Origin of the sequence: Mesorhizobium sp. M0317, assembly GCF_040321555.1 — a bacterium.
Classification (GTDB): domain Bacteria; phylum Pseudomonadota; class Alphaproteobacteria; order Rhizobiales; family Rhizobiaceae; genus Mesorhizobium.
Window position 1 is genome coordinate 1 of record NZ_JAMYRV010000048.1, and the last position, 54,137, is coordinate 54,137.

The 54,137-nt window shown below is 64.1% G+C and carries 61 protein-coding genes, 1 tRNA gene and 1 pseudogene (1 of these 63 running past the window's edge); 24 read left to right on the forward strand and 39 right to left on the reverse strand.

All coding sequences use genetic code 11. The features are described from left to right. Window positions 1-339 precede the first annotated feature (339 nt). The 8 genes from NKI88_RS26190 to tauA all read right to left on the reverse strand — a co-directional run bounded on the left by NKI88_RS26190 (window position 340) and on the right by tauA (window position 7,398). A complete protein-coding gene (locus tag NKI88_RS26190) occupies window positions 340-1,143 on the reverse strand; it encodes an ATP-binding cassette domain-containing protein (protein ID WP_023714416.1) in 804 nt (267 codons plus the stop codon). Between the two features lie 7 nt (window positions 1,144-1,150). Further along, window positions 1,151-1,927, reverse strand: coding sequence for an ABC transporter permease subunit (locus NKI88_RS26195; protein WP_023706945.1), 777 nt, complete (start codon window positions 1,925-1,927; stop codon window positions 1,151-1,153). Continuing rightward, window positions 1,924-3,093 carry an FMNH2-dependent alkanesulfonate monooxygenase gene (gene ssuD, locus NKI88_RS26200; protein ID WP_352543766.1) on the reverse strand — a complete coding sequence of 390 codons (1,170 nt, stop codon included), beginning with the start codon at window positions 3,091-3,093 and terminating at the stop codon, window positions 1,924-1,926. The genes NKI88_RS26195 and ssuD overlap by 4 nt, the downstream gene beginning before the upstream one ends. 69 nt (window positions 3,094-3,162) lie before the next feature. Continuing rightward, on the reverse strand, window positions 3,163-4,116 hold the full coding sequence (locus NKI88_RS26205; protein WP_352658310.1) for a sulfonate ABC transporter substrate-binding protein: 954 nt from the start codon (window positions 4,114-4,116) through the stop codon (window positions 3,163-3,165). Between the two features lie 194 nt (window positions 4,117-4,310). Then, window positions 4,311-4,493, reverse strand: a complete 183-nt coding sequence (locus NKI88_RS26210) for a hypothetical protein (protein ID WP_023672089.1) — start codon at window positions 4,491-4,493, stop codon at window positions 4,311-4,313. Window positions 4,494-4,574: 81 nt separating this feature from the next. Continuing rightward, window positions 4,575-5,435 carry an ABC transporter permease subunit gene (locus NKI88_RS26215; protein WP_352658312.1) on the reverse strand — a complete coding sequence of 287 codons (861 nt, stop codon included), beginning with the start codon at window positions 5,433-5,435 and terminating at the stop codon, window positions 4,575-4,577. Next, window positions 5,432-6,223 carry a taurine ABC transporter ATP-binding protein gene (locus NKI88_RS26220; RefSeq protein WP_352658314.1) on the reverse strand — a complete coding sequence of 264 codons (792 nt, stop codon included), beginning with the start codon at window positions 6,221-6,223 and terminating at the stop codon, window positions 5,432-5,434. The genes NKI88_RS26215 and NKI88_RS26220 overlap by 4 nt, the downstream gene beginning before the upstream one ends. A 161-nt stretch (window positions 6,224-6,384) precedes the next feature. Then, window positions 6,385-7,398, reverse strand: coding sequence for a taurine ABC transporter substrate-binding protein (gene tauA, locus NKI88_RS26225; protein ID WP_023672086.1), 1,014 nt, complete (start codon window positions 7,396-7,398; stop codon window positions 6,385-6,387). A gap of 232 nt (window positions 7,399-7,630) precedes the next feature. On the opposite strand from tauA, the gene NKI88_RS26230 reads away from it, so the two are divergent. From NKI88_RS26230 to NKI88_RS26255, 6 genes are all read left to right on the forward strand, one after another. Then, window positions 7,631-7,792, forward strand: coding sequence for a hypothetical protein (locus tag NKI88_RS26230; RefSeq protein WP_023706948.1), 162 nt, complete (start codon window positions 7,631-7,633; stop codon window positions 7,790-7,792). 414 nt (window positions 7,793-8,206) lie between these two features. After that, window positions 8,207-8,683 carry an RrF2 family transcriptional regulator gene (locus NKI88_RS26235; protein ID WP_023672084.1) on the forward strand — a complete coding sequence of 159 codons (477 nt, stop codon included), beginning with the start codon at window positions 8,207-8,209 and terminating at the stop codon, window positions 8,681-8,683. Between the two features lie 16 nt (window positions 8,684-8,699). Beyond that, a complete protein-coding gene (locus NKI88_RS26240) occupies window positions 8,700-10,067 on the forward strand; it encodes an FAD/NAD(P)-binding protein (protein ID WP_023672083.1) in 1,368 nt (455 codons plus the stop codon). A gap of 227 nt (window positions 10,068-10,294) precedes the next feature. Next, window positions 10,295-11,728, forward strand: a complete 1,434-nt coding sequence (locus NKI88_RS26245) for a pyridoxal-phosphate dependent enzyme (RefSeq protein ID WP_023745896.1) — start codon at window positions 10,295-10,297, stop codon at window positions 11,726-11,728. Beyond that, window positions 11,725-12,906 (forward strand): trans-sulfuration enzyme family protein, encoded by a 1,182-nt coding sequence (locus NKI88_RS26250; RefSeq protein WP_023745895.1) that lies wholly within the window; start codon window positions 11,725-11,727, stop codon window positions 12,904-12,906. The genes NKI88_RS26245 and NKI88_RS26250 overlap by 4 nt, the downstream gene beginning before the upstream one ends. Before the next feature lie 132 nt (window positions 12,907-13,038). Continuing rightward, a complete protein-coding gene (locus NKI88_RS26255) occupies window positions 13,039-13,230 on the forward strand; it encodes a hypothetical protein (protein ID WP_196814852.1) in 192 nt (63 codons plus the stop codon). Between the two features lie 39 nt (window positions 13,231-13,269). Here the strand turns inward: NKI88_RS26255 and NKI88_RS26260 are convergent, their stop codons facing one another. The 6 genes from NKI88_RS26260 to NKI88_RS26285 all read right to left on the reverse strand — a co-directional run bounded on the left by NKI88_RS26260 (window position 13,270) and on the right by NKI88_RS26285 (window position 20,090). Next, window positions 13,270-13,575, reverse strand: a complete 306-nt coding sequence (locus NKI88_RS26260) for a UBP-type zinc finger domain-containing protein (RefSeq protein WP_023698083.1) — start codon at window positions 13,573-13,575, stop codon at window positions 13,270-13,272. Then, a complete protein-coding gene (locus NKI88_RS26265; RefSeq protein ID WP_023745894.1) occupies window positions 13,575-15,242 on the reverse strand; it encodes an FAD-dependent oxidoreductase in 1,668 nt (555 codons plus the stop codon). The genes NKI88_RS26260 and NKI88_RS26265 overlap by 1 nt, the downstream gene beginning before the upstream one ends. Before the next feature lie 234 nt (window positions 15,243-15,476). Beyond that, window positions 15,477-18,620 (reverse strand): amino acid permease, encoded by a 3,144-nt coding sequence (locus tag NKI88_RS26270; RefSeq protein ID WP_352658317.1) that lies wholly within the window; start codon window positions 18,618-18,620, stop codon window positions 15,477-15,479. A gap of 602 nt (window positions 18,621-19,222) precedes the next feature. Next, a complete protein-coding gene (locus NKI88_RS26275) occupies window positions 19,223-19,492 on the reverse strand; it encodes a hypothetical protein (protein WP_156933261.1) in 270 nt (89 codons plus the stop codon). 17 nt (window positions 19,493-19,509) lie between these two features. Continuing rightward, complete coding sequence (locus NKI88_RS26280) at window positions 19,510-19,716, reverse strand: hypothetical protein (RefSeq protein ID WP_023698078.1); 207 nt, start codon at window positions 19,714-19,716, stop codon at window positions 19,510-19,512. A gap of 74 nt (window positions 19,717-19,790) precedes the next feature. Beyond that, window positions 19,791-20,090, reverse strand: coding sequence for a DUF1236 domain-containing protein (locus NKI88_RS26285; RefSeq protein ID WP_023698077.1), 300 nt, complete (start codon window positions 20,088-20,090; stop codon window positions 19,791-19,793). 206 nt (window positions 20,091-20,296) lie between these two features. On the opposite strand from NKI88_RS26285, the gene NKI88_RS26290 reads away from it, so the two are divergent. The 3 genes from NKI88_RS26290 (at window position 20,297) to NKI88_RS26300 (ending at window position 21,429) form a co-directional block, all read left to right on the forward strand. Then, window positions 20,297-20,527 carry a hypothetical protein gene (locus tag NKI88_RS26290; protein WP_033001362.1) on the forward strand — a complete coding sequence of 77 codons (231 nt, stop codon included), beginning with the start codon at window positions 20,297-20,299 and terminating at the stop codon, window positions 20,525-20,527. Between the two features lie 48 nt (window positions 20,528-20,575). Beyond that, window positions 20,576-20,884: a DUF1236 domain-containing protein gene (locus NKI88_RS26295; RefSeq protein WP_023672071.1), complete on the forward strand. Its 309-nt coding sequence runs from the start codon at window positions 20,576-20,578 to the stop codon at window positions 20,882-20,884. 200 nt (window positions 20,885-21,084) lie between these two features. Then, a complete protein-coding gene (locus tag NKI88_RS26300) occupies window positions 21,085-21,429 on the forward strand; it encodes a low affinity iron permease family protein (protein WP_023672069.1) in 345 nt (114 codons plus the stop codon). A 101-nt stretch (window positions 21,430-21,530) separates the two neighbouring features. Here the strand turns inward: NKI88_RS26300 and NKI88_RS26305 are convergent. The 9 genes from NKI88_RS26305 to NKI88_RS26345 form a co-directional block, all read right to left on the reverse strand. Beyond that, window positions 21,531-21,615: transfer RNA gene (locus NKI88_RS26305), tRNA-Leu, on the reverse strand. 299 nt (window positions 21,616-21,914) lie between these two features. After that, window positions 21,915-22,535: a 2,3-bisphosphoglycerate-dependent phosphoglycerate mutase gene (locus NKI88_RS26310; RefSeq protein WP_352658319.1), complete on the reverse strand. Its 621-nt coding sequence runs from the start codon at window positions 22,533-22,535 to the stop codon at window positions 21,915-21,917. A 27-nt stretch (window positions 22,536-22,562) separates the two neighbouring features. Further along, the gene (dapB, locus tag NKI88_RS26315; protein ID WP_023726737.1) at window positions 22,563-23,384 is read right to left on the reverse strand and encodes a 4-hydroxy-tetrahydrodipicolinate reductase; all 822 of its coding nucleotides are present in this window, start codon (window positions 23,382-23,384) and stop codon (window positions 22,563-22,565) included. Beyond that, a complete protein-coding gene (locus NKI88_RS26320; protein WP_023681221.1) occupies window positions 23,381-25,240 on the reverse strand; it encodes an ABC transporter ATP-binding protein in 1,860 nt (619 codons plus the stop codon). The genes dapB and NKI88_RS26320 overlap by 4 nt, the downstream gene beginning before the upstream one ends. Before the next feature lie 278 nt (window positions 25,241-25,518). Continuing rightward, window positions 25,519-26,538 carry a glucokinase gene (locus NKI88_RS26325; RefSeq protein ID WP_023834552.1) on the reverse strand — a complete coding sequence of 340 codons (1,020 nt, stop codon included), beginning with the start codon at window positions 26,536-26,538 and terminating at the stop codon, window positions 25,519-25,521. A 184-nt stretch (window positions 26,539-26,722) separates the two neighbouring features. Continuing rightward, a complete protein-coding gene (gene mepA / locus NKI88_RS26330) occupies window positions 26,723-27,805 on the reverse strand; it encodes a penicillin-insensitive murein endopeptidase (RefSeq protein ID WP_502909493.1) in 1,083 nt (360 codons plus the stop codon). Window positions 27,806-27,851: 46 nt separating this feature from the next. Then, on the reverse strand, window positions 27,852-28,781 hold the full coding sequence (locus tag NKI88_RS26335) for an SDR family oxidoreductase (RefSeq protein ID WP_023710340.1): 930 nt from the start codon (window positions 28,779-28,781) through the stop codon (window positions 27,852-27,854). Next, window positions 28,778-29,932, reverse strand: a complete 1,155-nt coding sequence (gene queG / locus NKI88_RS26340; RefSeq protein WP_352658323.1) for a tRNA epoxyqueuosine(34) reductase QueG — start codon at window positions 29,930-29,932, stop codon at window positions 28,778-28,780. The genes NKI88_RS26335 and queG overlap by 4 nt, the downstream gene beginning before the upstream one ends. Continuing rightward, window positions 29,913-30,605 (reverse strand): glutathione S-transferase family protein, encoded by a 693-nt coding sequence (locus tag NKI88_RS26345; protein WP_023822350.1) that lies wholly within the window; start codon window positions 30,603-30,605, stop codon window positions 29,913-29,915. The genes queG and NKI88_RS26345 overlap by 20 nt, the downstream gene beginning before the upstream one ends. A gap of 169 nt (window positions 30,606-30,774) precedes the next feature. On the opposite strand from NKI88_RS26345, the gene NKI88_RS26350 reads away from it, so the two are divergent. Then, on the forward strand, window positions 30,775-31,581 hold the full coding sequence (locus NKI88_RS26350) for an undecaprenyl-diphosphate phosphatase (protein ID WP_023692943.1): 807 nt from the start codon (window positions 30,775-30,777) through the stop codon (window positions 31,579-31,581). Between the two features lie 143 nt (window positions 31,582-31,724). Here the strand turns inward: NKI88_RS26350 and NKI88_RS26355 are convergent, their stop codons facing one another. After that, complete coding sequence (locus NKI88_RS26355) at window positions 31,725-32,102, reverse strand: YraN family protein (RefSeq protein ID WP_023692944.1); 378 nt, start codon at window positions 32,100-32,102, stop codon at window positions 31,725-31,727. Further along, the gene (gene rsmI, locus NKI88_RS26360; protein WP_023672060.1) at window positions 32,095-33,003 is read right to left on the reverse strand and encodes a 16S rRNA (cytidine(1402)-2'-O)-methyltransferase; all 909 of its coding nucleotides are present in this window, start codon (window positions 33,001-33,003) and stop codon (window positions 32,095-32,097) included. Before rsmI ends, NKI88_RS26355 begins: the two co-directional genes overlap by 8 nt. Before the next feature lie 172 nt (window positions 33,004-33,175). On the opposite strand from rsmI, the gene NKI88_RS26365 reads away from it, so the two are divergent. Beyond that, window positions 33,176-33,361 (forward strand): hypothetical protein, encoded by a 186-nt coding sequence (locus NKI88_RS26365; RefSeq protein ID WP_023672059.1) that lies wholly within the window; start codon window positions 33,176-33,178, stop codon window positions 33,359-33,361. Between the two features lie 7 nt (window positions 33,362-33,368). Next, window positions 33,369-33,557 carry a hypothetical protein gene (locus tag NKI88_RS26370; RefSeq protein ID WP_023672058.1) on the forward strand — a complete coding sequence of 63 codons (189 nt, stop codon included), beginning with the start codon at window positions 33,369-33,371 and terminating at the stop codon, window positions 33,555-33,557. 113 nt (window positions 33,558-33,670) lie between these two features. Here the strand turns inward: NKI88_RS26370 and NKI88_RS26375 are convergent. From NKI88_RS26375 to rph, 6 genes and pseudogenes are all read right to left on the reverse strand, one after another. Then, window positions 33,671-33,993: pseudogene (locus NKI88_RS26375) on the reverse strand (low molecular weight protein tyrosine phosphatase family protein). Window positions 33,994-33,996: 3 nt separating this feature from the next. Then, complete coding sequence (locus tag NKI88_RS26380) at window positions 33,997-34,365, reverse strand: hypothetical protein (protein ID WP_155923877.1); 369 nt, start codon at window positions 34,363-34,365, stop codon at window positions 33,997-33,999. Window positions 34,366-34,436: 71 nt separating this feature from the next. Next, window positions 34,437-35,594: a radical SAM family heme chaperone HemW gene (gene hemW / locus NKI88_RS26385; protein WP_023681230.1), complete on the reverse strand. Its 1,158-nt coding sequence runs from the start codon at window positions 35,592-35,594 to the stop codon at window positions 34,437-34,439. Further along, window positions 35,594-36,241, reverse strand: a complete 648-nt coding sequence (gene rdgB, locus NKI88_RS26390) for an RdgB/HAM1 family non-canonical purine NTP pyrophosphatase (RefSeq protein WP_023692946.1) — start codon at window positions 36,239-36,241, stop codon at window positions 35,594-35,596. The genes hemW and rdgB overlap by 1 nt, the downstream gene beginning before the upstream one ends. Then, window positions 36,241-36,651 carry a VOC family protein gene (locus NKI88_RS26395; protein ID WP_023692947.1) on the reverse strand — a complete coding sequence of 137 codons (411 nt, stop codon included), beginning with the start codon at window positions 36,649-36,651 and terminating at the stop codon, window positions 36,241-36,243. Before NKI88_RS26395 ends, rdgB begins: the two co-directional genes overlap by 1 nt. Window positions 36,652-36,841: 190 nt before the next feature. Further along, on the reverse strand, window positions 36,842-37,558 hold the full coding sequence (gene rph / locus NKI88_RS26400) for a ribonuclease PH (protein ID WP_023672052.1): 717 nt from the start codon (window positions 37,556-37,558) through the stop codon (window positions 36,842-36,844). A 148-nt stretch (window positions 37,559-37,706) separates the two neighbouring features. On the opposite strand from rph, the gene hrcA reads away from it, so the two are divergent. The 3 genes from hrcA (at window position 37,707) to NKI88_RS26415 (ending at window position 40,485) form a co-directional block, all read left to right on the forward strand. After that, a complete protein-coding gene (hrcA, locus tag NKI88_RS26405; protein WP_023805846.1) occupies window positions 37,707-38,792 on the forward strand; it encodes a heat-inducible transcriptional repressor HrcA in 1,086 nt (361 codons plus the stop codon). Between the two features lie 36 nt (window positions 38,793-38,828). Next, window positions 38,829-39,029: a hypothetical protein gene (locus NKI88_RS26410; RefSeq protein WP_023672050.1), complete on the forward strand. Its 201-nt coding sequence runs from the start codon at window positions 38,829-38,831 to the stop codon at window positions 39,027-39,029. Window positions 39,030-39,135: 106 nt separating this feature from the next. Next, a complete protein-coding gene (locus NKI88_RS26415; protein ID WP_023692949.1) occupies window positions 39,136-40,485 on the forward strand; it encodes a PQQ-dependent sugar dehydrogenase in 1,350 nt (449 codons plus the stop codon). Window positions 40,486-40,509: 24 nt separating this feature from the next. Here the strand turns inward: NKI88_RS26415 and NKI88_RS26420 are convergent, their stop codons facing one another. After that, a complete protein-coding gene (locus NKI88_RS26420) occupies window positions 40,510-41,415 on the reverse strand; it encodes a hypothetical protein (protein ID WP_352658328.1) in 906 nt (301 codons plus the stop codon). A 178-nt stretch (window positions 41,416-41,593) separates the two neighbouring features. Here NKI88_RS26420 and NKI88_RS26425 point away from each other — a divergent pair, with 178 nt between their 5' ends. From NKI88_RS26425 to NKI88_RS26435, 3 genes are all read left to right on the forward strand, one after another. Continuing rightward, the gene (locus NKI88_RS26425) at window positions 41,594-42,211 is read left to right on the forward strand and encodes a LysE family translocator (protein WP_352658330.1); all 618 of its coding nucleotides are present in this window, start codon (window positions 41,594-41,596) and stop codon (window positions 42,209-42,211) included. A 179-nt stretch (window positions 42,212-42,390) separates the two neighbouring features. After that, window positions 42,391-43,365, forward strand: a complete 975-nt coding sequence (gene cysK, locus NKI88_RS26430; protein WP_023672045.1) for a cysteine synthase A — start codon at window positions 42,391-42,393, stop codon at window positions 43,363-43,365. 200 nt (window positions 43,366-43,565) lie between these two features. Further along, window positions 43,566-44,192 (forward strand): glutathione S-transferase family protein, encoded by a 627-nt coding sequence (locus NKI88_RS26435; RefSeq protein ID WP_352658332.1) that lies wholly within the window; start codon window positions 43,566-43,568, stop codon window positions 44,190-44,192. 9 nt (window positions 44,193-44,201) lie between these two features. Here the strand turns inward: NKI88_RS26435 and NKI88_RS26440 are convergent, their stop codons facing one another. Together NKI88_RS26440 and NKI88_RS26445 are read right to left on the reverse strand one after the other, a co-directional pair. Continuing rightward, the gene (locus NKI88_RS26440) at window positions 44,202-45,446 is read right to left on the reverse strand and encodes an RNA polymerase sigma factor (RefSeq protein ID WP_352658334.1); all 1,245 of its coding nucleotides are present in this window, start codon (window positions 45,444-45,446) and stop codon (window positions 44,202-44,204) included. A gap of 7 nt (window positions 45,447-45,453) precedes the next feature. Continuing rightward, the gene (locus NKI88_RS26445; RefSeq protein WP_352658336.1) at window positions 45,454-45,822 is read right to left on the reverse strand and encodes a YciI family protein; all 369 of its coding nucleotides are present in this window, start codon (window positions 45,820-45,822) and stop codon (window positions 45,454-45,456) included. Between the two features lie 235 nt (window positions 45,823-46,057). Between NKI88_RS26445 and NKI88_RS26450 the strand changes: the two genes are divergently transcribed. Continuing rightward, a complete protein-coding gene (locus tag NKI88_RS26450; protein WP_023755312.1) occupies window positions 46,058-46,519 on the forward strand; it encodes a RidA family protein in 462 nt (153 codons plus the stop codon). Here the strand turns inward: NKI88_RS26450 and NKI88_RS26455 are convergent. The 3 genes from NKI88_RS26455 to NKI88_RS26465 form a co-directional block, all read right to left on the reverse strand. Continuing rightward, window positions 46,482-46,736, reverse strand: coding sequence for a hypothetical protein (locus tag NKI88_RS26455; RefSeq protein ID WP_023703882.1), 255 nt, complete (start codon window positions 46,734-46,736; stop codon window positions 46,482-46,484). The genes NKI88_RS26450 and NKI88_RS26455 overlap by 38 nt on opposite strands. Before the next feature lie 63 nt (window positions 46,737-46,799). Then, window positions 46,800-47,225, reverse strand: coding sequence for a thiol-disulfide oxidoreductase DCC family protein (locus NKI88_RS26460; RefSeq protein WP_352658338.1), 426 nt, complete (start codon window positions 47,223-47,225; stop codon window positions 46,800-46,802). 179 nt (window positions 47,226-47,404) lie between these two features. After that, the gene (locus NKI88_RS26465) at window positions 47,405-47,554 is read right to left on the reverse strand and encodes a hypothetical protein (RefSeq protein ID WP_196813601.1); all 150 of its coding nucleotides are present in this window, start codon (window positions 47,552-47,554) and stop codon (window positions 47,405-47,407) included. 344 nt (window positions 47,555-47,898) lie between these two features. Here NKI88_RS26465 and ku point away from each other — a divergent pair, with 344 nt between their 5' ends. Then, window positions 47,899-48,765, forward strand: a complete 867-nt coding sequence (gene ku, locus NKI88_RS26470) for a non-homologous end joining protein Ku (RefSeq protein WP_023681243.1) — start codon at window positions 47,899-47,901, stop codon at window positions 48,763-48,765. 11 nt (window positions 48,766-48,776) lie between these two features. Then, the gene (ligD, locus tag NKI88_RS26475) at window positions 48,777-51,284 is read left to right on the forward strand and encodes a DNA ligase D (RefSeq protein ID WP_352658340.1); all 2,508 of its coding nucleotides are present in this window, start codon (window positions 48,777-48,779) and stop codon (window positions 51,282-51,284) included. Window positions 51,285-51,515: 231 nt separating this feature from the next. Here ligD and NKI88_RS26480 read toward each other — a convergent pair whose 3' ends face one another. Continuing rightward, entirely contained in the window at window positions 51,516-52,220 is a 705-nt protein-coding gene (locus tag NKI88_RS26480; protein ID WP_352658342.1) for an ArsR/SmtB family transcription factor, read from the reverse strand. Window positions 52,221-52,289: 69 nt separating this feature from the next. Here NKI88_RS26480 and NKI88_RS26485 point away from each other — a divergent pair, with 69 nt between their 5' ends. The 3 genes from NKI88_RS26485 to NKI88_RS26495 all read left to right on the forward strand — a co-directional run bounded on the left by NKI88_RS26485 (window position 52,290) and on the right by NKI88_RS26495 (window position 53,276). After that, complete coding sequence (locus NKI88_RS26485; RefSeq protein WP_023687540.1) at window positions 52,290-52,493, forward strand: DUF1127 domain-containing protein; 204 nt, start codon at window positions 52,290-52,292, stop codon at window positions 52,491-52,493. Between the two features lie 85 nt (window positions 52,494-52,578). After that, window positions 52,579-52,935, forward strand: coding sequence for an NIPSNAP family protein (locus tag NKI88_RS26490; protein ID WP_023692959.1), 357 nt, complete (start codon window positions 52,579-52,581; stop codon window positions 52,933-52,935). Beyond that, window positions 52,932-53,276 (forward strand): antibiotic biosynthesis monooxygenase family protein, encoded by a 345-nt coding sequence (locus NKI88_RS26495; RefSeq protein ID WP_023692960.1) that lies wholly within the window; start codon window positions 52,932-52,934, stop codon window positions 53,274-53,276. The genes NKI88_RS26490 and NKI88_RS26495 overlap by 4 nt, the downstream gene beginning before the upstream one ends. Before the next feature lie 160 nt (window positions 53,277-53,436). Here the strand turns inward: NKI88_RS26495 and mbfA are convergent, their stop codons facing one another. After that, window positions 53,437-54,137 carry the 3' portion of an iron exporter MbfA gene (mbfA, locus tag NKI88_RS26500; RefSeq protein ID WP_023681248.1) on the reverse strand. Its footprint extends 283 nt past the window's final position, so only the last 701 of its 984 coding nucleotides appear in the window; its start codon lies beyond the right edge, outside the window; its stop codon occupies window positions 53,437-53,439.

The following is a 54,137-nucleotide window of genomic DNA, read 5'->3' on the forward strand; positions in this document are numbered from 1 at the left end:
CGCGCGGCGGGCGGGGGCCCGGCCCCACCAACACCCCCCCCCCCCCGACCCCCCCCCCCCGGCGGCGCGCCGCCCCCCACCTCTCCCCCGATCGACGGGGGAGAGGAAAGGCGCGAGCCTTGCAGGGGCGCGAACTTATGCGGCCTGGCTCCCTTCCTCTCCCTCCGGAGGGGGAGAGGTGGCGCCGCGAAGCGGTGACGGAGTGGGGGAAGGCGCTGGTCAAATCCGCAGTCGCAAACAGGGCCAACCCGGCGAGCAAGAAAACAGCCACCCCATATTGCCGGTCCATTCTGTTACCTATCTATCCGGCTCGGATAGAATGCCCTGCCCGCGACAGCACTACCCGAACAGCTGATCCAGAATCCTTCCCTCCAGCCTGGCAAGCTCGACCGAACCGCGCCGGCGCGGCCGCGCCACCGACACGTCGAGATCGAGCGCGATGCGGCCCTCGTCGATCACCACCACCCGGTCGGCGAGCGCAACCGCCTCGGCGACGTCATGCGTGACCAGCACGGCGGTGAATTTTTGCTCCAGCCAGATGCGTTCCAGAAGCTGCTGCATTTCGATGCGGGTCAGCGCATCGAGTGCGCCGAGCGGCTCGTCGAGCGCCAGAATCTTTGGCTGTCCGATCAGTGCACGCGCCAGCGCCACGCGCTGCTTCTGGCCGCCCGACAGCACCGAGGGCCATTCGTCGGCGCGGTCGGCGAGGCCGACTTCACCCAGGATGGCGAGCGCGCACCGCCTGGCTTCCGCACCGGTGGCAAGCCCGGTCAGCCCGACCTCGACGTTTTTCACCACGCTGGCCCAGGGCAACAGCCGCGGCTCCTGGAACATGAAGCGGCTCTCTTCGCCGGCGCCGGCCTTCGCCTCCGGCCCGAATGTAAGGGATCCAGCGGTTGGCCGATCGAGCCCGGCCAGCAGCCGCAACAGCGTGCTCTTGCCGCAGCCGCTCTTGCCGATGACGGCCACAAACTGTCCGACGGGCACATCGAGATCGATGCCGTCGAGCACGACCTTGTCGCCAAAGCCCTTTTCCACGCCCTTGAAGGCAAAGGCGCGCTGCCTGTCGACGGCCTCCTCCGGCCGTGACGGTTCCGGCGCGGCGACGAAGGAACGGATGGCGGTCAGGCTGGCGGTTGGCATCGAACCCTCAGGCGTTCTGGAAGGCGGGATGCCAGCCGAGCGACAGCCGCTCGAGCAGGCGGGCGAAGCTGTCGGCAAGCTTGCCGAGCAGCGCATAGATCAGGATCGACAGCACGACGACATCGATCAGCAGGAATTCGCGTGCCTGCATGGCCATGTAGCCGAGGCCGGAACTGGCCGAGATGGTTTCGGCAACGATCAGCGTCAGCCACATGATGCCTAAGGCATAGCGCAGGCCGACGAAGATCGCCGGCAGCGCGCCGGGCAGGATCACCTGAAAAAACAACGCGCGGCGGTCCATGCCGTAGACCCGGCCCATCTCGACCAGATGCGGGTCGACGCTCTGGATGCCGAGCAGCGTGTTGACGTAGATCGGGAAGAACACGCCGAGCGCCACCAGGAACAGTTTTGCTTCCTCGTCGATGCCGAACCACAGGATGACCAGCGGGATCAGCGCCAGATGCGGGATGTTGCGGATCATCTGTAGCGTCGTGTCGGTCAGGCCGCGGCTGAGCGCCGACAGCCCGTTGGCAAGGCCGAGTGCAAAGCCGATCGAGCCGCCGATGGCAAAGCCGGCCAGCGCGCGCAGCGTGCTGACGCCGATGTTCTGTATCAGCTCGCCCGACAGCGTCAGCCGCCAGAAGGCCTCGGCCACCGCGCTCGGCGCCGGCAGCACATTGGCCGGCATCACGCCGGCGCGGCTGGCGGCTTCCCAGCCAATTATGACCAACGCCGGCAGCAGCCAGCCGATGCCGTTCTGTTTGACCCGTTGAGCCAGGCTCATGACGACGCCTGAAGGCGGTTGGCGCCGTGAAACCCGACGGCGAATTCATTGGCGATGTGCTCATGCGCCCGTGCCCGCCTGGTGCCCAGGCCGAGACGCGGGAACAGAAGCTCGGCGACGCGGTAGGCTTCCTCGAGATGCGGGTAGCCGGAGCCGATGATGGTGTCGATGCCGATCGCCTGATACTCGCGGATGCGCTCGACGATCTGCTCGGGCGAGCCGACCAAAGCTGTGCCGGCGCCGCCGCGCACCAGGCCGACGCCGGCCCACAGATTGGGCGAAACCACCAGCCTGTCGCGGCGGCCGCCATGCAGTTCGGCCATGCGCCGCTGTCCCACAGAGTCCATCTCCCTGGTGAAGCGGGCCTGGGCATTTTCGATCTGGGCATCGGTGACGTGGCTGATCAGCCGGTCGGCGGCGCGCCAGGCCTCTTCCTCGGTCTCGCGCACGATGAAATGCAGCCTGATGCCGAAACGCAGTTTGCGGCCGCGCCGTTCGGCTTTCTTGCGCGCAGCACTGAGCTTCTCGGCCACCTGTGCCGGCGGTTCGCCCCAGGTCAGGTACATGTCTACCAGATCGGCGGCGAGCTCCTGGCCCGCATCCGACGAGCCGCCGAAATAGAGCGGCGGCCGCTCCTGGCTCGGCAACAGGTCGAGGCGGCCATTGTCGACGCGGTAATATTTGCCGTTGAAATTGACGCTTTGGCCCGACACCAGCGCGCGCCAGATGGTTAGGAACTCCTGCGCCTGGGCATAGCGCTCGTCATGCGGCAGGAAGACACCGTCGCCGGCAAGCTCGGTCGGGTTGCCGCCGACCACGACGTTGAGCAGCAGGCGGCCATTGCTCAGCCGGTCGAGCGCCGCGGTCTGGCGCGCCGCGAAGGTCGGCAGCGTCACGCCGGGCCGCAGCGCCACCAGGAATTTGAGCTTTTCGGTCAGCGCCGCTAGTCCGGAAGCGGTGATCCAGGAATCCTCGCAATTCTGCCCGGTCGGCAAAAGCACGCCGGGAAAGCCGAGCCGGTCGACGGCCTGTGCGATCTCCTTGAAGTAAGCGAACTCCGGCGGCCGCTGCTGCTGTTCGGAGCCGAGATAGGAGCCGTCGCCATGCGTCGGGATGAACCAGAAGAAATCGAGCGGGCCGGCTTGCGGGCTTGATGAAGCGGTCATGGCGAAATCCCTGAAGCTTGAAACGGCAAAGGCGCCGGGCGTTTTCCGCCCGGCGCCACACGTGAAAGTTCAATTGCCCGGTGCGGTCCACACGGCGTCGGAGATGCGCACCGCGTTCGGGATCAGCTTGAGCTTGTAGAAGCGATCGGCTGTCGCCTGCTGGCCGGCGATGATCTCGTCGGTGATCGGGAAGATGCCGAATTTGGTGCGGTTGGCCGCGATCGTCTGTGCATCGAGCGGCACGCCGGTCACCTCATGCAGCGCCGCGGCAACCTTGTCGCGGTTCGCGTCCGCCCATTTCGCCGCCACGCCGAGCGCCGCTATCGTCGTGGCGATCGTCTCCGGATGCGCCTTGGCGAAATCCTTGTTGGCGAGGAAATAGGTGTTCACCTTCAGCACCTCGCTGGAGCGCGCCAGCACGCGCGGCTGGTAGCGTGTCTCGGCGATGGCGTAGAACGGATCCCAGACCGCCCAGGCATCGATCTGGTCGCTGGCGAAAGCCGCCGCGGCATCGGCCGGGCTGAGATAGACCGGGGTGATCTGGTCGAAGGGGATGTTTGCTTTTTCGAGTGCCGCGACCAGCAGATTGTGCGCGCTGGTGCCTTTGCCGACGCCGATGCGCTTTCCCTTGAGGTCGGCGAGCGACTGGATCGGCGATGCCGGCTTGACGAAGATCGCTTCGCCGTCGCCATTGGCCGGCAGTGCCGCCGCATAGACGATGTTGGCGCCGGCCGACTGGCCGAAGATTGGCGGTGCGTCGCCGGTCCAGCCGACATCGATGGCGCCGACATTGAGCGCCTCGACCAGCGGCGGGCCGGCGGTGAATTCGACCCATTTCACCGCGACACCCTTGTCGCTCAGCGCCTTCTCGATCACCTGCTGCTGCCGGGCGATGACCGGCAGGCCGGTCTTCTGATAGCCGATGTTGAGCTGCTTCAACTCCTGCGCCGAGGCACTGAGCGAGGCAGCAATGCCCGCCGCCAAAAGGCCAAGGCCGAAAACGCGTCTGGTCAGGCTGAACATGATCCCTCTTCCTTCGCTGCGAACCGGCGCCGGGAAGGGCTCCCTGCCGTGGATGAGAGACAAGGCTAGGTGGGTCTATAAATTTAGTAGAGAAACCATTTTGCGAGATGAATGGGCGGAACGGAATTGTTTTCTACGGGCGGGTCGCGAAAGCCTCTTTCTCGCCGTTCACGGGGCGAGGAGCGCCAATCACCTCACTGCGACCAATACTGCCAGGCCCAGTAAAATCCCTCGTCGCGTGGCGGCAGGCGGTCGCGTTCGGCGTCGAGTTGCACCGGGGCCGGCGATTTCGGTTGCGGCTGCGACGACGAGTTCTCCCGCCAGGCGAGCAGCCAGTTGCCGAGATGGGCGAACAGCACCGCGGTGGACTGGGTCATGACATCACTCCTTCTGTTCCAGGGTCGGCGGTCGCCGTGCTGCGAAGGGAAGCAGCCGGTCAAACCGGCAGAAACTTGTTGTCATTCCTTTCCCGCCCACGGAACCAGCTGACGCTCGATCCGGCGGATGATGAATTCCAGCACGAAGGCTATTGTCGCGATCACCACTATTCCCATCACCACGACATCGGTGACCAGGAACTGGGCGGCCGACTGGATCATGAAGCCGAGGCCGCGCGTTGCCGCCACCAGCTCGGCTGCAACCAGCGTCGACCAGCCGGCGCCGAGCGCGATGCGCAGGCCGGTGAGGATCGACGGCAGCGCGCTGGGCAGGATGACATGGCGCACCACTTGGCGCTGCGTCGCACCAAGCGAACGGGCCGCATCGATGCGCTCCTTTGAGACACCGCGCACGCCCGAGGCCGTCGACAGCGCCACCGGCGCCAGCATGGCAATGGCAATCACCAGGATCTTTGACGGCTCGCCGATGCCGAACCAGATGATGACCAGCGGCAGATAGGCGAGCGGCGGGATCGGCCGCAAAAATTCGAGCAGCGGATCGAAGATGCCGCGCCCAATGGTGCTGATGCCTATGGCGAGACCGACGGGCACGCCGACGATGATGGCCGCGACCAGCGCCGCGAACACGCGGCCGAGGCTGGCGACGATATGCTGGAGCAAAGTCGCGTCGACGAAGCCGTCCTTGATCACCACGATGAACTTGGTCCACACGGCGACGGGCGATGGCAAGAACACCGGCGACACCAGTTGCAGGCGCGCAGACAGCGCCCATGCCGCCAGCACGGCCAGGATGGTGACGGCGCTGATCGCCCGCGAGGAAACCCCGCGCCGCTTCCGCACCGGCCGCGACCACGGCACCGAAATGGCATCGGCCTCGCCGGTCCCGGTGGCCGGCCGCTCGCTGTAGGAGGTGACGCTCATGCCACCTCTCCTTCGAAGATCGCATCGGTCAGCTCGCCGCGCGCCGCGGCAAAGGCTGGATCGGCCTTGATGGCGCGGATCGGCTCGCCTGCGGCATAGCGCCGGCTGAAGCCGGTTTCGAATGTCCGCACCACATGGCCAGGTCCCGGCGCGAGCACGACGATGCTTGTGGCCAGCACCAGCGCCTCCTCGATGCCATGCGTGACCATCAGCACGCCAACCCCGCTTGCGGTCCACAGGTCGAGCAGCGTCGTCTGCATGCGCTCGCGCGTCAGCGCATCGAGTGCGCCGAGCGGTTCGTCGAGCAGCAGGAATTCCGGTTCGGCGGCGAGTGCACGGGCGAGTCCGACGCGCTGGCGCATGCCGCCGGACAATTCCCAGATGCGTTTGTCGCCGACGCCGTCAAGCTTGACCAGCGCCAGCAACTGGTCGGCGCGGCGCGCCCGCTCGGCTTGCGGCACGCCGCGCAGCCTGAGCGCAAAGGCGACGTTTTCACGAGCCGTCAGCCAGGGAAACAGCGCATCGTTCTGGAACACGACCGCCCGGTCGGAGCCTGGGCCGGTGATCGGCCTGCCGCCGATCGTGGCGACTCCGCGCGCGGGCTCGACCAGGCCGGCGGCGACATTGAGCAGCGAGGTCTTGCCGCAGCCGGAGCGACCGACCAGCACGACGAAATCGCCCTTGGCGACATCGATGGAAACTCGGTCGACCGCCGGCGCTGCCTGGCCGTCATAGTGAACCGCGACCTTGTCGAGTACGAGATGTGGGTGGAGTACGAGATGCGGCATGAAAAGGGGCTCCGGAAGAAAATCAGCCTGCCCCGGCCCTCGTTAAGCGGATCCGGGACAGGCAGCACGCGGCGTCAGGGAAGAGGAAACCGCGCGTGTTCAGAGCAATTCCAGGAAAAGTGTGAAGCGGTTTTCCGTCCGGAATTGCGTAAAACTGAAGATCAGTTCGAGGCCAGAGCCTCGGTCACGTATTTCGACGACACGTATTTCGAATAGTCGGGCAGCACGGCGTCGATCTTGCCCTGCTCCTTGAGGAAGGCCGAAGCTGCCTCCATCGCCTTGACCGTGCCGCCGCCGAGGAATTTGTCGGAAGCCTGCTCCTCCAATGTCGGGAAGACGTAACCCTTGAGGAGCTGCGGCACCTCTTCCAGTTTGGCGCCGGTGATCTTGGCGATCTTGGCCGCTTCCGGCGACGAAACCGACCATGCCTCGGGCTTGGCCAGGAACTGGGCATAGGATTCGCCGGTCACCTTGACGAAATCGCGCACGGCGTCCGGGTTCTTTTCGGCGAAGTCGGTGCGCACGATCCAGGCGTCGAAGGTCGGCGCGCCCCAGGCGGCAACCTGCGAGGAATCCAGCACCACCTTGCCTGTCGTCTTGATCTGGCCGAGCGCCGGATCCCAGACATAGGCCGCGTCTATGTCGCCGCGGGCGAAGGCGGCGGCTATTTCCGGTGGCCTGAGATTAAGGATTTCGACCGACTTCGGGTCGACGTTTTCGTGCTTCAGCGCGGCAAGCAGGCTGTAATGCGTGGTCGACACGAACGGCACCGCCACCTTCTTGCCGGCGAGGTCGGCGATCTTCTCGATGCCGGATCCATTGCGGGCGACCAGCGCCTCGGACTGGCCGATCAGGCCGACGACAAAGATGGTCTGGATCGGCAGTTCGCGGCTGGCGGCCGCGGCCAGCGGACTCGAGCCGACATAGCCGATATCGACCGAACCGGATGCGACGGCGGCGATGACATCGGCACCGGAATCGAACTTACGCCAGTCGATCGTTGCCTTGGTCGCCTTTTCATAGGCGCCGTCGGCCTGTGCTACTTTCGAAGGTTCGACCACCGTTTGGTAGCCAATGGTGATGTTGAGGTCCTGCGCCTGGGCCGGGCCGAGGAAGGCCGCACCCGCCAAAGCTGCCGACGACAGGAGGACAATGCGTCGCGAAATGCTGGACATGAAAGGCTCCATGAAAAATGAGAAAAACCGGATGCCTGTTCATAGTCAGCTAATTCTATCATTCTTGTAGAGTTAAATCGTTCCAAGGAAAAAGCACTTGTTAGAAAAAAACCAACGGCTGATGCGGGCGCGGTGACCGGCCCGTGTCGGACCGTGCACAAACGCAAACGGCGCCCCAAAGGTGCTGAAGAGTTGGTGGTCCTGCCAACCCTCGCTACGGAAGAGGCCTGATTTGGTGCTCGGCGCGCCGCTTGCGGCCTGCCGCAGGATCGATGTCGAGCCGTTGAGCCTCACCGACTTCCGCAGCGACGGCCACCGCTGGATGCTGCGGTCAAGCGGCGTGCCGGTGGCCGCCAAGGCCGCCCGGTCTCAGAGCGGCAAGGCGGCGTCCTGATATCGGGCGCAGGGCGGCGCCCGAGTTGTCGGGAGTCATGTTCGCCGATCCGCGGGCTGCGACCCAAAATTCCCGGCAAAGCCCCAAATGGCGCAAATCCATGCTGTAAAAGACGGTTGATTTGAAAACACGTTCCGCGTGTTCGAGGGTAAGTATAGTAATCTTATCGACATTGGGAGCAGGAGCCGCCGTTCATCGCCGCAATCGCTCGCGGCTGGCTGTGACCGTAACGGCACAAAGCCTTGCTAAAGTGGCCCCTGCGGCGTGAAAACGAAGCAAAATCAAGGTTTCTCGGCTTGTATATCATGTCAGTAGAATTTATGTGTCGAAGCAGCTTGCACGCGGCGGGGAGGCACGTCAGGCGTTTCGCAACCGATGGTTTGGGCCATCGCCTGACAGAGAAACATTCGGTCTATGCTCACCAAAAAAGGCAAGTACGGCCTCAAGGCGCTGGTCCATCTGGCGCATCTGCCGGTGGGACAGCTCGCCTTCGTCGGCGACATCGCCAGCGGCAACAACATCCCGAAGAAATTCCTCGACGCCATTCTGGGCGAATTGCGCAATGCCGGTTTCGTCCAGAGCCGCAAGGGCAAGGATGGCGGCTATCGCCTGGCGCGCCCGGCCGACGAGATCAAGGTCGGCCATGTCGTGCGCGTCCTCGACGGACCGCTGGCGCCCATCCCCTGCGCCAGCCGCACCCAGTATCAGCGCTGTGAAGACTGCAATGAGGCGACATGCCAAGTCCGACATCTGATGCTCGAGGTCCGGCAGGCGATCGCCGAGGTGCTCGACCAGCGCACGCTGGCCGAGATGCGCGACATCGTCCTCGACGACCTTCCGGTCGCGAGGGACATCGACGAGCTTGCGCCGGCGCAAAAGGTCCCCGCCTGATCCTGAGCGTGCTCGCATGAGCGTCGCGCGCGCCAATTCGATCATCCGCAGCTCGATCATCATCGTCGGCGGCGGCGCCAGCGGCGTCGTGCTTGCCGCGCATCTGCTGAAGTCGCCCAACCCGGACCTTCGCGTCACGCTGATCGAAAAGCGTCCGCATTTCGGCCAGGGCATCGCCTATTCGACGCTCTTATCGGCGCACGTGCTGAATGTCAGCGCCGCGGGGATGAGCGCCTATGCCGACGATCCCCTGAATTTCTGGCGCTGGTTGCAGGGGCGCGGCCTGATAAGCCAGGAACAGACGCCGCAGACACCCTTCTATGCACCGCGCAGCGTCTATGCCCGCTACCTCAAGGAAGTGCTCGACGAACTCGAAGCGCGCGAAAAGGAAACCGGCCGTCTCAGGCTGATTCGCGAGGAAAGCCTGTCGATCTCGCCGACATCGTCCGGTGTCGAAGTGGTGCTGGCCAACGGCACCAGCGTCGTCGCGCATCTGGCGGTGCTTGCCACCGGCCACGACGAGCAGCCCGGCGCCGGCCAAGGTCATGCCATCCGCATGGGCACCGAGGCCGACACAGCGCTCGATCCTGAAGCCCGCGTGCTGGTGCTGGGCACCGGGCTCAGCATGGTCGATGCCTTCCTGTCGCTCGAGCAGCGCGGCCATCGCGGCGAGATCGTCGCCGTGTCGCGGCGCGGCCTGCTGCCGTCGCCGCACCGCAAGGGCAACCCGATCAAGCTCGACGTCGCCGACATTCCGCTCGGCACGCAGCTCTCCTATTTCGTCGGCTGGTTCCGCGACCTGATCCGCGAAAACCAGAAGGCCGGCATCGACTGGCGCGACGTCGTCGATGGGCTGCGACCCTTCAATCAGAAGATCTGGCAGAACTGGCCGTCCTCGGCCAAGCGCCGCTTCGTTGAGCACACCAAGGCCTGGTGGGACATCCATCGCCATCGGCTGGCGCCCGAGGTGCATGCCCGCGTCACCGAAGCGGTGCGCACCGGCCGCATCCGCCCGGTCGCCGGCCGTGTCGTCGGCATCGAGGCTGGCGATGGATTCACCGTCGGCATCCAGTCTCGCCACACAAAGGCGCTGGAAACGCTGCAGGTCGCCCGCATCTATGATTGCACCGGCATCGCCCGCGACATCTCGACGACGTCGAACAGCGTCGTGCGCTCGCTGGTCGACCGCGGCCTGGCGCGGCCCGACCCGCTGCGGCTTGGCCTCGATGTAACGGCCAAGTGCGAAATCATCGCCGGCGACGGCACCGCATCGGCCAAGATCCTCGCCGTCGGGCCGCTGACCCGCGGCACCTTCTTCGAGATCGACGCCATCCCCGACATCCGCGTGCAATGCGCTAGGCTGAGCAAGCAGCTGCTAGGGTAAAGCTGTTGACGTCGGCGGGATAGCACGCCCCTCAGAGGGGGGTGGGAAGGATCGCTACGGAGGGTGTTGGGCTTGAGTCCAAAGCCGGCCTAAAACTGGAATTCCATTCCCCCTCTCGCCGGTTGATTGGCACGATCTACCTTCTTTCCGACTGCAAACGGCCGGAAAAGAAGCTACGCTGCCGCTCTGCCCCCGAGGCGGTCGCTTGTTCAAGGGAGCACATCGATATGAGCGAGCACGGAAAAGCTGCGCCAGGCAGTTCGGACGGCGCGTTATCCCGCCTGCGTCCGCCCTACGCCTCGGTGCTCGACCTCATCGGCCAGACGCCGGTGGTCGAACTGACCAAATTCGACACCGGCAAGTGCCGGCTGTTCATCAAGCTCGAAAGCCAGAATCCAGGCGGCTCGATCAAGGACCGCATTGCGCTGTCTATGATTTCCGCGGCCGAGAAGGAAGGCAAGCTCAAGCGCGGCGGCACCATCGTCGAGGCGACCGCCGGGAATACCGGCCTCGGCCTCGCCCAGGTCGGCATCCCCAAGGGCTACCGCATCATCCTCGTCGTGCCCGACAAGATGTCGCGCGAAAAGATTCAGCATCTGCGCGCGCTCGGCGCCGAAGTGCGCATGACGCGCTCCGATGTCGGCAAGGGCCATGCCGAATATTACCAGGACATGGCCGAGAAGATCGCATCGGAAACGCCCGGCGCCTTCTACGCCAACCAGTTCGCCAACCCGGCCAACCCCGAGGCGCATGAGACCACCACCGGACCGGAAATCCTTGCCCAGCTCGATGGCGACCTCGACGCCGTGGTCGTCGGCGTCGGCTCCGGCGGCACGCTGACCGGGCTTGGTCGCTACTTCGCCAGAACATCGCCGAAGACCGAAATGGTGCTGGCCGATCCCGTCGGATCGGTGCTGGCGCCGCTGATCAAGACCGGCAAGATGGAAGAGGCTGGCAGCTGGACCGTCGAAGGCATCGGCGAGGATTTCGTGCCGCCCAATGCCGATCTGTCGCTGGTCAGGAAAGCCTATTCCATTCCAGACAAGCAGAGCATGCTGGCCGTGCGGGACCTGCTTTCCAAGGAAGGCATTCTCGCCGGCTCGTCTTCCGGCACGCTGCTGTCGGCCGCGCTTCGCTATTGCCGCGAGCAGACGACAGCAAAACGCGTCGTCACCTTCGTCTGCGACAGCGGCAACAAATATCTGTCCAAGGTGTTCGACGATTTCTGGCTGGCCGAGCAGGGGCTGGCCGAACAGGAACAGCATGGCGATCTGCGCGACCTCGTCATGCGCTCGCACCGCACCGGCGACACCGTTTATGTCGGCCCCGACGAAAGCCTGCTCAACGCCTATGGCCGCATGCGCCGCTCCGATGTCTCGCAGCTGCCGGTGCTGGACAATGGCAAGCTGGTCGGCATTATCGATGAGGGCGACATCTTGGCCAAGGTCGACGGCCCCTATGACGGCCGCTGGGACCGCTTCAACGCCCCGGTGCGCACCGCCATGACCTCCAATCTGCACACGCTGCAGGCCAATCAGACGCTGGATGCGCTGCTGCCGGTGTTCGACCGCAACGAGGTCGCCATCATCTTCGATGGCGACGAGTTCGTCGGCCTGATAACCCGTATCGACCTGATCAACCATTTGAGGCGCGCACGATGACTGCTGAAACATCCCCATCGGGCAAGAACCGCCTGGCTTTTTCCACGCGCACCATCCATGGCGGCCAGAGCCATGACCCGCTGACCGGCGCGGTGATGGTGCCGATCTACGCGACCTCGACCTATGGCCAGCAGTCGCCCGGCGTGCACAAGGGGTTTGAGTATGCCCGCAGCCAAAACCCGACCCGCTTTGCCTTCGAGCGCGCGGTGGCCGATCTCGAAAGCGGCTCGGCCGCCTTTGCATTCGCTTCCGGCCTGGCGGCGATCTCGACCGTGCTCGAGCTGCTCGACAGCGGCGCCCATATCGTTGCAACCGACGACATCTATGGCGGCTCGTTCCGGCTGATGGAGCGGGTGCGCAGGCGCTCGGCCAATCTGCAGGTGAGTTTTGTGGACTTCACCGATCTGGCGGCGGTGGAAGCAGCGATTCGCCCGGAGACAAAACTGCTCTGGGTCGAAACTCCGACCAATCCGCTGCTGCGTATCGTCGACCTCGAAGGCGTTGCGGCACTCGCCAGGCGCAAGGGCGTTTTGACGGTAGCCGACAACACGTTCTGCAGCCCCTACATCCAGCGGCCGCTGGAGCTCGGCATCGACATCGTCGTCCATTCGACGACAAAGTATCTCAACGGCCATTCCGACATGGTCGGCGGCGTCGCCATCGTCGGCGACAACAAGGATCTCGCCGCCCAGCTGAAATTCCTGCAGAACGCCATCGGCGCCATATCGGGCCCGTTCGACAGTTTTCTGGCGCTGCGCGGCATCAAGACACTGGCGCTCAGGATGGAGCGGCATTCCACGAACGGCCTGAAGATTGCGCAGTGGCTGGAGGCGCGAAAAGATGTGCGCCGCGTCGTCTATCCCGGCCTGGCCAGCCATCCGCAGCACGCCATCGCCGTCCAACAGATGCATGCTTTCGGTGGGATGATCTCGGTCGACCTCGACCGCGACCTCGCCGGCACCAAACGCTTCCTCGAACGGACGCAACTGTTCACGCTGGCTGAAAGCCTCGGCGGCGTCGAAAGCCTGATCGAACACCCGGCGCTGATGACGCACGGCTCGATCCCGGCGGAAAAGCGCGCGGAAATCGGCATTTCGGATTCGCTGGTGCGGTTGTCGGCGGGGATAGAGGATGGCGATGATCTGATCGCCGACCTGGACCAGGCGCTGCGGGGGTAGGCGTACCGGATGCGTACCGATGACAATGAGGGGCGGCGCTGACCGTCGAGATTAAATCCCAATCCGCCGCGCGTTAACACATTCAGCAGCTTTTGCTTAACTCTTCGCCGCTATGTCCCGCCCCGGGGAGGCATGGCGAGAGTGAGTGTGATGGACAACAACCCGGAAAAGCGCAGCGAATGGCGCGCCATTTTTTATGTGCAGGCCCGCGTGGCCATCCTGTTTGTCCCGGTCGTCGCCAGCCTTCTGATCATTGCCGCTCTTGCCGGCAACGACCACAGTTCCGACGCCCTCGACCGCACGGTTACGGGCTCGGTGAAATAGCGGCACGGCCGTCGGCTTGCCTGCCCGGGAACGGCCGCCTCAGAAAAACTTCGGGATCGGGCCGTTCTGCGGCGTCACGTCGCCTTCCAGGTCGATGAACGCCTCGTCGACAAAGCACCAGGCCCAGCCTTCCGGCGGGTCGTAGCCTTCGATGACCGGATGCTTGGTGGCGTGGAAATGCTTGGTGGCGTGGCGGTTGGGCGAGTCGTCGCAGCAGCCGACATGGCCGCAGGTACGGCAGAGCCTGAGATGCACCCACATCGAGCCGCTCTTCAGGCACTCCTCGCAACCGAGCGCGCTCGGCGTCACAGTCTTGATGTCGCGCGTGTGTTTGCATTCATCCATTATGCTCTCCTGGCCAGTTCGGGCGCTGCTGCGTCGGGTCGCGCGAGATAGGCGTGCAAGGCAGCCACCACCTGGGCGCCTTCGCCGACGGCGGCGGCGACCCGCTTGACCGAGCCTGCGCGCACGTCGCCGATGGCGAACACGCCGCTGCGGCTGGTCTCCATCTGGCCCGCCCCTATGTCGGCGCCGGTGCGCACGAAACCCCTGGCGTCGAGCGCGATATCGCACCCAGCCAGCCAATCGGTGTTGGGGTCGGCGCCGATGAACAGGAAGAGATGCTGGATCGGGCGCGTCTCGACGCCGCCGGGGTTGCGCCAGCGCAACTGGGTGAGATTGCCGCCTTCGCCTTCCAGCGCCTTGATCTCTGTCTCGCCAAGCACCTCGATGTTCGGTTGCGCCTCGATACGCTCGACCAGATAGCGCGACATGGTTTCCCTGAGGCCGCCGCGGCGCGCCAGCATCGTCACCTTGCGGACCTGGCTGGCGAGATAGACCGCCGCCTGCCCCGCCGAATTGCCGGCGCCGACCAGCGCCACTTCTTGCCCTGTGCATAGCCGCGCCTCGATCGGCGAGGCCCAGTAATGCACCGACGTGCCCTCGAACTCGGCCAGCTTGGCGATGTCGAGGCGGCGGTAGCGGGCGCCGCTGGCGATCACCACCGTGCGCGCGCGCAGGCTTTCACCGTCGCCGACGGCGAGCGTGTAGCCCTCGCCTGCTGCACCGAGCAGCTTGGCCTCGTCGGGGATGACTATTTCGACGCCGAATTTCTGCGCCTGGTTGTAGGCGCGCGCCATCAGCGCCATGCCGGAAATGCCGGTGGGGAAACCCAGATAGTTCTCGATGCGCGCGGAGGCGCCGGCCTGGCCGCCGAAGGCGCGGCAATCGAGCACGATGGTCGACAGCCCTTCGGATGCCGCATAGACCGCGGCCGCCAGCCCCGCCGGCCCGGCGCCGACAATGGCGACGTCATAGACCATGTCGGGATCGATCGGCCGCAGCAGGCCGATGCAGCGGGCAAGTTCGGTTTCGCCGGGATTGTGCATCAGCTTGCCGTTGGGGCAGAGCACGATCGGCAGATGGTGCGGGTCAACATGAAAATGCTCAATCAGCGTCTTGGCGCACGGGTCGCTGTCGGAATCGAGCGCGCGGTGCGGCTGGCCGCTGCGGCGCAGAAACCCCTGCAGCCGCAGCGTGTCGCCATTGCCGGCCGGGCCTACGACGATCGGTCCGCTGCTGCCACTTTCCAGGAGCCCGACGCGGCGCAGGATCAGCGCCCGCATGATCCGCTCGCCAAGGCTTGCCTCCTGCACCATCAGGTCGCGCAGCCGCTGCGAGGGGATGACGAAGGCCTCGACCGGCTCGGCCGCCTCCGCATTGACCAGCGACGGCCGGCTGGAAAGCTGCGCCAGCTCGCCGATGAAATTGCCTGGGCCATGGGTGACGATGGTCTCGCGCCGGCCGGGCCTGACATCCTGGGTGATATCGGCCGTGCCCGACAGGATGACGATCAGCCCCGGCGCCACAGTGCCGGCGGTGACGATGTGCTCGCCGGCGGCATAGGAACTCGCCTCGCCGAACCGGCGCATGCGCTCGATATCGGCGTCGCCCAGGATGGGAAACATCTGGTCGCGGCGGGTGACGGTGATCGGCTGGGTGGGTGGGGCCATAGGTAGAACGTAGCGCCGAGACGGCCGGGTTTGAAGTGGTTTGTTGGAGGACTGGCCGGAAGGGGAGGTGGCTCCCGCGCCAACTGGTTCGGATGCTTCGCATGGCCCCGCGCTGCAAGGCAAACAGCGCGCCGACCAGTGCGACCTTTATAAGGGCGAGCCCGAGCAGTACCGTCGGCAGTCCTCGCTCACCGGTGTGTTGCAGGAGCAGCGCGCCGACGAACGGCGCCGCGGCTATCGCGTTACGCCAAGCGCCTGGGGTGCGGTGGTATCCTCGGGCTCCCCGAAGGCAGATCCCGGCGAAAGCCCATTCGTCACATCTTTGTAGAGCGCTATCGGATGCGGGCGCCCCACCAGATATCCTTGGATTTCGGGACATCCTTCCCTCATCAGGAAGGCACGCTCGTCCTCTGTTTCGACACCCTCCGCGATGACAGGCAAGGCCAGCGCATTCCCCAGGCTGAGTATCGTGCGCACGATGGCGGCCGATTGGACATTCGAACCGACACCCGAAACAAAACTGCGATCGATCTTGATCTTGTCGAATGGAAACGCCTGCAGCGAGGACAGTGAGGCATACCCGGTGCCAAAATCATCCATCGAGACCCTGACGCCCAACGCCTTCAACCTCCGCAAAACCGACAAGGCAGTTGCCCGGTCGCGGATGAGAACCCCTTCCGTGATTTCCAGTTCCAGCCGCCCCGGAGCAAGGCCGGTCTCGTAGAGGATAGAATGAACGAGGCCTACCAGGTCCCCGAAACGGAATTGCACGGGAGAGAGGTTGACGGCGATCTGCAGCGGTGAGGGCCAGGAGGCCGCGTCTCTGCACGCCTGCCTGAGCGTCCATTCACCTATCTCAACGATCGTGCCATCCTGTTCGGCAAGCGAGACAAACGCGTTTGGGGAGATGAGCCCATGCTTTGGATGGTGCCATCGGGCGAGTGCCTCGAAACCAAAGATTTCGCCGTCCATCCTGGCTTGCGGCTGATAATGAAGCACAAGTTCGCCATGGGCGACCGCAGAGCGCAAATCTCGCTGCAAGGCGTAGCGCTCTCTTAGCCGCCTATCCATCTCAGGATCGAAGAATTGCACCATTCGACGACCGTCCGCCTTGGCCCGGTAGAGCGCTGCGTCGGCATTTGCCATCAGCGCCGCGGCATTCTCTCCGTCTTTCGGATAGATCGCCGCGCCGATGCTCACCCCGATCGAAATGTGCTGGCCCCGGATTTCGAATTTGCCTGCCGCCGATTCGAACAGACGGTCCGCAACATCCTTGGCACTCGCGGACCGGTCATCCATGGTCAGGACAACCGTGAACTCGTCGCCGCCCATGCGCGCGATAAACGCCTCAGGCGCCGCGGTTTGGAGACGCCGGGAGATGGTGCAAAGCAGATCGTCGCCGGCGGCGTGCCCGAAAACGTCGTTCGCCTCTTTAAAATGGTCAAGGTCGATGCTGAAGACGGCAAAGCTGGCGTGCGTTGCTTTTGCGCGCTCGAGCGTCGTGGCCAGGTGTGCTGCAAGCGCGGCTCGGTTCGCCAGGCCGGTAAGCGGATCGTGGTGCGCGAGATGCGCGATTTCCTCGTGCCGTGCCATCAGTTCGGTGCGCGCTACGTTCATGTTCTCGCGCGCGTCGTCCAGGCCGTGGGCGGCTTCCCTCACCTTGTCCTGGAGCAGGTTGAAGCTTTCGGCCATCTCTCCAAGTTCGTCACGAGAGTTTACCGTAACCGGCATGATATTCACGGAGGCATGCGCCGCAGCGAGGTCTCCCCGCCCCAGGGCGACCATGGCGAGAGAGAAATCCTTCAGCGTTCCGGATGTCAGACGCTTTGCCGCGTTGCTCACCTCGGTCGCCGAATGGGTGATCATTCCCGGCAAGATCAGGCCAACGCTGATGGTCAGCAGCGCGACAACGACAAAAATGTCCTCCAGCGCGGCGACCAATGAAGTGTCGCCTTGGGGAACGCTGCCGATCGCCAGGAAATAGCCGGCACCGTCAAGCACGAGCACAAAAAGCATGGCTCCGGTAAGCTTCAGGTGAAGCGTATGTGGCAGCAAGGGTAGACCGAGTGCGTATCGATCCTCCATCGTGCGCCAGGCGTAGAGCGCAGCACCCGAATATGCCAAAGCCAGACCGAACAGGACGGTAGGAAGGCCAAATTGCTGAAATCCCAGTATGGCGGTCAACAGCCATATTGCAGCCGCGCCTACGCCAAGGATGATCGTTCCCCTGGGAGCCCGGAAGGGTCGCTCGGCTTCGGGACTATCACGGCGCAAGAGCCAGACTGCGATGTTTGGCATGCAGATGCTGATCAGGTACGTAAAATTGGCCGCGGCGATCATCCAGAGCGGATACCCGCACAGCATGAAGCCGATTGCCGCGGCAGCTGTGAGCAGCGTTGCCGCCCAGGGACAATCTGTTGAGGTGCGCCTGGCCAGGAAGCTCGGCAGCAGGCCGTCTTCGCTCAGCTGCGCAAGGGTCCGCGCGGCGCCTGCCAATGGCTGCAACGTTCCATGGAACATGTTCAGCATGATGAGCCAGATGGCGGCCGCCTTGCCGAAACTCCCCAACAAGGGCGCAAAGGTGGGCCCGAGAGCTATGGCGAGGTCGGTACCGAGCGGCTCCGGCCCGAGCACACCCAGCCAGACAACCGGCAGGACCAGGAAATAGACGCCGGCCATTGCGGCGCTGGCCCACATCGCCAGAGGAATGTTGCGGTTGGGATCGATGGTTTCGCCAACATGGCAGGCTGCAGCCTCAAATGCCGGTGCGGCAAACCCGATCAGGTACAGTCCCGCCATCACCGACGTGATGTCGCCGAACAGGCCGGTAAACGGGCTGGTCAGGGCAAAATCCGTCGCCTGCCGCCAGTCGACCGAGCCACTGATGACCGGGACGAGGGATGAGAGAAACGCAAGCGTCGCGGAGGCAGTGGCGATCGGGATCGCCAGTTGGACCACCCACTTGATTCCACACAGGTTGACCGCCGTAAAGAATGCGATAAGCCCGCAGGCGACCGCCTCCACGGGGAGGCCCGGCAGGTACCATTGCTGGATTGCAGACGCTGAAAGAACCGCTGTCAGTCCGCAGGTCGGCACCCAACCCCACCAATAGCAGGTGCCCGTCAGAGCCGAGAGAACGGGACTGTAAGGTCGGAAGGCTTCGGCGCACGCTGCAGAGATACCGCCGACGCGGTTTGGCCACATGAGAACCAATTCGGTCCACGCAGGCGCGGCGGCCCAGCTTAGAAGCAGACCAACAACCAGCAAAGGAACCGCAGCGCTTCCTTGACCGGGAATATTCCCCTGGCCGACAAAAAGGGCGGCAATCAGAAACAGGCTTTGATTGCTGCCACCCATGGCGAGCGCTGTCGTGCCCATCCATCCCAAGGTTCTCGGGTGCGGTCGTGAAGGCGTGAGGCCCGGCATTCAGAGACATCCATTCGAGTGCGGAGCGCTGTCTGACTGGCGAATGTAACCTGCGGAGATATGTCTGTCGAACGTCGCGCTCCCGAAGTCAAAGTTGGACCTTAGGTGAGACGTATTAAGACTTCGTACCAAATCCGATCCCGCTGATGATCACTGTCAACTTCCGGTGGCTGCGGTTCAATCATGCTGATGCCGGTCCGAATGGCTCGATCTCCTCCGATCCGGGATATCATTTCCAATTTTATCTAATCGCCCACTATGGAAGAGCGATCGAATAGTCGCGAATACAGCCTAATATCGCTTATTATCGACAAATCTCGTGATTGCGGAGCGTGACCGCCTTTGACTTCGTACCTCGCCATCGTGGGGGCAAGCACCGAGACTTCACGCCGTGCCTCAAGTTGGAGCTAACTTGTGCGAGCATGCCGCATAGCCCCGCGTTGCAGGGCAAACAGCGCGCCGACCACGCTGGGCGCGGCGGTCGGCCTTGGCGCGCTGGTGGGTCCTTCCCAGGCCGGCGCCCGTACGGTCGAGATGGCGATCGCCCGCTACCATCATCCGATCTGGACCAAACTGGCCTCGGTGACATTTGTGACCATAGGCGTGGCGACGCTCTGGACCGGCCTGCCTGTTCTGCCGGCCGCGCTGATACGGCGCCGGCATCGGCTCGCATGGCCGGGTATCTTCACATGCAGCGACATGGTGTTCTGGACGATGCTTGAGCGCGACGCGACCTCGCCAGCGGGCACGCCTTCGACGCCGGCCCGCAGCAGGAATGTGTTCAGCACCAGAACACTTGGGATCAGCGTTGCGGGAGCCTGCACACGTGAGTACTTCGCCCTTACAAGCCTTCCGGCTGGTCCTCGAGGACGAACGAAGCTGCAATCAGGTCATCGCCGCTGATGCGGCCACTGCCGCCAACCATGATGGATGCGACTTTCTGAAAGGTCTTCATGTCGGCCTCTGTTATGCGCGCATCGCGCATTCTCGCCCTGAGCGAACCCAGGCGGGCATCGAGGGCTGGCGATGTCTCGACGTCATCGATCATCTTCGATCATCCTGGAGCGCAATGTTAAATCCGCAGCCCGCCGCCATGGTCGGCGGCGGGCTGCAGCTATTCGATCAGTCGTAGACCTTCACAATTTTCCGGGTGCCGGGGTCGACCAGGACGGTGCGGTTGTCGACCACGACATAGCGGTATTTGACGTTGGGAACTTCGTGCAGCTCGACCGTATCAGGCAAGGCACTGCCGACGTTCAGCTCCACGCCCGGGATCTTCACCGAAGCCAGCGGCTGCTTTTTCACATATTCGCGGACGACCGTATCCTGCTCCGGTGTGATGACGACATCCTGAGCTGCGGCGCCGCCGACGCCAGCCAAAAGCAACAAGCCTGCAGCGGCACTTGCAAAGTGGATTTTCATGGTTTTCTCCTCGCGTAATCCGGCGACGGCACCACGCCTGTTCGCCGGGGGACCGAACTTGAGATCAGCCAGATTGTTCCTATGACTTCAGTCCGCGGCGAACCAGACCAAAGTCGGATATCAGCTAAGACCCAAGTCCCGAGGCGGAACGTTCAAGCGGGGCAGGCGTTTCCCAAATGCAACTAAATAAAACAGGAGAGGAACACATGGCCGACGGCCCAACTGTTGTTAATTCTGGTGGTGGGGGCGGCACTGCGATTGCTGTTGTTCTTGCACTTATTGCAGTCGTAGTATTGCTTATTTTTACCGGCGTCATCAATATCCGCGGCGACGGCGGCAAGGATATCAACGTCAAGGTTGAAGCGCCAAAGGTGGAAGCTCCGGCTGCACCCGCAAAGCCTGCGGCACCTGCCCCAGCCCCTGCGAGTGGCGGCTGATCTGCTCGTATCCACGCTTCCGAACTGACCTATGAAAAGGAAATTCCCATGACCAGATATTTCGTCAGCGCCGCCGGCGCCCTCGTCCTTATGGCGGGCATCGGCACCTCGTTTGCCGAGGACGTTATTGTTCTCAAGCCCGAACAACAGACGGTCGTTCGCGAATATATCCATAAGCAGAAGCTGGCATCAGTCAGTTTGCTCGGCGTCGAACTCAACGTCGGCACGGCACTTCCCGACACTGTCGAGCTCCACGCAATCGACGTTCCGGATGTCCGCTACAAGTATACGGTTGTCGGAGATCATGCGGTTCTCGTCGATCCCGACACGCGCAAGGTCGTGCAGATCATCGAGTAACGCGCGAGCCCGCCGCGCCGATCAGGCGGGGCGGGCTTTGGCTGCGCTGTGAAGGCTCTACGGGCAGCCGTTTTCTGAACGGGAGGATGTCTGATGTTTAGCGACAAGGAAACTTGGGTCCTGGAAGCTGCCTTACTCGCAGCAATTCCAATTTGCGTAGCCGTCACCGCACTCGTGGCATTTTTGACCGCGGCCTGGATATGAACCGCTTCCTCTTTGTGATGGGCGACTTTCTATCCCGGCCACCGGGCTTCTATGTCCTTCTTGTAGCCATGCTGCTCTGTACTGCGTTGGTGCCATTCGGCCTGACCAATGTGGTCACCTACGCATTGTCGGTAGCGGCCATCGTGATCACCGGCGTTGTGCTGATCCAGGGTTACCGCGACACGGCCGCCATCCACGCCAAGCTTGATGAGATTATCGTTTCGCTGAATGAGACCAGAAACGATGTCGTCGGCTTGGAGCATGCCGAGCCGGAGGAGATTCGGGAGAAGCTCCAGACACTCGAAGAAGAAGCAATGAAAGCGGTTCGCCCGCCGCATTGACCCTCCGCTGGACTATCTGTCATCCATCAACAAAAAAGCCCGGAAACCGGGCTTTTTTGCTTCGCGTCTAAATCATTTCGGACTTATCCGAAACGGGAATTTGGTGCCCAGAAGAGGACTCGAACCTCCACTCCTTGCGGAACACGGACCTGAACCGTGCGCGTCTACCAATTCCGCCATCTGGGCTGGTGCGGGCTCATGTAAGCGGGCAAACGATATGTGTCAACGCGCTTTTTCGAGGGCCGCTGCCTGCCGGCTTAGTTTCCCGGGGGTCAGCGCCGCCCCTCACCTGCCTGCCGGCATCCTCTCCCCGTACAGTGACGGGGAGAGGGGCGCTCTCATCGATGATTTTCGCCGGTCACCTGCGTCACACGAAGAGCGCCGAGGCTGCGGCCAGCCCTTTCTCCCCGTCACTACACCGGGAGAACTGCCCGGCAGGGCAATGAGGGGCAGCGCCGACTCGGCGAATGAGTTGGCCGAAAACCTCACCCCTCCAGCACGTCCTTCGACGCCACGGTGGAATCGGCGTTGAGCTCGTAGATCACCGGCACGCCGGTGCCGAGCTCGAGCTTGACGATCTCCTCGCCGCTCTTGCCGTCCAGCGCCATGATCAGCGCGCGCAGCGAATTGCCATGCGCGGCGACCAGCACGGTGCCGCCTTTCAGAACATGCGACTGCATGTCGTGCAGGTAATAGGGCCAGACGCGGGCGCCGGTGTCCTTCAGGCTTTCGCCGCCGGGCGGCGGCACGTCGTAGGAGCGGCGCCAGATGTGCACCTGCTCCTCGCCCCACTTCTGGCGCGCGTCGTCCTTGTTGAGGCCGGAGAGATCGCCATAGTCGCGCTCGTTCAGCGCCTGGTCGCGGATCGTCTTCAAATCGCTCTGGCCGACCGCGTCGAGAATGTGCTGGCAGGTCTTCTGCGCCCGGATCAGCGCCGAGGTGAAGGCAAGGTCGAATTTCAAGCCGCGTGCCTTGAGCTTCTGGCCGGCTTCCTTGGCCTCCTTGTGGCCCTGCTCGGTAAGGTCGACATCGCGCCAGCCGGTGAACAGGTTCTTCAGGTTCCATTCGCTCTGGCCGTGGCGCACGAGCACGAGAGTTCCCGACATGTTTGCTCCTTCAAAATTATGGATAGTTTAGCTCAAGCCGAGCACGTCCCGCATGGAATAAAGTCCGGGCTTTTTACCGCGCGCCCAGAGCGCGGCCTTGACCGCGCCGCGGGCAAAGATGGCGCGGTCCTCGGCATGGTGCGACAGCGTGATGCGCTCGCCGGTCCCGGCCAGGATGACGCTGTGGTCGCCGACCACCGAGCCACCGCGCAAGCTGGCAAAGCCGATCGTTCCTGGCTTGCGCACGCCGGTATGGCCGTCGCGTGACCGCACATCGTTGCCGGCAAGGGAAATGCCGCGTCCCGCCGCCGCCGCTTCGCCGAGCAGCAAGGCGGTGCCCGAGGGCGCGTCGACCTTGTGCTTGTGATGCATTTCGAGGATCTCGATGTCGAAATCCTCTGGACCGAGCGCGCGCGCGGCCTGCTCGACCAGCACCGCCAGAAGATTGACGCCGAGGCTCATATTGCCGGATTTGACGATCGTCGCGTGGCGCGCCGCGGCCTCGATCCTGGCGTCGTCTTCCGCCGAGCAGCCGGTGGTGCCGATGACATGGGCAATGCGTGCCTGCGCGGCATAGCCTGCGAATTCGACGGTGGCTGCCGGCATGGTGAAATCGAGCACGCCGTCGGCCTTGGCGAACACCGGCAGCGGATCGTCGCCGATCGTCACATTGATGATGCCGATGCCGGCAAGCTCGCCCGCATCCCTGCCGAGATAGGGCGATCCGGTTCGTTCGACCGCGCCGACGACGCGGGCGCCGGGGATCGAATGGATGGCGCGGATCAGCGTCTGGCCCATGCGGCCGGCCGCCCCCACCACCACCAGGCCCATTTCGCTGGATTCGCTCATGCTGTTCTCCCCACCGCCTTCTTGGCGCGGCTGCGCCGGACCGGAGTTTGGACGGGCTTCGAGTCGTCGACAAGCCCCAGTCCGTTCTTGCCTTGAATGCGGTGGAAGCGGGCGTAGACACTGTTTGGATCGGCCATCAGTGCGGCATGGGTGCCTTCCTCGACCAGGCGCCCCTCTTCAAGCACGATAATGTGGTCGGCGTTGACGACCGTCGACAGGCGATGCGCTATCACGATGGTGGTGCGCCCTTCCATCACATGGGTCAGCGCCTCCTGGACGCGCGCCTCGGCCTCGTTGTCGAGCGCCGAGGTCGCTTCGTCGAGCAAAAGGATCGGCGCGTTGCGCACGATCGCCCGCGCAATCGAGACGCGCTGGCGCTGGCCGCCGGAAAGTGTCGAGCCGCCCTCGCCGACGGGCGTGTCGTAGCCCTGCGGCTGCTGACGGATGAACTCGTCGGCCGCCGCCAGCACCGCCGCCCGCTCGATCTCGGCGTCGGTCGCCGAAAGTCGGCCAAAACGGATGTTGTCGCGTATGCTGCCTTCGAACAGATAGGGCGCCTGCGAGACATAGGCGATCGAGCCGCGCAGCGAGTGCTTGGTGACTTTGGAAATGTCCTGGCCATCGATCTCGATCGAACCCTTGTCGACATCGTAGAAGCGCTGCAGCAGCGCCACGAGCGTCGTCTTGCCGGCACCCGAGGCCCCGACCACCGCCGTAACCTTGCCGGCCGCGGCGGTGAAACTCAGGTTCCTGATCACCGGCATGTCGGCGCTGTAGCCGAACGTCACATTGTCGAAGCGAACCTCGCCGGTGGTGATCCTGGCTTCGACCGCGTCGGGCGCATCGCCCTGTTTAGGCTCCAGGTCGAGCAGCTCGTAAATCATCCGGGCGTTGACCAGGGCACGTTCCATACCGACCTGCGTACGAGCCAGGCGCCGTGCCGGATCGTAGGCCATGATCAGCGCGGTGATGAAGGAAAACACCGCGCCTGGTGGTTGTCCGAGCACCAGCGCCCGGTAGCCGGAATAGGCAAGGACGGAGGTAATGGCGAGACCGCCCAAAATCTCGGAAATCGGCGACAGCCGCTCCGCGACCCGGGCGATCTTGTTGTTACGTTGCTCGGCCGTATCGGCCATGATGCCGATCCGGCGCGCCAGCTCGGCTTCCAGGGTGAAGGCCTTGACGATGGCGATGCCTTGCGTGGCCTCCTGTACGGACCCGTTCAGCCGCGAGTTGATCAGCACCGATTCCCGGTTGATGCGCCGCAATCGGCGGGTGATGTAGACGACGGCCCAGATCAGCGGCGGCCCGATCAGCAGCGAGCTGAGCGACAACACCGGATCCTGGTAGATCATGACGCCGACGAGGGCGATCAGCGAGACCGCGTCGCGGCTGATGGAGGTCAGCGTCAGCGACAGCAGATCGCGAACGCCGCCGACATTCTCGTTGACCTGTGCCGCCAGCCGACCGGAACGCGTATCGTTGAAGAAGTCGACGCCGAGCTTCATCAGGTGGTCGAAGCTGCGCTTCTGGTAGCGGGCGACCAGATTGTTGCCGATCTTGGCCAACGCGACCGCCTGGCCGTAACCGGCGAAGCCGCGCAGCACGGAGGCGGCCATGAACCCGGCGCAGATCCAGACGATCATGTCGCCGCGTCGTTCGTAGAAGATCTCGTTGATCATCGGGGCCATGATCCACGCCGTGAAGGCGGTGGTGGCGGAAACAATCAGCAGGCAGCCGACGGCAACGACATAGGTCCAGCGATATTCACTACCGTTTTCGGCCAGGATGCGGCGCAGCACCGCAGTGACCTCAGCTGGCTGGACTTTCAGTTTGAGTGGACTTTGAGCGGTCAAATCGCGGGCGCTTCGTGGTTTGCTAGAGCATGATGCCGAGAAGTGTGAAGCGGTTTTCGGACGACATCATGCTCTATCTCTTTGATTTAGAGCCGGATGATTTCAGGTCGATTCGATCTGAAATCAACCGGCATCTAGGGATGCCAGGCTGGAATTCGGCCCCCTCTTAGCGCCCCGGCTACGGCTTGCCTATGGCGAAACTTCGTCGCGGCTCGAGGTCAGGATCACGAAAGCGGCAGCCATTTCCAGGAACAGACCCATGTTCGGGACGAAATGGATTACGTGCGCCAGCGCCGCCCCGCGGTCTGGACGCCGAACAGCGACGGGTTGCGGGCATAGGCGGCAAGGCCCAGAAGCGCTGCCAGCGGGTGGGTGATGACATAGACCGGCATCGAGGCCATCAGCGCGCTGTGCGGCGCTTTGTCCTCGAAGGCGGCACGGAAATTGCCTTCCTTCAGTGCCGGAACGATCTTTTGCGCGATGCCGCCGGTCAAAAACACGCCGCCGCGGCTCATGAACACCAGCGCGAGGTCGCCGGCGGTGCGGCCGAGGCAGGTGACGAACAGCGCCAGCGCTTCCTCGGCAACCGGGTCGGTCTTGGCCAGCGCCGCCCCGGTGATTTCGGCCGGCGTGGTGAACGGCGCCGGCTTGCCGTCGGCCTTGGCGACCGCCCGGTAGACATTGACCAGACCGCGCCCGCACAGGATCTGCTCGCCCGAAATGCGGCCGTCCAGCTTTTCGATATGCGGGAACACCTCGAAATCGCGCGGCGTCCGCGGACCGATATCCATGTGGCCGCCTTCGCCAGGCACCGGGATCCAGTGGTGGAGGGCATGAACCAACCCGGCGACGCCGAGGCCGGTGCCGGGGCCGAGCACGACGCGTCCGGCATTCTCCTCCGGCGTGCCGCCGCCGATCTTTTCCATATGCTCTTCGCCGAGCGCCACGACGGCCAGCGCCTGCGCCTCGAAATCGTTGAGCACGACGATGTCGCCCAGGCCCAGATTGGCAAACATCTGCTTCGGCTTCACCACCCAGGGACAGTTGGTAAGCGGGATCTCGTCGCCATCGACTGGTCCGGCGATCGCCAGCACTGCCGAATTCGGCCGGATGGACGACCGGTCGAGCACCGCCGCCTGGATCGCCTCGTCTATGGTGGCGAAATTGGCGGTTTGCACGATATGCGGCTCACCGGCTTCCGAATTTGCGTCGAGCACGATCGAAAAGCGCGCATTGGTGCCGCCGATGTCGCCGATCAGCACTGGAAACCGCAACGCGGTGTCGTCGTCGCCTGACATGCTCTTGCTCGTCCCCTTTGCGGCGCCGTTGCGACCGTTTCAATCGCCCGGTTTTTCAATCGCCCGGTTTTTCAATCGCCCGGTTTTTCAATCGCCCGGTGTTCAATCGCCCGGTGTTCAATCGCCCGGTGTTCAATCGATTGACTAGCGCATGGCCCCGGAAAGGGAAAGCGTCAGTTCGCCATCACTGTCCGACGTTTGCCGGCGGCCGTCGCCTTGGCAGGGGAATGCCGATCTCCGGCGTGGCGGTGAATGCGTTGGCTGCGTTTGGCAACCCGCCCGCATTGCCCGCAATAGGCGGAGGCGCGTCGGGTTCCGGCGCCCTGGCGGCGATCGGCACGCCGCCGCCGCGATAGGTGACGGCTTCGGCCGAGTCGGCATCGGGCTGGTCGAGCACGAACTGGCATTGTTTCGGCAGGTTCGCCATTGTCATCAGGTCGCGCGCCGTGGGCGCGTCCGGGTTCTTGTTGGGCCGCCACGGCTCCTCGGTAAACCACCAGGCCAGCGGCTTGCCGCAGCCGTCATCGTCGGGCGTCGCTTCCTGCCCCTTGCAGTTGGGCGAGCCCGGCTGGCAGCCGATGCGGATGTGGAAATGATAGTCATGGCCCCAGAACGGCCGGATTTTTCTCAGCCAGGTACGGTCGCCGGTGACGGTGTCGCACAGCTTCTTCTTGATGCCTGGATTGACCAGGATGCGCTCGACTTCCGGATAGCTCGCGGCGCGCTTCAACAGCTTGGTATGTATCGGCTTCCACAGCCTGTCCTTCACCAGATGCGTCTTGTCGTCGACCATCAGCGTGGCGCTGATGTTTTCGCGCTCCTGGGTGGTGAGCTTGCGGTCGGGCATCGGCGTCAGCCAGATGTCGGCGTCGAGGCCGATCTGGTGCGAGGCGTGCCCGGTCAGCATCGGCCCGCCGCGCGGCTGAGAGATGTCGCCGATCAGAAGCCCCGGCCAGCCGTCGGCGGCGGCATCGCGCGACAGTTTCTCGATCAGCGCAATCATCGTTGGATGACCCCAGCGCCGGTTGCGCGAGGGACGCATCACCTCCCAGTTCTGGCCGTCCATCGGAATGGCGACGCCGCCAGTGAAGCAGCCCTTTGAATAGAAGCCGAAGGATTGCGCCGCAGCCACCGCCGGCAGCTTCTTGGCGCCGAACAGGTCTTTTGCCCGTGGCTCGGCCGTGATTGCGCCCGCCACCAGCCCGGCCAGCGCCACGATCGCCAGCGCCGCCGTCAGGAACGGCCGTCTGCCGGTCAAGGATCGCATCGAAATCGTCATGAACCCCACTGCAAAAGTCCGCAACACAATCGAATCATATCACCCTCGGGCTCGCGTTTCGATTATCTACCTTCATCGGGCTGCGCGGCTCGCCGTCGCGCCAGCTGCCGTCGGCCCACATCCGATCGAACGCCTGGCGGTAGTCCGGATAGCGGAACCGGTAGCCCGCTGCCTTGATCGCGGCGTTGGCGACGCGCTTGTTCTCGCCATAGAAGGACCGCGCCATGGGCGAAAGTTGGGCGGTCTCGAAAGGAATCTCCGGCGGCGGCTCGACGCCCATCAGCGAAGCGGCATAGGTGACGACATCCTGCGGCGGCGCCGGCTCGTCATCGGTGATGTTGAAAATGCCGCCTCTATTGCCACCGATGAGGTGCCAGAGCGCGCCGGCGATGTCGTCGCAATGGATGCGGTTGAACACCTGGTCGGGCTTGACCAGCCGCCTGGCCGTGCCGTTTTCCAGATTGACCAGCGCGTTGCGACCCGGCCCGTAAATGCCGGAAAGCCGCAGGATGGCCACCGGCTTGCCGGTCTCGAGTCCAAGCTGCAGCCAGCCCCGCTCGGCCGCCACTCGCATCGACGAGCGTTTCGACACCGGCCGGCATTCGGCCGTTTCATCGACCCAGGCACCGTCATAATTGCCATAGACGCCGACGGTCGAGAGATAGCCGATCCAGCGAAGCGCCGGCATCGCCTCGATCGCCTTGCGCGCGGCGAGAAGCACAGGGTCGCCGGCCTCCTCCGGGGCTACGGAGATGACAAGATGGGTGGTGGTCTCCAGCGTTTCGCCGATTTCAGGTGTCAGGGCGCCGTGAAACAGCAGCGGCGCGATGCCGGCCTGACGCAATGCCTCGAATTTCTCGGCCGAGCGCGTGGTGCCGAAGATCGTAATCGCCTCCGCATTGGCCCGTGCAAAGGCTTTGCCCGAATAGCCGGCGCCGAAGATAAAAACCTGTTTTTCGCTCATGCGTGCGCCTCAATTGGCAATACGGACAGCCATTCGCCCCGCACTGTCGTGTCGGTTTCAGTGTTCGAGTAGATCGCCGCCTGCCTGTTGAATTCGGCGGCCGGCACCAGCCGCGACAGCGCCCAGATCGCCGCGCCGCGCACCAGCGGCGAGGCATCGCCAAGCAGATCGCGCACCGGGCCGGCCAGCGAAACATCGCCGGAATTGCCGGCGGCAACCAGCACATTGCGGACAAAGCGGTCGCGGCCGATGCGCTTGATCGGCGAGCCGGAGAAAAAGGTCCGGAACGCCGTGTCGTCTAGCTGCAACAGCTCGCCCAGCGGCGGCTCGCGCAGTTCGTCGCGGGCAGCAAGCTTGGCTTCCGAAGCGGCGCGGGCAAACTTGTTCCACGGGCAGGCGGCAAGGCAATCGTCGCAGCCATAGATGCGGTTGCCGATCTTTTCGCGGAATTCTTGCGGGATCGGCCCCTTGTTCTCGATGGTCAGGTAGGAGATGCAGCGCCGGGCATCGAGCCGATAGGGCGCCGGAAAGGCATCGGTCGGGCAGGCGTCGAGACAGGCGCGGCAGGAACCGCAATGGTCTACCTCGGTCGCATCGGGCGTGAGCTCAGCCGTGGTGAAGATGGTGCCGAGAAATAGCCAGGAGCCGTGCTCGCGGCTGACCAGATTGGTGTGCTTGCCTTGCCAGCCGAGCCCGGCGGCCTCAGCCAGCGGCTTTTCCATAACCGGGGCCGTATCGACGAAAACCTTCACGTCGCCGCCGGCCCGCGCCACGATCTTGCCGGCGATCTCCTTCAGCCGGCCTTTCATCACCTCGTGATAGTCGCGGTTTTGCGCATAGACCGAGATCGCACCGAGATCGCGCCTTGCCTGCAGCGCACGCGGATCGTGGTCGGGGCCGTAATTCATTGCCAGCACGATGATCGAGCGCACCTCGGGCCACAGCGTCGAAGGCTCGCTGCGGCGTTGGAGCGTCTCCGCAATCCACGCCATCGAACCGTGAAAACCATCGGCGACGAACTCGGCCAATCTGGCCGGTGCCAGCGGGATCGCATCGGGCGTGGTGACGGCAACCGCATCGAAGCCTGCGCGCCGCGCCTCGGCGTCGACCAGCGCGCGCAGGGTTTGGCTTCTAGAAGTCGAGGTCCGCATAATGCGACACCGGCGACAGGCCGCGCACTCGGTCGGTGAGCAGCGGCCGGAAGGACGGCCGCGATTTCACCCGCGTGTACCATTCGCGCGCCGCGGCATGCTCGCGCCAATCGATCTCGCCGAGATAATCCAGCACCGACAGCGTCGCGGCCGCCGCCAGGTCGGCATAGGTGACCTTGCTGCCGGCCAGCCAATGACGGGTGCCGGCCAGCCAGTTGGTGTACTTCATGTGCTGGCGAATGTTGGCGCGCGCCGCGCGGATCGCCGCCGAATCGGGGGAACCGCCGCCCGCCGCTTCCGGCATCACCGGCTTCAGCACGCGCTCGCGCACCAGATGCCGGGTCACTTCGCTCTCGGCCTTGTTGAGATACCAGTCGGTCAGGCGGCGGATTTCGGCGCGCTGCATCGGGTCTTCCGCAAACAGGCGCTTGTCGCGCTTCAGGACACCACGTGTTTCGTCGAGATATTCAGCGATCACCATGGCGCCGACGATCGGCACGTCGCCTTCGGCCAGCAGGATAGGCAAGGTGCCGGCGGGGTTCAGCGCCAAAAACTCCTTGCGCCGCGTCCACGGTTTTTCCTCGATCAGCGCCAGCTCCTCGCCATATTCGCCGAAGGCGAGGCGCACGAAGCGGCAGGTGGCGAACATCGGGTGATGGAAAAGCGTCAGCATGATTCCGCGATATTAAGGCGCACTGGCGAATCGCCGTCCGCACCGGTAAGTGTTGGCGGCCCGTCATGCGGCCGTCACGGTGCTGCGACCTATAGGGGGACTTCCGCGCCGTGACAAGCAAGCCCTTTTGCCAGCCGTTTCCTTCCGTCCCTTGAATGCCGAGGTTGCCATGGATAGCCACACCATCGTCGAAGCCCTGCTGCTCGGCCTGCTGGAGGGGCTGACCGAGTTCATCCCGGTCTCCTCGACCGGCCATATCCTGCTCGCCGGCCATTTCCTCGGCTTCCATTCCACCGGCAAGGCCTTCGAGATCCTGATACAGCTCGGCGCCATCCTGGCGATCCTCAGCGTCTATTTCCGCCGCCTGTGGCAGATGCTGCTCGACCTGCCGCATGACCGGCTGACGCGGCATTTCGTCATCGGCATCCTGATCGCCTTCCTGCCGGCGGCCATCATCGGCGCGCTGGCGCATGATTTCATCAAGACGGTGCTGTTCGAATCGCCAAGGCTGATCTGCATCATGCTGATCGTCGGCGGCGTCGTGCTCTTGGTCGTCGACCGCATGAAGCTGCAGCCGGTCTACCGCGATGTCGAGCGCTTCCCGACAAGGCTTTACCTGCAGATCGGCCTGTTCCAGTGCCTGTCGCTGATCCCCGGGACGTCGCGCTCCGGTTCGACCATCGTCGGCGCGCTGCTGCTGGGCGTCGACAAGCGCGCGGCGGCGGAATTCTCCTTCTTCCTCGCCATCCCGACCATGGTCGGCGCCTTCGCCTTCGATCTGTTCAAGAACCGCAACGTGCTGAGCAGCGCCGACCTGCCGATCATCGCCATCGGCTTCATCGCCGCCTTTGTTACCGCGCTGATCGTCGTGCGCTTCCTGCTCGATTACGTCTCGCGCAACGGCTATTCGCTGTTCGGCTGGTGGCGCCTGGTGGTGGGAGCGGTTGGGTTGGTGGCGCTTTTCATTTGGGGGTGAGCTTTACCCTCCCCCTTGTGGTGGGGAGGGTCGATCCGCAAAGCGGATCGGGGTGGGGGCGCCACACCCCCGCCCCGTTTCGCCAACGACGAGTCGCGTTGCTTGCTCACCGACCCTCCCCACAAGGGGGAGGGTAAAGGCCGCTAACTCCTCCCATAAAACGCGTTCTCGACATGCACCGGCCAGCGCCAGGGCAGCACCGCGATCATGTCGAAGCGCATTGACAATCTGCCGTAGTCCGGCTGCCGCGACAGCCAGATGTCGGCGGCGCCTTCGATGCGGCGCTCCGATTGGTGGCCGATCGCCTCCATCGCTTCCATCAGCGTGCGCCGCGCCTTGACTTCGACGAACAGCACCAGGTCGCCGCGCCTGGCGATCAGGTCGATCTCGCCGAAGCGGGTGCGATGCCGGCGGGCGAGGATGCGATAACCTTTCAGCATCAGCGCCGCTGCCGCCAGCCACTCGCCGCGATGGCCGCGCCGATAGGCTTTTTGGCGGCTGGCGGCCGGGCGCTCAGCCACCTTCGCCTTCTCCAACCGCATCCCTGAGTTCCAGCAGCCGCCGGTAAAGCGCCTGCTTCTGCCCGCCAGTCATCTTCGCCGCCTCCGCCGCCGCCTTGGACGCCGGCATTTCGGCGGCCAGCGACAGCAGCAGCCTGTCGATGTCGGCGGGTTGGTCGGGCTTGATCTCGGCGGGCCCGACGCAGATGACGATCTCGCCCTTCGGCGTGTCAGCCGCCGCATAGTGGTCGGCCAGCGCCTGCAGCGTTCCCGTCCGCATCTCTTCAAAAGTCTTGGTCAGCTCGCGGCCGATGGCGGCCTTGCGCGCGCCGCCCAACGCCTCGACCATGGCGACCAGCGTTTCGGCCAGCCGACGCGGCGACTCGAAGAAGATCAGCGTTGCCGGCACCGCCCTGAACGTTTCGAGCTTTGTCAGCCGCTGCCCAGATTTCACCGGCAGAAACCCGGCAAACAGGAAGGCGTCGGACGGCAGGCCCGACGCCGTCAGCGCCGCCAGCGGCGCCGATGGGCCGGGGATCGGCACCACGCGCAGGCCGCGCTCCAGCGCTTCGCCGACCAGCCGGTAGCCTGGGTCGGAGATCAGCGGCGTGCCGGCATCCGAAATCAGCGCCACGCTCTGCCCGGCCTCGAGTGCCGCGATCAGCTTCGGTCCGGCCTCGCCGGCATTGTGTTCATGATAGGCCGTGGTGCGGCGGCGGATGCCGTAGCGGTCGAGCAGCACGCGCGAGACGCGGGTGTCCTCGCAGGCGACGACGTCGGCGGCCGCCAGCGTTTCCAGCGCGCGCAGCGTGATGTCGGAGAGATTGCCGATCGGCGTCGCCACCAGATACAGCGCCGGCGCCAGCGGCCGGACTGCGATCTCGGTCTGCCCGATCACATAGCTGCGTTTCTCGCCGGTCACCGGGTCTCTCCATTTCGCCCTGTTTGGCATGGCGCGCGCCGGGTTGCAAAACTCCCGAACGTCGGGCCAAACCTGACGCCGATGTAACCCGGCGGCCATGTCTTTGCCACAGTGGGGAACGAAAGCGTGGCTGGCGGATTGAATACCTGAGTCTCTTGAGGAGGAGGACAGGATGGACAGCCTGGAATTGCAGGACGTTTTCGAGCCCTATTATGCCGAGCGCAAGCGCTTCACTGCGCGAAAGGGCAAGCGTGCGCTCGCCGAAAGCGACACCGGCCTGGCCAGTCGGACGGCCACCGCCTTGCCGACGAATGTCAGGCTTTCGGACAACAAACCGGACAGCACGACGGAGCACTGACCGTACGATGCCCAATCGTTTCGATATCTTCATCACCCGTCTTGAAACGAAGAGCGCCCGCGAAGGCGCGCCGCCGCATCCGATGAACGACCAGAACAGCGTCCGCCGGGACAAGAGCGACGCCAAGCCGGCCCGGACCGGAGAGGCGCATGCCGAGAAACACCGCGGCAAGCGCCGCTTCAAGCACGACGCTTGACCTTCGCGATTGGCGAGGACCACCCTCACTTCGTCATCACGGGCGAGCAAGGAGCGAAGCGACGCGGCGCAGACTCGAGGATGACGAACGCGTGGTTGCGAAGCCCCCATAGTTCAATCGAGATATCGCGAAGCCCGTGCCTTCAGAAGGTCGATCAACTCCGGATCCATGGATCCGTAGTCATCCGGGATGTCGAGGCAGATGACGCGGGCCTTCTTCAGGCTCTCCTTGAATTCTTCTGCAGCTTGGTGCGGTGCGCTTTTTCCATCACGAAGACGATGTCGGCCCAGGCGACCAGTTCATGCGTCAGCGGCGTGTCTGCATCGTGATTGGTGCCGGCCGACTCGACCTCGATATCCCTACGTTTGGAGAACACCTGCTCGGCGGTCGGGCTGCGCAAGCGGTTCTGGCTGCAGACGAACAGGACGTTCTTCACCGACTACTCATCCCAGATCTTACGCAGATTTTTGCTGAGAGGGATGTACTGATCAAATGTGAGTCCATTCAGATCAAACTCGAGCAACTCATCCTTGGCGATTCCGCGAAGCTTGTTTCCAATATATGTTATGAAACTGAGGACAACGCTGAATTCGCTCAAGTGGGTCAATTTTAGTTTCGATGTGACCGTTGCGTTCCTGATGAAAATCGCCTGAGCCTCAAAGAGGTCGTCTTGCTCTGGAGATCTCAAGATTTCGGTCAATCCAAACTCGAACACATCATCCGTGTTCAATGTCATCAAGGTCTCGTGGATCAGGAACGTCATCGCAGGAGTCACCTCGGATGCGGCGCTGGCACGCCAGCGGTTCAACAAGTCGACTTTCTAACATCCTTGCTCAAGCCGATAAATCGTCCAACAGCCCGGCCATTTGCCCTGTGGGCTCACCGCGCCAAATCCGCCACCACGGCATCGAGCACGATCATGCCGGCTGGCGTGGCGCGTAGCCTGGCATTGCCGATCGGCGCCACCAGCCCCTCATCCTGCAGCACGGTCAGCCGGGCGCTCGACAGGCCGCGCCCGGAAAACGCCTCGTAGCGGGAAAGGTCGATGCCTTCGGCCAACCTCAGCCCCATCAGCAGGAACTCGTCGGCCTCTTCGGAGCGCGTCAGGATCTCGCCGCCGGTGACGCCATGGCCCCTGGCCTCCACCAGATTGGCCCAGGTCTCCGGCATCCGCTCGGCGATCGTCACGGTGCGGTGGCCGTTCTCGATAAAGCGGCCATGCGCGCCCGGTCCGACGCCGACATATTCGCCATAGCGCCAATAGGTCAGATTGTGCCGGCTCTCGGCGCCCGGCCTGGCGTGGTTGGAAATCTCATAGGCCGGCAGGCCATGCGCTGCGGTGATCTCCTGCGTCAGCGCATAGAGATCGGCGGCCCGGTCATTATCGGGGATGATGAATTTGTTCGCCGCATGAAGGGCATGGAACGGCGTGCCTTCCTCGATGGTCAGCTGGTAGAGCGACAGATGGTCGGCGGCATGGCCGATCGCCTGTTCGAGCTCCGCCTGCCAGTCATCCAGCGTCTGGCCGGGGCGGGCGTAGATCAGGTCGAAGGAAAGTCTTGGGAATATGTCCCGTGCCAGGCCAATTGCATGCAGCGCCTCGTCGACATTGTGCAGCCGGCCGAGGAAGCGCAGATCCTTGTCGTTCAGCGCCTGCACGCCGAGCGACACACGGTTGACGCCGGCGGCGCGGTAGCCGCGAAATCGCTCGGCCTCGACCGAGGACGGATTGGCTTCCAGCGTCACCTCGATGCCGTCGGGCACCGTCCAGTTCTTCGCCACGGCGTCCAGCACCGCCGCCACCGTCTGCGGCTGCATCAGCGACGGTGTGCCGCCGCCGAGAAAGATACTGGTCACTTCGCGCGGCCCGGTCCGCTCGCTCATGGTCTTCAGCTCGTTCTCGAAGGCGCGGGCAAAGCGCTCCTGGTCGACCGGCTGGTGACGGACATGGCTGTTGAAGTCGCAATACGGGCATTTGGCGGCGCAGAACGGCCAATGGATGTAGACCCCGAAGCCCGGGCTGCGGTCCAGCGACATTAAGCTGAGCCTAACCTGGCGCGGGCGAATTTCTGGAAGGCGCGGGCGCGGTGCGACAGCGCCGTCGGCTGACCGGGCTTCCAGCCGTGTTTTTCCTCAGCGCTCATCTCGCCGAACGTCTTGTCGAAACCGTCGGGCAAAAACACCGGGTCGTAGCCGAAGCCCAGTTCGCCGCGCGGCGGCCACACCAGCGTTCCCTCAGCTTCGCCGCGATAATATTCAGCCTCGCCATTGGGGAAGGCCAGGCAGATGACGGCGACGAACCGCCCCTTGCGCTGCGCTGGCTTGGCGGCGCCGACCTCCTGCAAGGCCACTTCGGTGCGCTGCATGGCCATCCCGAAGTCGCGGCTGCCATCGGGAGCTTCGGCCCAATTGGCGGTGTAGACGCCGGGGGCGCCGTCGAGCGCGTCGACGCACAGGCCCGAATCGTCCGACAGCGCCGGCAGGCCGGTCGCCTTAGCCGCGGCGAAGGCCTTGATGTAGGCGTTTTCCTCGAAGGTGGTGCCGGTCTCCTCCGGTTCCGGCAGGCCGTAGTCCTTGGCCGACTTCGCCTCGAAGCCGAACGGACCCATCAAATCGGCGAATTCGCGCAGCTTGCCTTCATTGTGGCTGGCAACGACGATCTTCTTTCCATCGAGAGAATGCATCAAAGGCCCCAGATCCTTGGCTCGGCGAATTCGATCGAATTGCCCGAGGGGTCGCGTATGTAGATCGAGCGCCCGCCCTGCGGCCATTCGAATTCGCTTTCGATGGCGATGTTTTTCGCCTCAAGTTGCGCCTTCCACTGTGCGAGTTCATCCTCACTTGCGGCAAAGCAGAGATGGCCCTCGCCGACCGTGCCATGCGGCGGCACTTTCAGCCGCGCGTCGGGCGCCGGCGGGATTTTGGTGGCTTCGGCGTTGAAGATGAGCAGCACGCCCGGGCCGCAGCGGAAGAAGAGATGGCGGCCGTCGACCTTGCCGAGGAGAGGGAGGCCGAGGACGTTGGAGTAGAAGGCTTCGGCAGCGGCGAGATCCGTGACGTAAAGCGCTGACTCAAGAATAGCGGAGGGTTGCATCAGGCACCCCCCTCTGCCCTGCCGGGCATCCCCCCCGCAAGGGGGGAGATTGGCAGTTCCGCTGGCGGCGTCTCAACGTTGATGGTTGGCGAAAACGGTAGCGACCTCTGATCTCCCCCCTTGCGGGGGAGATGGCCGGCAGGCCAGAGGGGGGTGTGAAGGATCGCCGACGTCATCACGTTAAATTCAATCAAGCCACAGCCATCTGCTGCAAGCTCACCAGCCGCTGAATGCCCTTCTTGGCAAGGCCCATCAGCTCCGCGAACTGCCCTTCCGAGAAAGGCTCGCCCTCGGCGGTGCCCTGGATCTCGACGATGCCGCCCTTGCCGGTCATGACGAAATTGGCGTCGGTGCCGGCAGATGAATCCTCGATGTAGTCGAGGTCGATGACCGGCTGGCCGTCATGGATGCCGCAGGAAATTGCCGCGACATGGTCCTTCAGCACCTTGGCAACACTGGCCATCTGCCGCGCTTCCATCCAGCGCAGGCAATCGTAGAGCGCCACCCAGCCGCCGGTGATCGAGGCCGTGCGGGTGCCGCCATCGGCCTGGATGACGTCGCAGTCGACGGTGATCTGCTGTTCGCCCAGTGCCTGCAGGTCGACAACGGCGCGCAAGGAGCGGCCGATCAGCCGCTGGATTTCCAGCGTGCGGCCGCCTTGCTTGCCGGCCGAGGCTTCACGGCGCATGCGCTCGCCGGTCGAACGCGGCAGCATGCCGTATTCCGCCGTCACCCAGCCCTTGCCGGAATTGCGCATCCAGCCCGGCACCTTTTCCTCCAGGCTCGCCGTGCACAACACATGCGTGTCGCCGAATTTCACCAGGCACGAGCCCTCGGCGTGTTTGGAGACGCCGCGCTCGAAGGAGATGGCGCGCATTTCGTCGGCTTGGCGTTTGGAAGGGCGCATCGAGGCCTCTTTCTGTTCTTTTTACGGTTGCGTCGGCGGCTTGTAGACGCATGCAGCCCATGGCGCAAAGGAAAAGGCCCCATATAGACGCCGGGTTGCGCGGGAGCGATGGAAGTCTATATCCTTGGGCCGGAGGTTTTTGGCTCGAATGACCAAGGCAGTCACCGAACCCAGTCTGCTGGCGCCCGCGCTGCAATCGCTCGACATGCGTTCGCGCGACATTTTTAGGCGCATCGTCGAATCCTATTTGAAGGACGGTGAGCCTGTGGGATCGCGCAGCCTGTCGCGCATCCTGCCGTCGTCGCTGTCGCCGGCCACCATCCGCAACGTGATGAGCGACCTCGAGCATCTCGGCCTGATCTATGCCCCGCACATCTCGGCCGGGCGCCTGCCGACTCAGACCGGCCTGCGATTCTTCGTCGATGCCTTCATGGAGCTTGGCGATCTCTCCGACGAGGAACGCCGGGTCATCGAGGCGCAGGTGCGCGCCTCCGGCTCGGGCGCGACGCTGGAACACATGCTGACCGAGGCCAGCCAGATGCTGTCGGGCATGTCGCGCGGCGCCGGCCTGGTGCTCGCCACCAAGAACGAGGTGGCGCTGAAGCACATCGAGTTCATCCAGCTCGAGCCGACCAAGGCGCTGGCGGTGATGGTGTCGCAGAATGGCGATGTCGAGAACCGCGTCGTCGACCTGCCGGCCGGCATCACCGTGTCGCAGCTGCACGAGGCCTCCAACTTCCTCAACGCCAATATCAGGGGCCGCACGCTCGCCGAGGCGCGCATCGAGATCGCCCGTATCAAGGACGAGACCCGGGCAGCGCTGGACACGTTGTCGCAGGACCTGGTCGAGAAAGGCCTGGCGGTGTGGGCCGGCGCCGACAGCGGCCTGCCGGCGCGCCTTATCGTGCGCGGCCGCGCCAATTTGCTCGAAAACGTCACCGCCCAGGCCGATATCGAATTGCTGCGCCACCTGTTCGAGGATCTGGAGACGCAGGACGGGCTGATCCAGCTGCTCGACCTCGCCGAGGACGGCCCCGGCGTGCGGATCTTCATCGGCTCGGAAAACAAGCTGTTCTCGCTCTCCGGCTCGTCGCTGGTCGTGGCACCTTACCGCGACAAGGACGCCCGCGTCGTCGGCGCGCTCGGCGTCATCGGCCCGACCAGGCTGAATTATGCCCGCATCGTGCCGATGGTCGACTACACGGCCCAATTGATTACCCGGATGTTAAGATAATTCCGAAGCCGGGATCACCGTAAAGGAGGGCGCAGAATGGCGCTTGAATCGTTCAAGGCCCAGATCAGCATGCTGCTCGAAGAAATGGTCAACCAGCCGGAGGACGAGCACGAAATCCAGGAGCAGCTGCGCGAAAAACTGCGCGAAATGCGCGCCATGGGCTTGCCGCTGCCGGAAGATCTCGTCGCATTGGAAAAGCGTCTCGACGACGATCTGGACGTCGAAGAGGAAAGTTGAGCGGTTCTCTCGTCGAATCTGCGCGCGCACGCTTCTCTTTTGCGGCGGCCGCACAATATCTCCCTTGTCGTGACGCGCCGACCGGCGCGAGTTCGAGGAGAACAGCATGATCCGGATTGCCGGCTTCGCAGGCCTTGCCCTGCTTCTGGCCACCAGCGCCTTCGCCCAGCAGGCTGATCAACTGCTGCTGACCGGCAAGGACGCTTTCGGCGACTGGAAGGCCGACAAGCCAGGTGTGCGCCGGCTGATTAGGCCGGATGATCTGAAAAGACCCAACATCACCGGATCCGCCTCCAACAGCGCCGGCCTCGGCGATCGGCCCGAGGGCGCGAAGCCCGTCCTGCCGCCTGGGTTTTCGGCCGAACTGGTTGCTTCCGGCATTTCCAATCCGCGGGTCGTGCGCGTGGCGCCGAACGGCGACCTGTTCGTCGCCGACAGTGACGCCAACCAGATCCGCGTCTATCGGCTGGCCAAGGGTAGCGCGAAGCCGGCCGAAGAGGGCATTTTTGCCGACAATCTAAACCAGCCCTATGGCATCGCCTTCTACCCGCCTGGCGACAAGCCGCAATGGGTCTACGTCGCCAACAACGACAGCGTGGTCCGCTACGCCTATCGCGACGGCGACCTTAAAGCCTCCGGCGAACCGGAGACGATTGTCTCCGACATCCCTACCGGCGGCCACTGGACCCGCGATATCGCCTTCTCGCCGGACGGGAAGACGCTGTATCTCTCGGTCGGCTCCGGATCGAACGTCGCGGAGGGCATGCAGAAGGCACCGAAGGGCGGCCTTGACGCCTGGGCAAAATCACAGCCACTCGGCGCCACCTGGGGTTCCGAGGATGGCCGTGCCGACGTGCTGGCCTTCGGCCCCGACGGCAAGAATGGCCGCATCCTCGCTACCGGCCTGCGCAATTGCTCGGGCATGACCGTGCAGCCGGCCACCGGCGCGCTGTGGTGTGTCGTCAACGAGCGCGACGGTCTCGGCGACGATGTGCCGTTCGAATATGCCACCTCAGTCAAGGACGGCGCCTTCTATGGCTGGCCCTGGTATTATATCGGCGCCAACGAGGACCCGCGTCACGAGGGCGCGCGCCCAGACCTCGCCGGCTCGGTCACCGTGCCCGACGTGCTGATGCAGGCGCATTCGGCGCCGCTCAACATCGCCTTCTATGACGGCGGCAATTTCCCGGCAGAGTACAAGGGTGACGCCTTCGTCGCCCTGCACGGCTCCTGGAACCGTGGTATGAGGACCGGCTACAAGGTGGTGCGGCTGAGATTCAGCGACGGCAAGCCGACCGGCGAGTACCAGGATTTCATCACCGGCTTCGTCCTCTCCGACGACGCCGTCTGGGGCCGGCCGGTCGGCGTCGCGGTGGCCAAGGACGGCGCGCTTATCGTCACCGAGGATGGCAACGGCACCATCTGGCGCATCACCCATGTCGATGGCCCATCCTGAGCCGGCGAACAGCGCAATCCGGCCCTAATGCACGTCCCGATGGATCACCTTGGGATAGGTATGGATCACCTCGGCCGATGAGACGCGGTCATCAAAACCGGTATCCCTGAGATTGAAGAGCCCGACCGAGCCGAAGGACTTCTTCGCCCCTTGCGCGAAGCGGCTGTCGCTGAAATCGTGCTCGTAAAGGCTCACCGTGACGTGGCCGGCATTGAGCTTCGGCACGTAAACACTGCTGATGGTGTCGTTGGCGACGCCCAGTTGGTTGATGTGGAAGCGATAGAGGTCCTGCACCATGCGCCGGGCCGCATTGCCATTGATCATCCAGTATTCGCGGCGCGATGCGCGGTTCGGGTCGATGAGTTTGAGCGGCGCCTTGCGGCCAAGCCCGAGCCAGTGCTCGAACACCATCACATTGGCGCCCCAGGGATAGGGATAATTGGACTTGTCGATGATGCGTGGCGGGCCATCCTCGGCAATCTCGGCGGTATCGACATAATCCAGCCATTGCAGCTGGAACGACGCTTCCACGTTGAGGTCGGTATTGCGCGGATCGGCAGCGATGATGCGCCAGTCGGAGACCGGCGGATATTTGATGTCGAGGTCGATGTAGAATTCGCCTTTGGCGGTGTCGTCGGGGTCTATCTTTTGCGGTCCGTCACGCTCGATCGCCACCAGCCGCACCTTGAACCGGTTGTTGACGACCAGCGGATAGATCATCGGACGAATGGGGTGAGCGCCAGGGTCCCGGCTGTCGGTAAAATATCCAGTCTGCGGAACGACATCGCTATCGCCCTTGTCGAACAGGCTGAAAGCCTGACGCCCCTCGAACCACAGATACCATTCCAGCTCGTGGACGTGACCGCGTGCTTCGGAATAGTTGTTGGGCATCCACTTCATGAGCTGGATGTGAAGTCTTTTGGCTAACATGGGTGCTCCTGCCGTTCGGAGCCATGCGAGATAGCCGACCGCCTTCGGGGCGTAAGTGAACCATCTCTCGCTTTCAGGTGATGACGACCGGCTTTCATGTCCTGCTTGGCGCAATCGAATCCTTTTTGCCGTTGCAGGCTTTCATGGCATCAGAGTCGTTTCACGAGGTGCGACCGTCATGACCCTCACCGGCTTCCTTGCCTATAGTGCTGCGCTGGGCATCGCCGCCGCCATTCCCGGCCCCGGCATCACCGCGCTTGTGGCGCGGGCGCTCGGATCCGGCTTCCGCTCATCGCTGGCGATGTCGTTCGGCCTGATGCTCGGCGACCTCATTTATCTCACCGCAGTGGTGCTCGGCCTTGCCTTTGTCGCGCAAAGCTTCGGCATGGTGTTTCTCGCCATCAAATGGCTGGGCGTCTCCTATCTCGCCTTCCTCAGCTGGCGTTTCTGGACGGCCGGGATCACGCCCGAGACTGTCGAGGCCAGGAAAGGCAAGGGCGGCCTGGTATCGAGCTTCCTTGCCGGCCTCACCGTCACGCTGGGCAACCCGAAAACGATGATCTTCTACCTCGCCATCACGCCGACCATCGTCGACCTGAAGACCATCACGCTCGCCGACTACGGCATCCTGGTCGCGCTCACCGTCATTGTGCTCTTCGTGGTGCTGGTGCCATATCTTGCGCTGGCCGCCAAGGCGCGCTGGTTCCTGAAATCGCCACGCGCGCTGAAGGCGCTGAACCGCACCGCCGCCGGCTTCATGGTGGGCGCGGCCGCTGCCATTGCCGCACGTCAGTAGATCGGTTCAGGCCCATCCATTCCGCCGATCGGTCCATCCGGAAAACGCGGCTTGAGGAGACAAGCGTTTTCAGCAAGCGGCCCACTCGATATTTTCGGCCGGCAGCCTATCTTGCGCGGGCGAAAGCCCTATTCTGTCCGCCGACGCCAATTGCCTGATCTGATTTGGGAGCGAAACCAATGAACAAGCCTTCCGCGCGCGTGCCCGGCCGCGGCCGTGTCTACAACTCGATCACCGAGACGATCGGCGACACGCCGCTGGTGCGGCTCGACAAGTTCGCCAAGGAGAAGGGCGTCGTTGCCAACCTTCTTGCCAAGCTCGAATTCTTCAATCCGATCGCCTCAGTCAAGGACCGCATCGGCGTTTCCATGATCGAGGCGCTGGAAGCGTCGGGCCGGATCAAACCCGGCAAGACGACGCTGATCGAGCCGACCTCGGGGAATACCGGCATCGCGCTCGCCTTCGCCGCCGCCGCCAAGGGCTACAAGCTGATCCTGACCATGCCCGAAACCATGTCGGTGGAGCGCCGCAAGATGCTGGCGCTGCTCGGCGCCGAACTGGTGCTGACGGAAGGGCCGAAAGGCATGAAGGGCGCCATCGCCAAGGCCGACGAATTGGCCGCCACCCTGCCTGACGCCGTCATCCCGCAGCAGTTCGAAAACCCGGCCAACCCGGAGATCCACCGCCGCACCACCGCCGAGGAGATCTGGAACGACACCGATGGCGGGGTCGACATCTTCGTCGCCGGCATCGGTACCGGCGGCACGATCACCGGCGTCGGCCAGGTGCTGAAGCAACGCAAGCCCTCGGTGCATGTCGTCGCCGTCGAGCCGGAGGCCTCGCCGGTGCTGTCGGGCGGCCAGCCCGGCCCGCACAAGATCCAGGGCATCGGCGCCGGCTTTGCGCCCAAGATCCTCGACACCTCGATCTATGACGAGATCGTCAAGGTCTCCAACGAGGATTCGGTCGCCAACGCCCGCCTCGTCGCCCGCCTTGAAGGCGTGCCGGTCGGCATCTCGTCGGGCGCTGCCTTGCAGGCCGCCATCGCCGTCGGGTCCCGGCCGGAGAACAAGGGCAAGAACCTAGTGGTGATCATCCCGTCCTTCGCCGAGCGCTATCTGTCGACGATCCTGTTCGACGGGCTGGGGGCTTAACGTCTTAACTGGATAGGCGGCGATCCTTCGCACCCCCCTCTGCCCTGCCGGGCATCGGGGGGTGCTGTCCCTCCGACATCGGAAGTCTCATGGCTGGACCGCAGAAAACCCGGCCGTGGCGTCCGCCACCGGCTTGAGCGGGAGGCGGCTTCAGGGTCAAATCGCCCCGGCCTGCTTCGCGCGGGCAGGGGGAGAATCACATGTACAAGCTTTACACGCGCCCAGGCAGCGGCGGTTTTGTCGTCGAGGCCGCATTGGCGCTGGCAAACGCGCAATTCGACCAGATCGATATGCCCAAGAAGGATCCGCCGGACCCGGCTTTCCTCGACATCAGCCCGTTGAACCAGGTTCCGGTGCTGACCTTGCCCAACGGTCAATCGATAACCGAATCGGCGGCGATCTGCATCCTGCTTGCCGAGCGCCATCCGGAGGCGGGTCTGGCGCCGGCCGCCGGATCGCCGGATCGCGCCGGTTTCCTGCGCTGGATGGCGTTCATGTCATCGGTGCTCTACCCCGCCATCCTGCGCCTCTACTATGCCCATCGCTACACCACCGATGCCGACGGCAAGAAAGCCGTCAAGCAGGCAGCCATTGCCGAGATGGACCGCGGCTTCGCCATTGTCGATGCAGCCCTCGAGGGGCGCGGCTGGCTGGTCGGCGACGCGATGTCGCTGGCCGACATCTACCTCGTCATGCTGGTGGCCTGGCACCCCGATATGGACAAGGCGCGAGCCGACTGGCCGAACATCGAACGCTTGTGGTCGGCGCTGCGCGCGCATCCGCTGATGAAACGGCTCAACACCACGCATGAGATGTGGCCGGCCTGAACGGACGCTTCAATTTCGCAGGATCGCCCGTTTCGCCTGCAGGAAGCGGCGCACGGCGGGGTCGCGTTCAAGGCCGATCGCCCGGTCATAGGCTTCGACCGCTTGCGCCGCATTGCCGAGCCTGGCCAGCAGGCCGGCGCGAGCGGCCCAAAAGGGCTGATAGTCGTTGAGCCGCTTGTCGTCGCCCAGCACGTAGAGCGCCGCCAGTCCTGCCGCCGCCCCTTCGGCCTCGGCAATCGCCACGGCGCGGTTGATCGAAATCACCGGCGAGCCTGATATCGCCGACAGCGCATCGTAGAAGTTACGGATCGCCGCCCAATCGGTTTGGCCGGTCCGTCGCCGCGTCGCATGCACCGATTGTACCGCCGCTTCGAGCTGGTAGCGGCCGATGACGCCCATGGTGGCGGCGTGGCCCAGCAGAGCCTCGGCTTCGTCGATCAGCGCGTGATCCCAAAGACGGCAATCCTGTTCGGCGAGCGGCACATAATCTCCAGCCGCATCGCGCCGCGCCGGGCGGCGCGCCTCGGCAAACAGCATCAGCGCCAGCAGGCCGAGCGCTTCCGGTTCGTCCGGCATCAGCGATGCCACCAGCCGCCCGAGCCAGATGCCTTCGGTCGCCAGATTGCGCGCTCTCGTCTCGGTCCCTGCCGGGTCGGTCCAGCCTTCGGCGAAAGCCGCGTAGATCGCTTCCAGCACCGTTTCCAGCCGCTCGCCGAGTTCGGCGCGATCCGGCACGCGGAACGGAATACCGATCTCGCGGATGCGGCTCTTGGCGCGCACCAGACGCTGGCCCATCGTCGCCGGCGAAACCAGGAAGGCCGAGGCGATCGTCGCCGCGTCGAAACCCAGAATGGTCTGCAGGATCAGCGGCGCCCGCACGCTGGCTTCGATCGCCGGATGCGCACAGGCAAACATCAGCCTGAGACGTTCGTCGGGAAGGTCTTCGTCTTCCATGCTCGCCTCCATCTCCTCGGCCATCAGCTTGAGATGGTCGCGGCTCGCCTCGCTGGTCAGCCGACGGCGCACCGCGTCGACGCGCCGCCGGCGCGCCACGGCCAGCAGCCATGCTTCCGGCTTGTCGGGCACGCCGGTCTGTGGCCAGCGCTCCAGCGCCGCGGCGAAGGCCTCGGCCAGCGCGTCCTCGGCGCCGGCCACGTCGCGGGTGCGCGCCGCTAGCCAGGCGACCAGCTTGCCGTAACTCTGCCGGGCGGCCGCTTCGGCCGCCGCCCGCGCGATCTCCGGGCGATTGTCCATCACGGTGTCATTTCTTGGGCATGTAGTCGGCCATTTCCCAGATCGGCCGCAACTCGACCGTGCCGGCGCTCGCCGCCGGACAGCGCGCCGCCCAGTCGATGGCGGTATCGATATCGGCCGCCTCGATCATGTAGAAGCCGGCAAGCTGCTCCTTGGTGTCGGCATAGGGGCCGTCGATCACGTTGGTCTTGCCGTCTGTGATCCGCACCGAAGTGGTCGCCTGGGTCGGGCGCAACCGTTCGCCGGCGAGCCATGCGCCGGATTTCTTCAACGCTTCGGTATAGGCGGCATATGCTGCGCTCATCTGCTGAGCCTTCTCGATTGGCATGTTCGCCTGCGCGGCTTCGTCGCTGTTGATCAAAAGCATGTATCGCATGGGTCTTCTCCCGTGGTTTCGAAGGCCGCGTCCTAGCGGGGCCAGACGTATGTCGCGCGGCGGCGGCCGATTTCGACGGGCTTCAGAAAAAACTTTCGCCTCCGCCAGGAGATTTCGCAAGGACCAGATGTTCCTCCGTCTGCTGGCGGATGACCGGCAGCGGACTGGCCGTGGCTCCGCACAGCACTATCCTCCGTCGTTGGCGGGCACGTCACACGAGGCATGGGAGAAGAGAATGGAACTCGTGACCCACAAGAAATTCAAGAACGGCCGGTTGATGCCATGGGGCAAAGGCACGGTCGTCAGCGGTGCGAAAGGCACCGTCTATCTCTGCGGCAACACCGCGACATCGGCTGACTACGATCCGGCCGGCAAGAAGGGTGGCGGCTTCGCCGGCGATGCCGCGGCGCAGTGGCGGGAAGTTCTCGGCAACATCAAATCGGATCTGGAAGAACTTGGCAGCGGGCTCGACCATCTCATCAGGCTGACCTTTTTCGTCAAAGGGCCATTTCCCGACGGCGGCGTCCTCAGCTCGCCTAATTTTCGTCTCGACGTGCTGGACGCGCTTTTCGCCGAGCATTGTCCGAAGCATTGTAGCGACAACAATCCGCCGCCTTCGGAGGTAATCGGCGTCGCAGCGCTTGCCCAGGCAGACATCGTCATCGAGATCGTCGCCGTCGCGGCGCTGCCGGACTGAGGCGCGAACGAACAGGCCGGCCTTGCGCGACGTCGCCGTTGCGACCGAAGCGCGCCGGCACGAGCGGCGCCGCCGCGCCGGTGCGGGTTTTGCACCAGGCCTCGGCCTTGCCCAGTGAGCGCCCGGCGACGAGCAGGATCAGGCGTGGCTCGCTCTCCAGCAATTGCACGATGCGGCCGCCGAAAATGCCATAGCCGCCAACGACCAGAAGCCTCATCGCGCCGCTCTTTTTGCGTATGTCGTTTTCCCAGAACCGAGGTCACTTTTGGGTGACATGCGATTAGCCGATCACGCGCGCACGTATCGCGGCGGACAGGATCTCGCAACTGTCCTTGCGGCCGAACATGGCGTAGCGGTTTTTGGCGGTGCGTTCGTAGAGCCAGTCACGCAAGGGGCGCGGGATGAGCAGCAGCGCTTTCGCCGCCCGCCACGGCCAGCCGAGTTCGGCCATCACCGCGATGAAACTGTCCAGCCGCATGAAGGGAGCGCCGCCGACAAGGACCAGATTGGTCTCGTAGCTGTCGGTGCGCAGCCCGTATCTCTGGAACAGCGCCTCGCCGAAGGGCGACTGCGCCGTGGCGAAGCGGAAGCGGTTTTTGCGGTCGAGCCCGACCACCGTGCGTACGAAGCCCGAGCACAGCACGCAGACGCCGTCGAAAACGATCAATGGCTGGCTGGCATCGAAGGGTTCAGGAGAAGAAGTCACGGGACGTCCGGCAGCTTGTGTCTTTAGACACTAAGCCCGCCGGCAGCGGGATCAAAGTCGCGGCGTTGTCGCACGGCTTCTCGCGGCCAGCGCGGGGCGCTCGGCGCGATAGGTGGTTGCGCGGGGATCGGCCTCCGGTCTGCAGATCCGGCTGTCGTGACGCGTTTCGAATGTCATGATCAATGCGCGCCGAGCGAGCTGCCGCGACGGGCGCAGGCCGGACCCGGGCCGCGCATGTAGTAGCGCTCCGGTCGATAGGTCGGCGCGATGAACTCGCGGATGGCGGCGGCATAGCCGGCGATGTGGCCCCAGAATTTCATTTTACTCAAGTCCCTGTCCCGATTTTCGGATGTCCCGTCCGATTGCGGGGATCATAGCGTCGAGGCGTGAATAGTCGGTGAACACGATGTTAATCTTTGGTCGAAAACCCCATGCTTCGTGGCCGGAATGCGGCTGTTTGGGGTCTTTCGGTGTGGTTCGTCGCCATTTCCGGCATTGTGACTTTTGCATCACATATGTTTCGTCTGGATGTCGCTTGAGCGCGGTTCTGTTTCAGATTTGGCGAGCCTCTCGAAATTTCCATGCTCGCTGCCGAAATGCCCCTGGTTGCGCGCCCGGAACCGGAACGGGCCTTGCCCGTTCTCGCTTGAACCGCATCGCGCAGGAGTTCGCCATGGCACCTCGCCCCGCCTGGAAGGGCTATCTGAAACTGTCGCTGGTCACCTGCGCTGTCGAACTGACCAACGTCGTCACCCACGCCGAAAAAGTTTCGTTCCGGGTGCTCAACCGCAAGACCGGCAACACGGTCAAGCGCATCTATGTCGATTCTGAAACCGGCAAGCCGCTGGGCGATGGCGACGAGATCAGGGGCTATGAGGTGAGCCCCGGTGAGTTCGTCCATATCGAGGACGAAGAGATCGAAGCGGTGCAGATCGAGTCCTCGCACACGATGGCGCTGGACGGCTTCGTCGACAAAGCCTCGATAGAGCAGATCTATCTCGACACGCCCTATTATGTCACGCCCGCCGACAAGGTGTCGGAGGAGGCCTTTGCCGTCATTCGCGATGCCATGGCGGACAAGAAGATGGCCGGGCTGGCGCGCGTCGTGCTCTATAGCCGCGAGCGGCCCGTGGTGATCGAGCCGCGCGGCAAAGGAATGGTGCTGACCACCTTGCGGTACGGCAACACGGTGCGGGAGCCGGAGAGCATCTTCGGCGACATCAAGGCGGTGAAGACCGACCAGGAGATGACCGATATGGCCGAACGCATCATCGACAAGAAGAAGGGGAAGTTCGATCCGTCGACATTCGAGGACAAGTATGAGGACGCGCTGCTCGAACTGATCCGCGCCAAGAAGGCCGGCAAGAAGGCTCCGAAAGCGCAGGCCGCGCCCAAGCCGTCCAATGTCGTCAATCTGTTCGACGCGCTGAAGAAGAGCCTGTCCGATGGCGGCCAGGCGGAAGGCCCGGCGAAGAAGGCCAAGCCGGCGGCAAAAAGCGGCAAGGCGAAAGCTTCTGCGCCCAAGCGCAAGTCGGCTTGAGGGTCGGCGCCGTGGCCAGCCTCGAACAATATCAGTCCAAGCGCGATTTCAAGAAGACGGCCGAGCCGGCGGGCAAGGTCGCGCGCGGCAAGCAGCCCGGCGGCATCTTCGTCGTCCAGAAGCACGACGCGACCAGGCTGCACTATGATTTCCGCCTCGAGCATGAGGGCGTGTTGTGGAGCTGGGCGGTGACGCGGGGCCCGAGCCTCGACCCGCACGAAAAGCGGCTGGCCGTGCATGTCGAGGACCACCCGATCGACTATGCCGGCTTCGAGGGCACCATTCCCAAGGGCGAGTATGGCGGCGGCACCGTCATCGTCTGGGACGAAGGCACATGGACGCCCGAGATCGACCCGGCCAAGGCGATGAAGAAGGGCCATATCGACTTCGAACTCAACGGCCAGAAGCTGAATGGGCGGTGGCATCTGGTCAGATTAAGACCCCGCCCGGGCGAAAAGCGCGACAACTGGCTGCTGATCAAATCCGACGATGCCGCCGCCCGCCCCGGCGAGGATATCCTGAAGGACGCACCGAAATCGGTGAAGTCCGGCCTGACCATCGAAGAGGTCGAAGGCAAGACCGCCGACGGCAAGAAGCCGAAGGTCTGGCACTCCAACAAGCGCGCGGCATCCAGCAAGGCGAAAGCCGGCAAGCGCCTCGACTTCGTCGAGCCGCAGCTGGCGACGCTGGAGCGCGAGGCGCCGCCCGGCGAGGACTGGCTGCATGAGGTGAAGTTCGACGGGTACCGCATGCAGGCGCAGATCGCCGGCACGGAGGTGCGGCTGCTGACCCGCACCGGCCTCGACTGGACGGGGAAATTCGGCCCCGAGATCGTCGCGGAACTCGCCCAGCTGAAATGCAGCGACGCCATCATCGACGGCGAGATCGTCGTGCTCGCCGACAGCGGCGTTTCGTCTTTCTCGCTGCTTCAGCAGGATCTCTCCGCCAATCGAACCGACCGCTTCACCTACTATGTGTTCGACCTTATGCGGCTTGACGGCAACGATTTGCGCCGCGAGCCGCTGGTCGAGCGCAAGCAGGCGCTGCAGGAGCTGCTCGGCGAGACGGCCGAAAATGCCCCCGTCCGCTTCAGCGACCATTTCGCCGAGCCCGGCAAGATCATGCTGCAGCACGCCTGCCGCATGGGCCTTGAAGGCATCGTCTCCAAGCGCGCCGATGCGCCCTACCGCAGCGGCCGTGGCCCAAGCTGGGTGAAGTCGAAATGCACGGCCCGCCAGGAATTCGTCATCGGCGGGTATCTGCCCTCGGACAAGACCGGCCGCGGCCTGCGTTCGCTGCTGGTCGGCTACCACGAGGGCGGCAAGCTCCACTATGCCGGCCGCGTCGGCACGGGCTTCACAGCCAGGAGCGCCACCGATTTGAAGAAAAAACTCGATGCGCTGAAGGCAGACGCCTCGCCGTTTGCCGCCGCGGTGCCAAAGGGCAAGGGTTTGGTCTGGGTCAGGCCCGAACTTGTCGGCGAAGTGGAGTTCCGCAGCTGGACCTCGGACCGTATAATACGCCACGCGTCGTTCCAGGGACTGCGCGAGGACAAGCCGGCGGAGGAAGTCGTGCAGGAAAAGCCATCGAAGGCGGCAAACAAGGCAAAGCCGGCGGCAGGCGGCGCCGGCAAGGCCGCCGGGGCTAAGGCGCCCCCGACGATCACGACCAGCGTAAAACTATCCCATCCCGACAAGCTGCTGTGGCCCGAGGAAAAAATATCCAAACAGGCTTTGCTCGAACACTACGCGCTGGTCTGGCCGCGCATGGAGCAGTTCATCGTCAACCGGCCGCTCAGCCTGGTCAGGGCGCCGGATGGCATCGGCGGCCCGCGCTTCTTCCAGAAACATGCCTCGGCCGGCATGAGCGACAAGATCGCCCGGATGAAGGACCCGACCGATGGCGAGGAAATCCTGTTCATCCGCGATTTCGACGGCCTTGCCGCTCTGGTCCAGTATGGCGTGGTCGAGGTCCACATCTGGGGCTGCAAGATCGACGCGCTGGAAAAGCCGGATCAGATCATCTTCGATCTCGATCCCGATGAAGGCGTCGACGTCAAGGCGGTGCGCGAGGCCGCACTCGACATCAGAGGCAAGCTTGACGATCTGTCGCTGCCGAATTTCGTCAAGCCGTCAGGCGGCAAGGGCTATCACGTGCTGGTGCCGCTGAAGCCGTCGGCGGACTGGGAGGCGGTCAAAACCTTCTCGCATGATTTCGCCAAGGCGCTGGAGCAGGCCGCGCCCGACCGCTACACGGCGACGCTGTCGAAAAAGGCGCGCACCGGGAAAATCTTCGTCGACTATCTGCGCAACGGCAGGGGCTCGACCACCGTCGCGCCCTACTCCTCGCGGGCCAAGAAGGGCGCGACGGTGTCGGTGCCGGTAACGTGGGCGGAGGTTGAAAAAGGGTTGGCGCCGAATTCCTTCCCGATCGGGGGCAAGACGACGCTGAAGGAACTAGCGGAGGCCGATCCGTGGGTGGACTTTTTCAAGCAGGGGAAGGTGCTGAAGCGGGGGTGAGCCATCGGCACATTCGCAAACGTAGCGATCCTTCCCACCCCCCTCAGTCCTGCCGGACATCTCCCCCGCAAGGGGGGAGATTGGGCAGCTTCGAGGTTTCGTTCATTGTTGCAACGTTGGAGATTGGCGAAAGCTGTTGAGCGCCTAATCTCCCCCCTTGAGGGGAGATGGCCGGCAGGCCAGAGGGGGGTGCTGTCCCACCAGCGTCGCCCAACTAGCGCCGCCGAACCTCTACGCTAAAAACACCCGCTCGAACGCCTGCTTCCCCGGCGGTGAAAACATCACCGCGCGGCTGTCCTTCTCCCGTCTTGCCCATTTCTCCGCCAGGATCTTGTCCAGAATAGCCGCGCCCAGCGTTCCCGCAAGATGCGAGCGGCGCACGCTCCAGTCGAGGCAGGCGCGGCAGACCGGCCGGCGCGCCTTGGCGCCGACATCGACGCCGATGGCGGAAAAATGCGATGCGGCCGACGGCCCCAGCCGGATCTCCCCCGGCCTGGTCTCCCCGAGCCTGATCTCATTGTCGTCGCGCAACAGGATGCCGCGCGCGACGAGGCGGTCGAGCATCGCCACCGCATGTTCGCCGGCGAGGTGGTCGTAGCAGACGCGGGCGACGCGCATGGCGCCGTCGCGCGGGCCGGGCCGCACGCGCTTGGGGCCGACCGCTTCGGCCACCCCGGTGATGGCCTCGATCATGCCGGCAACCTGCGGCCCGGCGAGGCCGTAATAGCGATGCCGTCCCTGGCTGGCCAAAGTTAAAAGCCCGCCCTCCATCAGTTTCGACAGATGCGAGGACGCCGTCGGCAGCGAGACGCCGGCCTCCAGCGCCAGTTCGCTGGCCGTCAAAGCCGTGCCGCCCATCAGCGCATTCAGCATGTTTGCCCGCGCCGGATCGCCGACCAGGCTGGCGATGCGGGCAATGTCGGGTCCTTCACGCATGGTTAGGTCTCCATCGAAGCATTCTCGTCAGGTAAGCATTATTGTCGGGCGGGATCAAGGAGAACGCCGATGCCAACCGCTTCCGCCCCACTCGCCAGCCGCCGGCCTTTTCCATTCGTCACCTGGCTGCAACGGCGGCTGCTCGCCCGCTGGTACGACCGCCACCTGCAGCGGCTCGGCCTCGCGGAGATCGACGACCATCTGCTGCGCGATCTCGGCCTGACCCGTGAGGATGTGCGCCGCGAATGCGCAAAATCCTTCTGGCAGGCCTGACCGCCAGCGCTTTTGCTTAGCAGACCCTGCGGCACAACGTTTCAACGCCGCTCGAACTATCGATGCGAAACCCAAGGAGATCACGATGACCATCACCTGCTTCATCCGCTATGAGATCGACCCGTTCGGCAAGCCGGCCTTCGAGCAATATGCCAAGGCCTGGGGCCAGGCGATCCCGCGCTGCGGCGCCGATCTGATCGGCTACTACGCCCCGCATGAGGGCTCGGCCACCACCGCCTACGCCGCCTACAGCATCGACAGCCTCGCCGCCTACGAAGCATATCGCGCCCGTCTCGCCGCGGATCCGGCGGGCAAGGCCAATTACGAATTCGCCCGCCGCGAAAAGTTCATCTTGAAAGAGGACCGCATCTTCCTGAAGCTGGTGTCGGGGCCGCATGGACCGCGGCAGCTGTTCCAGACCGCGGTCAAGGAGGAGATATGATCGCTGTCATCTTCGAGGTGCAACCGGCTGAGGGAAAGCGCGATGCCTATCTCGGCATCGCTGCCGAACTGCGGCCGCTGCTCGACGGCATAGACGGTTTCATCTCGATCGAGCGCTTCCAGAGCCTGGGCGATCCCAACCGGGTCCTGTCACTGTCCTTCTGGCGCGACGAGGAAGCGGTGAAAGCCTGGCGCAACACGGAAGAGCACCGGCAGGCGCAGCATGCGGGCCGCGGCGGAATATTTGCCGGCTACCGGCTGCGCATTGCGCATGTGGTGCGGGATTACGGGCTGACGGAGAGGGACGAGGCGCCAGAGGATAGCAGGGCGGTGAATGGGTGACTAGGTATCGGCGTCGCGCCAGGCCCCCTCATCCGGCCGCTTCGCGGCCACCTTCTCCCCGCTGGGGAGAAGAGACTGGCGCAGGCTTCGAAAATCTCCTCTCCCCTCGGGGAGAGGTCAGCCGAGCGAAGCGGAGGCTGGGTGAGGGGGCGCTTGGCGCTCACGCATTCCCGATCAGCACCCCGGCCGCAAACACCAGCGCCCCACCCAGCACCACCTGAAACGCCGCGCGCAGGAACGGGGTCTGCATGTAGCGGTTCTGCACGAAGGCGATCGCCCACAATTCGAAGAACACCACGACGGCCGCCACCGCCGTCGCCGTCCAGAAATGCGGGATGATGTAAGGCAGCGCGTGGCCCAGCCCACCCAGCGTCGTCATGATGCCGACAGTCAGGCCGCGCTTGATCGGCGAGCCACGCCCTGACAATTTGCCGTCGTCGGAAGCGACCTCGGTAAAGCCCATCGAAATGCCGGCGCCGATCGAGGCGGCGAGGCCCACCAGCAGCGTCTGCCAGGTGTCGTGCGTGGCAAACGCCGCGGCAAAGATCGGCGCCAGCGTCGACACCGAGCCGTCCATCAGCCCGGCAAGCCCGGGCTGCACATAGGTCAGGATGAACTGGCGTTGCTCGGCGCTGGCTTCCTCGTCCTTCACCTCGCCCGGCACAAGTTTCTGCTCCAGCCGATGCGCCGAATTCTCATGGCTTTGCTCGGCCGCGGCCAGGTCGCCGAGCAGTTTCCGGGTCGAGGCATCGCCGGTGCGCTTGGCCGCCTCGACATAGAAGCGATAGGCCTGCCGCTCCATCTCTTCGGCTTGGCGCCGCACATGCTCGATGCCGAGCGGCCGCACCAGCCAGTCGGGCT

Bases quoted from the DNA above. Each gene is read 5' to 3' on its own strand.
- NKI88_RS26260 (WP_023698083.1), bottom strand. From the start codon at position 13,575: ATGGATGAATGCAAACACACGCGCGACATCAAGACTGTGACGCCGAGC.
- NKI88_RS26250 (WP_023745895.1), top strand. From the start codon at position 11,725: ATGACTGCTGAAACATCCCCATCGGGCAAGAACCGCCTGGCTTTTTCC.
- NKI88_RS26285 (WP_023698077.1), bottom strand. From the start codon at position 20,090: ATGAAAATCCACTTTGCAAGTGCCGCTGCAGGCTTGTTGCTTTTGGCT.
- NKI88_RS26440 (WP_352658334.1), bottom strand. From the start codon at position 45,446: ATGGACAATCGCCCGGAGATCGCGCGGGCGGCGGCCGAAGCGGCCGCC.
- NKI88_RS26485 (WP_023687540.1), top strand. From the start codon at position 52,290: ATGCCAACCGCTTCCGCCCCACTCGCCAGCCGCCGGCCTTTTCCATTC.
- NKI88_RS26215 (WP_352658312.1), bottom strand. From the start codon at position 5,435: ATGAGCGTCACCTCCTACAGCGAGCGGCCGGCCACCGGGACCGGCGAG.
- NKI88_RS26415 (WP_023692949.1), top strand. From the start codon at position 39,136: ATGATCCGGATTGCCGGCTTCGCAGGCCTTGCCCTGCTTCTGGCCACC.
- NKI88_RS26350 (WP_023692943.1), top strand. From the start codon at position 30,775: ATGGATAGCCACACCATCGTCGAAGCCCTGCTGCTCGGCCTGCTGGAG.
- NKI88_RS26435 (WP_352658332.1), top strand. From the start codon at position 43,566: ATGTACAAGCTTTACACGCGCCCAGGCAGCGGCGGTTTTGTCGTCGAG.
- NKI88_RS26265 (WP_023745894.1), bottom strand. From the start codon at position 15,242: ATGGCCCCACCCACCCAGCCGATCACCGTCACCCGCCGCGACCAGATG.
- NKI88_RS26365 (WP_023672059.1), top strand. From the start codon at position 33,176: ATGGACAGCCTGGAATTGCAGGACGTTTTCGAGCCCTATTATGCCGAG.
- dapB (WP_023726737.1), bottom strand. From the start codon at position 23,384: ATGAGCGAATCCAGCGAAATGGGCCTGGTGGTGGTGGGGGCGGCCGGC.
- NKI88_RS26455 (WP_023703882.1), bottom strand. From the start codon at position 46,736: ATGAGGCTTCTGGTCGTTGGCGGCTATGGCATTTTCGGCGGCCGCATC.
- NKI88_RS26245 (WP_023745896.1), top strand. From the start codon at position 10,295: ATGAGCGAGCACGGAAAAGCTGCGCCAGGCAGTTCGGACGGCGCGTTA.
- NKI88_RS26490 (WP_023692959.1), top strand. From the start codon at position 52,579: ATGACCATCACCTGCTTCATCCGCTATGAGATCGACCCGTTCGGCAAG.
- cysK (WP_023672045.1), top strand. From the start codon at position 42,391: ATGAACAAGCCTTCCGCGCGCGTGCCCGGCCGCGGCCGTGTCTACAAC.
- NKI88_RS26270 (WP_352658317.1), bottom strand. From the start codon at position 18,620: ATGGGCACGACAGCGCTCGCCATGGGTGGCAGCAATCAAAGCCTGTTT.
- NKI88_RS26310 (WP_352658319.1), bottom strand. From the start codon at position 22,535: ATGTCGGGAACTCTCGTGCTCGTGCGCCACGGCCAGAGCGAATGGAAC.
- NKI88_RS26220 (WP_352658314.1), bottom strand. From the start codon at position 6,223: ATGCCGCATCTCGTACTCCACCCACATCTCGTACTCGACAAGGTCGCG.
- NKI88_RS26290 (WP_033001362.1), top strand. From the start codon at position 20,297: ATGGCCGACGGCCCAACTGTTGTTAATTCTGGTGGTGGGGGCGGCACT.
- NKI88_RS26240 (WP_023672083.1), top strand. From the start codon at position 8,700: ATGAGCGTCGCGCGCGCCAATTCGATCATCCGCAGCTCGATCATCATC.
- NKI88_RS26410 (WP_023672050.1), top strand. From the start codon at position 38,829: ATGGCGCTTGAATCGTTCAAGGCCCAGATCAGCATGCTGCTCGAAGAA.
- NKI88_RS26195 (WP_023706945.1), bottom strand. From the start codon at position 1,927: ATGAGCCTGGCTCAACGGGTCAAACAGAACGGCATCGGCTGGCTGCTG.
- NKI88_RS26345 (WP_023822350.1), bottom strand. From the start codon at position 30,605: ATGCTGACGCTTTTCCATCACCCGATGTTCGCCACCTGCCGCTTCGTG.
- rph (WP_023672052.1), bottom strand. From the start codon at position 37,558: ATGCGCCCTTCCAAACGCCAAGCCGACGAAATGCGCGCCATCTCCTTC.
- NKI88_RS26325 (WP_023834552.1), bottom strand. From the start codon at position 26,538: ATGTCAGGCGACGACGACACCGCGTTGCGGTTTCCAGTGCTGATCGGC.
- NKI88_RS26445 (WP_352658336.1), bottom strand. From the start codon at position 45,822: ATGCGATACATGCTTTTGATCAACAGCGACGAAGCCGCGCAGGCGAAC.
- NKI88_RS26300 (WP_023672069.1), top strand. From the start codon at position 21,085: ATGAACCGCTTCCTCTTTGTGATGGGCGACTTTCTATCCCGGCCACCG.
- rdgB (WP_023692946.1), bottom strand. From the start codon at position 36,241: ATGCATTCTCTCGATGGAAAGAAGATCGTCGTTGCCAGCCACAATGAA.
- NKI88_RS26425 (WP_352658330.1), top strand. From the start codon at position 41,594: ATGACCCTCACCGGCTTCCTTGCCTATAGTGCTGCGCTGGGCATCGCC.
- NKI88_RS26205 (WP_352658310.1), bottom strand. From the start codon at position 4,116: ATGTTCAGCCTGACCAGACGCGTTTTCGGCCTTGGCCTTTTGGCGGCG.
- NKI88_RS26335 (WP_023710340.1), bottom strand. From the start codon at position 28,781: ATGAGCGAAAAACAGGTTTTTATCTTCGGCGCCGGCTATTCGGGCAAA.
- NKI88_RS26395 (WP_023692947.1), bottom strand. From the start codon at position 36,651: ATGCAACCCTCCGCTATTCTTGAGTCAGCGCTTTACGTCACGGATCTC.
- NKI88_RS26480 (WP_352658342.1), bottom strand. From the start codon at position 52,220: ATGCGTGAAGGACCCGACATTGCCCGCATCGCCAGCCTGGTCGGCGAT.
- ssuD (WP_352543766.1), bottom strand. From the start codon at position 3,093: ATGACCGCTTCATCAAGCCCGCAAGCCGGCCCGCTCGATTTCTTCTGG.
- NKI88_RS26255 (WP_196814852.1), top strand. From the start codon at position 13,039: ATGGCGAGAGTGAGTGTGATGGACAACAACCCGGAAAAGCGCAGCGAA.
- ku (WP_023681243.1), top strand. From the start codon at position 47,899: ATGGCACCTCGCCCCGCCTGGAAGGGCTATCTGAAACTGTCGCTGGTC.
- hemW (WP_023681230.1), bottom strand. From the start codon at position 35,594: ATGTCGCTGGACCGCAGCCCGGGCTTCGGGGTCTACATCCATTGGCCG.
- NKI88_RS26210 (WP_023672089.1), bottom strand. From the start codon at position 4,493: ATGACCCAGTCCACCGCGGTGCTGTTCGCCCATCTCGGCAACTGGCTG.
- NKI88_RS26495 (WP_023692960.1), top strand. From the start codon at position 52,932: ATGATCGCTGTCATCTTCGAGGTGCAACCGGCTGAGGGAAAGCGCGAT.
- NKI88_RS26280 (WP_023698078.1), bottom strand. From the start codon at position 19,716: ATGATCGATGACGTCGAGACATCGCCAGCCCTCGATGCCCGCCTGGGT.
- NKI88_RS26450 (WP_023755312.1), top strand. From the start codon at position 46,058: ATGGAACTCGTGACCCACAAGAAATTCAAGAACGGCCGGTTGATGCCA.
- NKI88_RS26370 (WP_023672058.1), top strand. From the start codon at position 33,369: ATGCCCAATCGTTTCGATATCTTCATCACCCGTCTTGAAACGAAGAGC.
- queG (WP_352658323.1), bottom strand. From the start codon at position 29,932: ATGCGGACCTCGACTTCTAGAAGCCAAACCCTGCGCGCGCTGGTCGAC.
- NKI88_RS26190 (WP_023714416.1), bottom strand. From the start codon at position 1,143: ATGCCAACCGCCAGCCTGACCGCCATCCGTTCCTTCGTCGCCGCGCCG.
- NKI88_RS26235 (WP_023672084.1), top strand. From the start codon at position 8,207: ATGCTCACCAAAAAAGGCAAGTACGGCCTCAAGGCGCTGGTCCATCTG.
- tauA (WP_023672086.1), bottom strand. From the start codon at position 7,398: ATGTCCAGCATTTCGCGACGCATTGTCCTCCTGTCGTCGGCAGCTTTG.
- NKI88_RS26420 (WP_352658328.1), bottom strand. From the start codon at position 41,415: ATGTTAGCCAAAAGACTTCACATCCAGCTCATGAAGTGGATGCCCAAC.
- NKI88_RS26295 (WP_023672071.1), top strand. From the start codon at position 20,576: ATGACCAGATATTTCGTCAGCGCCGCCGGCGCCCTCGTCCTTATGGCG.
- mepA (WP_502909493.1), bottom strand. From the start codon at position 27,805: ATGCGATCCTTGACCGGCAGACGGCCGTTCCTGACGGCGGCGCTGGCG.
- hrcA (WP_023805846.1), top strand. From the start codon at position 37,707: ATGACCAAGGCAGTCACCGAACCCAGTCTGCTGGCGCCCGCGCTGCAA.